Origin of the sequence: Streptosporangium sp. NPDC049078 (genome assembly GCF_040648855.1) — a bacterium.
Classification (GTDB): Bacteria; Actinomycetota; Actinomycetes; order Streptosporangiales; family Streptosporangiaceae; genus Streptosporangium.
Map to the genome: position 1 here is coordinate 199,951 of NZ_JBEZEL010000004.1, position 57,153 is coordinate 257,103.

Consider the following 57,153-nt stretch of genomic DNA (forward strand, 5'->3'; position numbering starts at 1 on the left):
CCGCAGGCTGTCCAGATACTCGGACATGTACCGGCGGATCATGAAGACCACGGTCTCGGCGAAGGAGTTCAGGTTCCACCGGGGCAGGGCGCGCCGCACCCTGTCCGCCAGGGCGGGGTTCGCCACCATGTAGCCGAAGCGGATGCCGTGCAGCCCGAAGTTCTTGCCGAGGCTCTTCAGCACGACCACGTTCGGCCGGATCGCCGCCTCGTTCGCGACGCTCGGATACGGCTCGGCGTCGACGAAGTCGATGAACGACTCGTCCACCACGACCAGGTCCAGGTCGACGAGCCTGTCGAGCATGGCGATCACCTCGTGTCGGCGCAGGTAGCCCCCGTCGGGGTTGTTCGGGTTGCAGATGACCGCCACCCGGGAGCCGCGATGCCTGACGAAGTTGACGAAGGCGTCCACGTCCAGCGCGAATCCCTGGTTCTCCGGCAGCGGATACATGTCCACGCGCTTGCCGGTCTCCATCGGCTGGTCGGTCCAGCGGCCGAAGGTGGGGATCGGCACCGCGAGGCTCTCCCTGACCAGCAGGTGGTCGATCCAGGTGATGAGTTCCGTCGACCCGTTGCCCATCACGACGGTCTGCGGGTTCAGGCCCAGCACCCCGCAGAGCTCGGCGGTGATCGTGTCGGCGTCGCTGGGATAGAACTTCAGGATCGTGGCGAGGTTGTGCTCCAGGACGCCGAATGCCTCCGGGGTCGGGAAGTACGGATTGCAGGGGATACAGAAGTCGACCGGTTCCTCCCCCCGCTCCGGCGCGGCCCGGATGAGCGAGAAGTACGACGGGCTGTGCGCTGCACCGTGCGCTCGGCGGTGGGTGGAACCGGCCAACGGGGGCCTCCTGCTGACGGATGTTCACGCCTCTGACACCCCCAGCTACGCACCTGGATACCGGCTGGTTCAGCAGGGCGCCCCCGGGCTCGGGCGACTCCCGGGGATCCGGGGTTCACCGGCGGGAACGATCGATCACCGCGACCCGTGACCCGTGATTTTCACAGCTTCTTCGTCATGAACACGCTGTACGGGTCGTACTCGTAGTCCGCGAACGGCTCGCAGTACTCGAAGCCGAACTTCTCGTACAGCCTCCGGGCGGGCAGGAAGAACTCGCTCGCCCCGGTCTCAAGGCTCAGCCGGGTGAATCCCATGCGCCCGGCCTCGGCGATGATGTGCTCCAACAGCAGGGACGCCGTCCCGCTGCGCTTGCGCGCCGGCGCGGTGCGCATCGACTTCACCTCGGCGTGTCCCGCGTCCAGTCTCTTGATCGCGCCGCAGCCCACCAGGCTGTCACCGTCCATCACCGACCAGAAGGTGACCTCGGGCCGGCGAAGCCCGTCCAGATCGAGGGCGTGCTTGCTCTTCAGGGGGGTGACGGCTCGCATCTCCTGGACGTGCTCGTCGAGAAAACCGGCGATCTCCGCACCGGAGAGGTCGTCGAGGACAATCTTCATCCACTCGCCTTTCTTGAGGGCTTCGGCTTCGGTCCCGCAGGTGCCACGTCACATTCTCGGGCCATGGTGAGCCGGACCCTGCCGCGGGGAGTCGATCGCGAGTGGAGGGTTCGGATCGTTTCCTCACGCATATCAATAAGGGAGCCGACCGACCTGTCCATCCGCTGGAGCGGCCTTTCTGGTGGCGACGAGGTACGCGACCGCGGCCGTGAAGACGAGCAGGGCGGTCCAGTTGTTGAGGCGCAGACCGAGGACGTGGGGGGCGGGATCGATGCGGAGCCACTCGATCCAGGCGCGACCCGCGCTGTAGGCGGCGGCGTAGAGCGCGAACGTCCGGCCGCGGTCGAGCCGGAACCGTCGTTCGGCCCAGATGACGAACCCGGCCACGCCCAGGTTCCACAGCGACTCGTAAAGGAAGGTCGGGTGGTAGGTGGCGGTGGACTCCATACCGGGGGGCCGATGGGCGGGGTCGATCTCCAGCGCCCAGGGCAGGGTCGTCGGCCCGCCGTACAGCTCCTGGTTGAACCAGTTGCCCCATCGGGCGATCGCCTGCCCGAGCGCGATCCCGGGCGCGACGGCGTCGGCGAAGTCGCGCAGCGCGATGCCGCGCCGGCGGCAGGCGAGCCACGCGCCCACCGCGCCGCCCGCGACGGCGCCCCAGATGCTGATCCCGCCCTCCCAGATCGCGAACGCGCGCAGCGGGTCGTCGCCCGGGCCGAAGTACTGCTGCCAGTCGGTGGCCACGTGGTAGATCCGGGCGCCGACCAGGCCGAGCGGCACGGCCCAGATCGCGATGTCCTCGACCGCGCCGGGATCGCCGCCGCGAGCGGCCCAGCGGCGCCGGGTCACCCAGATGCCGACGAGGACGGCGAGCAGCATCAGCAGGGCGTAGGCGCGGATCGGGAACGGGCCGAGGTGCCAGACGGCTTGGGTCGGGCTGGGGATGGCGGTCACGGCGTCGAGTCTGGTTCAGCCGGGGCGGCGCCCGCATCGATCGCAACGCCGATCATGTGATCAGTCGACCGGTTGATGCCGAACGGACGGGAGGTTGATTATCGTCGGCGGTGTGGAGTCCTGGGAGCGGTCGCGACGCCGGTGGCAGCACGCCTTCTTCGCCTCATGGCTGGTGCTCACCTCGGCCGGCCCGCTGTCGGAGGTGGGCCGGGTGCTCCCGGTGGTGCTGGTGGCCGGGCTGGCCGCCTGGTACGCGGTGTGGTTCGTGCTGCGCACGCCGCCCCCGGACGACGTGCCCACGCCGTACGTGCTCGGCGGTGGACTGCTCTGGCTGGGGCTGTTCGCGATCGACTCCTCCTTCCTGGTGGTCGCGTTGAGCGTCCTCGTGCCGTACTGCATGGACGCCGTGCGGGTCGGGCTGGTCGCGGTGGTGTCGTGCGCCGGGGGCTGGTTGTGGCATCGTTTCCACGCGACCGGGTCGATCACCTGGGCCGAGATCGTCATCGCCGCGCTGATCGCGACCAGCGCGGCCGCCGCGGTCGGGTACTTCGGCTCGGTGTCCCGGCAGAGCGCCGAGCGCAAGCGGCTCCTCGACCGGCTGCAGGTCGCGCAGGAGGCGCGGGCGGCGGCCGAACGGCAGGCGGGCGTGGCGGCCGAACGGCAACGGCTCGCCCGTGACATCCACGACAGCCTGACCCAGGGGTTCGCCAGCGTGACGATGTTGCTTGAGGCGGCCCAGGAGACCCTGCCGGACAACAGGCACCTGACCCAGGCGCTGCGGGTGGCGCGGGAGAATCTGGCGGAAAGCCGCAGGGTGGTGAGAGCACTGCGCCCCGGCCAGCTCGACGGGTGCGGCCTGCCGGAGGCCCTGCGGCGGCTGTCGGGCAGGCTGTCGGACGAGACCGGCGTCCACGCGCACACCGTGATCACCGGCAGGCTCCGGCCGCTCGAGGCACGGGTCCAGGCGGAGCTGCTGCGCGTGGCGCAGGAGGCGGTCGCCAACGTGCGCCGCCATGCCCGCGCCGAGCAGGTCACGCTGACCCTGTCGTACATGGAGGACCTGGTGGTGCTTGACGTCCACGACGACGGCGACGGTTTCGATCCCGGCAGGGCCGCCTCGGGACACGGCCTTTCGATCATGCGGGAGAGGATGGAGCAACTCGGCGGCACGCTGCTCGTGGAAAGTGCCCCGGGGGCGGGCGCCACGGTGGTGGCCAGCCTTTCCCCGGTGGCGCTGAGCGGGTCGCGATGACCGTCCGGGTCCTGATCGCCGACGACCACCCGTTGGTCCGCGACGGCATCCGGGCTGTCCTGGGCACCCAGGACGATCTGGAGGTGGTCGGTGAGGCGGTCTCCGGCACGGACGCGGTGCGGCTGGCGCGCGACCTGAGGCCCGACGTCACCCTGATGGACCTGCAGCTGCCCGGGATCGACGGCGCGACCGCGATCGGCAGGATCCGCGAGGACGACCCGGGAGCCAAGGTGATCGTCCTGACCGCCTACGACACCGACGGCGACATCTCACGCGCCATCGACGCGGGAGCCATCGGCTATCTCCTCAAGGACGTCGGCCGCGAGCAGCTGTTCGACGCGATCCGGGTGGCGGCGCGGGGGGAGAGCGCCCTGTCGCCGACGATCGCGAGCCGGGTGCTGTCGTGGGCGCGGGCCGACGCCCCCGATGCTCTCAGTGGCCGGGAGGCCGAGGTCCTCGGTGCGGTCGCCCAGGGGATGAGCAACAAGGCCATCGCCGCCCACCTGTGCATCAGCGAGGCCACGGTCAAGACCCACCTGCTGCACATCTTCGCCAAGCTCTGCGTGGACGACCGCACCGCCGCGGTGACGGTCGCCGCCTCCCGCGGCATCATCCGGCTGGACGGCCGGCCGCTTCAGCCGAGATCGGCGGTGAGCCGGTCGCGCGGCGGGGCGGACGCGTAGTGACCGCCCGACTCCTGGCGGTGGACGCTCTGCCGGTAGGTCGCCGGGTCGTACTCCGGCGCGTCCTGGATCTCCTGCTTGGTCTGCGAGATGTGCACCTTGCGCTCGTCCTTGTCGATCCTGGTCACCGTGCTGGCCGGGAGCACGATCTTCCTGCCCGAGAGCCAGGAGCCGACGTCGGCCACGATGTAGCTGTCATCGGTCATGTTGCTCTCCTCCTCCACTCGGCCGACCTTGCCGTCGACGGCCTCCACGTCGAAGCCGATGACGCTCATCGTCTCGTCCATCGTCTCGTCCGGACCGTAGACGCCCTCGCGATAGCTCCACAGACCTTCGCTCGTCATGTGCGGGCTCTCTCCTTGTCACGATGTGTGTGGCCCCCCGACTACCCCTCGCGGCCGAGATAAACGGTGCGGCGGATGGCCGTCCTCCGCCGGCTGTCAATCGTGCCTGGTCGCCTCGGTCCGGAAATCCAGGATGTCTTTACCGATGCTGGTAAATCGCAGGAATCATGTGCCTTTGCCGCCGTCTCGGAGGCCCATATGGGCGCCACGACTCCGTGCGGGAAAGGGGGTAAGGACAATGCCCCGGACGGTATGCCGAATGGCCGCCCATATAAGGGGGAAGGTCCGTGGTTCACGGATCGGACGAGGATCAGATGGAGATCACCGTCATGTCGCGTAAACGTCGCGACATCGTCACTGTGACTCTCACTGGGCCCTCACCGTGGCCGGACCCGCCGCCACCGCCGCCTTCGCCCAAACCGGTCGAGATCGGACCAGGCGGGAATGGTGCCGGTACGCGCCCGAGCGGTGGGGACCGCTTGACCACACCGGGTGAAACCGTCGAGGAAGGGTTCCAGGAAAGGCCCACCCGGCCGACCCCGGAGAGAAAGACGACCCTGTGAGCTGCCTCACCTACCGTTTCTGATATATCCCCCGTATCAGTAAAGTCTCTCCGGTTATCCTTGCACCCGTGCCCGTCTACGTGGCCGTGGATCTCGGACCTGAGAACGGCCGGGTATTGACCGGCGAATTCGATGGTGAACGGCTCTCGGTGCGTGAAGTGCACCGTTTCGCCAACCGGCCCGTCCGCGTTCTCGACGGCCTGTACTGGGACGTGCTCGGGCTTCTCACCCAGGCTCGCGGGGGCATCGCGCTGGCCGCCGCCCGCGACCGCCTCACCAGCGTGGGCGTGACCGCCTGGGGCGGCGACTTCGCGCTCCTCGACCGCGACGGACGACTGCTGGCCAACCCCCGTCACCACCGCGACCCCTACACCTCCGGGCTGGCGGGACTCGTCTCCTGGCAGGACCACTACGAGCTGACCGGTGTCCATCCCGGCCCCGGCACCACGGCCTGCCAACTGCTGGCGCACGCCGGTTCCCCGCTCCTGGACGCGGCCGACCACCTGGCGATGATGCCGGACCTGTTCACGCTCTGGCTGAGCGGCGAGATGCTCAGCGAGCGGACGATCGCGAGCACCAGCCAGCTGCTGGACGTCAGGACCGGCCGCTGGGCGAACAGCATCGTCACCCGCCTGGGCCTGCCCCGCCACCTGCTCGCCGACCGGCTCACCGAGCCCGGTACGGTCGTCGGCCCGCTGCGCGGCGAGAGCGGCGATAGCGGGGGAAACGGTGGGAGCGGCAGGAGGGGCGGCGACCGGAACGGGAGAGGCCGCGCCGCGCCCGTGGTCGTCGCGGTTGCCGGCCACGACGCCGCCTCCGTGGCGGCGGCGCTTCCCGTCTCATCCGGATCGGTGGGCTACGTCTCTTTCGGCCCTCGCTCGCTGGCGGGGCTGGAGCTCGACGCGCCGGTCACGAGCCGGGAGGCGAGGCTGGCGGGCTTCACCAACGAGGGCGGCGTCATGGGGACCGTGCGCTTCACCCGGACCCTCAACGGCCTGCTGCTGCTCCAGGAGTGCCGCAGGGCCTGGGGGGTGCGCACCTCGTACGCGGATCTGGTCGCCGAGGCCGCGGCGGCCCCCGCCTTCGGCCCCCTGATCGACCCCGGCCATCCTTGGTTCCTCGAACCCGGTGACATGCCGGCCAGGATCGGGGCCTACTGCCGTTCGACCGGCCAGGCGCCGCCCGCCGGCCGCGCGCAGACGGTGCGCTGCGTCCTGGAGAGCCTCGCCTGCTCCTACCGGTGGGCGTTGGAGCAGGCCGAGTTCCTCAGCGACCGGCGGGTGGAGGCCGTGCACCTGGTGGGGAGCGCGGCCTCCAGCGACACTCTGTGCCGGCTCGTCGCCGACTTCGCCGGACGACCGGTGCTCGCGGGCCCCGTGGAGGCGACCGCCGTGGGCAACCTGCTGGTCCAGGCGATGGCCGAGGGCCGCATCGGCTCCCTCACCGAGTTGCGCGAGGTGGTCCGCCGCTCGTTCAGGCCCCGGCCGTTCTCTCCCTCAGAGCAGCGGGAACCGTACGAGATCGCCTACTCCCGCTACCGGCGGCTGACGGGGACCGAGGGAGGCTGGAACGGCACGGAGCACGGGCCGGTCGCCGGGTACCGGATGCGCCCGGCCCGTCACGCGGCGTCGGCGCCGCCGGTGACGGCACCGGCGGCGCCGACAGCACAGACGTCAATGGGACTCGCGGGCGACCGCGTGACCGCTGGAGCCGATGAGGAAGTCGAGATCGGCTCCCCGGTTGGCCTGCATCACGTGGTCGACGTAGAGGCGTTCCCAGCCCCGTGAGGGCGCGGCGAACGCCTCCCGCATGGTCTCCGAGGGCAGACGCCTGGCCAGTTCCTCCGGCGGGATGTCGATGTCCAGGCGCCTGGCCTCGACGTCCAGGACGATCGGGTCACCGGTCCGCACCAGGCCGAGCGGGCCGCCCGCCGCGGCCTCGGGCGCCACGTGCAGGACCACCGTCCCGTACGCCGTGCCGCTCATCCTGCCGTCGCAGATCCGCACCATGTCACGCACCCCGCTCTCCAGGAGCTTGGCCGGCAGGGGCAGGTTCGCCACCTCGGGCATCCCCGGGTAGCCCTTGGGTCCGCACCCGCGCAGCACGAGCACCGTGGAGGGGTCCACGTCGAGTTCGGGATCGTCGATCCGCGCGTGCATGTCCTCGACGCTGTCGAAGACCAGGGCACGGCCCCGGTGGCGCATCAGCTCGGGCGAGGCCGCCGCGGGCTTGATGACGGCGCCGGACGGCGCCAGGTCGCCGTACAGGACGGCGATGCCCGCGGCCTCCTGCAGCGGCCGGTCACGCGGGCGGATGACGGTCTCGTCCCAGATCCGCGCCTCGTCCAGGTGATCGGCGAGCGGCCTGCCCGTCACCGTCAGCGCCTCGGGGTCCAGCAGGTCGCGCACCTCGCGCAGCACGGCCAGCAGCCCGCCCGCGCGGTGGAGGTCCTCCATCAGGTGCCGGCCCGCCGGCTGCAGGTCGGCCAGAAGCGGCACCCCGGCGCCGGCGCGGTCGAAGTCGTCGAGGGAGAGCTCGACGCCGAGCCGGCCCGCGATGGCCAGCAGGTGCACCACCGCGTTGGTGGATCCGCCGACGGCGGCCAGCGCCACGATCGCGTTGAGGAACGATCCCCTGGTCAGCAGGGCGCTGGGACGCAGATCCCGCTCGACGAGCTCGACGGCGAGCCGCCCGGTCTCATGAGCACCCTCCAGCAGACGGCTGTCGGGGGCGGGCGTGCCCGCGATGCCGGGGATGGTGGTGCCGAGCGCCTCGGCGACGCAGGCCATCGTGGAGGCGGTTCCCATGGTGTTGCAGTGGCCCCTGCTGCGGATCATCGACGACTCCGAGCGCAGGAACGCCTGCTCGCTCAGGGTGCCCGCGCGGACCTCCTCGCTGAGCTTCCACACGTCCGTGCCGCAGCCCAGTGGCGCGCCGCGGAAGGTGCCGGTGAGCATGGGCCCGCCGGGGAGCACCACCGCGGGCAGGTCGACCGAGGCCGCGGCCATCAGCAGGGACGGGATGCTCTTGTCGCAGCCGCCCAGCAGCACCACACCGTCGATCGGGTTGGCCCGCAGCATCTCCTCGATCGCCATCGCGGCCATGTTGCGCCACAGCATCGCGGTGGGCCTCACCAGCGTCTCACCCAGCGAGACGACCGGCAGGTTCATCGGGACGCCGCCGGCCTCCCAGACGCCCCGTTTGACGCCCTCGGCCACCTCGTCGAAATGGGAGTTGCACGGTGTGAGGTCGGAGGCGGTGTTGGCGATGGCGATGTGCGGACGGCCGTCGAAGGCGTGCGAGGGCAACCCCCGCCGCATCCAGGCCCGATGGATGTAGGCGTTGCGATCGTTTCCCGCGTACCACTGCGAGCTACGTCGTTCCGCCGTCACGTTTTCAGCCCCATTTGCCGAACGGTAGTCTACGGAGCCCGATTCTTGTACCTCTGTTACCTCCGTCCCCGCCCGGCGGTGCCGTCTGGAAGGTTCCAACCGTGAGAGCGTTCGTCGTGACCGGGCCCCGCCGCTTCGCCGTGCTGGACGTCGATCCGCCGGTTCCCGGCCCCGGGCAGGTCGTGGTCGACGTGGAGCGGGCCGGGGTGTGCGGCACCGACATGGAGTTCTTCAGCGGCGACATGGCCTATCTCGAGGAGGACCACGCCCGCTATCCCATGCGGCTCGGCCACGAGTGGTGCGGAACGGTCTCCTCGGTCGGCGAGGGCGTCGACGGCGGCTGGATCGGCACCCGCGTCACGGGCGACACCATGCTCGGCTGTGGCAGGTGCCGCCGCTGCCTGGGCGGGCTGCAGCACGTGTGCGAGGACCGCTTCGAGATCGGCATCCGGGGCGGCTGGCCCGGTGCCCTCGCCGAGCGCCTGCCCGTTCCGGTCACGGCGCTGCACGCCCTGCCGGACGCGGTCGACGCGGTGGCCGGGGCGATGGTCGAGCCGGGCGGCAACGCGTTGCGGGCCGTCGAGGCCGCGGCCCTCGCCCCCGGCGACCGGCTGCTGGTGCTGGGGCCGGGGACGATCGGCCTGCTCGCCGCCGCCTTCGCCCTCGCGCACGGGGCGGAGGTGCACATCATGGGCCTGTCGGAGCCGTCGCTGGAGTTCGCCCGCACCCTCGGGGTGCACGGGGCGTGGACCGCCGACCGGCTTCCCGGCCTCCCGTTCGACGCCGTCGTCGACGCCTCCAACGCCCCCGGCCTGCCCTCCCTCGCCGTCGATCTGGTGGAGCCCGGCAAGCGGGTGGTCTACATCGGCCTGGCGTCGACCCCCAGCGCCGTCGACACCCGCCTGCTGGTGCTCAAGGACGTGACGGCCGTCGGCATCCTGAGCGCCTCGCCCGGCCTGGCCGGGGCGATCGAGCACTACGCCTCCGGCTCGGTGGACCCCCGGCCGCTCGTGGCGGCCGTCGTCGGGCTCGAGGAGGTGGGCGAGATCCTCTCCGGCTCCCGCCCCGCGGGCTCCGGGCCCGGCCCCAAGATCCACGTCGACCCCCGGGTCTGACCCTTCTCAGCCCTTCAGGCCGGTGTGGGCCAGGCCCTCGATGAACTGCCGTTGCGCGAGCACGAACACCACGAGCACCGGCAGAGCGGTCATCGAGGCGGCGGCGAGCTGGACGTTCCACATCGGCCCGCCGTAGGCGTCGACGAACTGGGTCAGCGCCTGCGGGAGGGTGAACTTCTCCGGCGAGGAGAGGTACACGATGGGTTCCAGGTAGAGGTTCCAGCTGTGCAGGAACGTGAAGATCGCGACAGCGCCGAGCGCGGGGCGGGCCAGCGGCAGCGCGACCCGGTAGAAGGTGCCGAACCGGCCGAGCCCGTCCACCCGGGCCGCCTCCTCCAGCTCACCGGGCAGGCTGATGAAGAACTGCCGCATGATGAAGGTGGCCAGCACGCCGGGCGCGCCGAGGATCGGCACCAGGATGAGCGGCCAGTGGGTGTCGGTCAGCCCGAGCCCGTGGAACATCTGGAACAGCGGGACGATCGTGACCTCGCTCGGGATGAGCAGCCCGAGCAGCACGACGACGAAGAGGACGTTCTGGCCGGGGAAACGGATGCGCGCGAAGGCGTACCCGGCCATCGCGGCCACCGCCATCGTCCCCGCCGTGACGACCAGGGCGATGTAGAGGCTGTTGACATACTGGCCCGCGAAGGGCTGGAGCCGGAAGACCTGCCCGTAGGCCGAGAAGTCCCAGTCGGCGGGCAGCGGCCTCGGCGGGAAGGCGAAGATCTCGCCGACCGGTTTGAGGGACGAGGTCACCATCCACCAGGTCGGGAAGACGAACGGCACGCACAACACGCACAGCACGCCGTACAGGAGCGTCTTCAGCCGTAGGGGTATCTCACGTCTCATTGAAGACCCACCTCCTGCGCATCCGCCACTGCACGACGGTGAGCAGCGCCACGATCACGAACAGCAGGACCGACAGCGTCGCGCCGTATCCGAAGTGATGGAACTGGAACGCCTGCTGGTACAGGTAGTAGACGAGGACGGTCGTCGACATCCCCGGGCCGCCCTGGGTGAGCACCGCGATCTGCGCGAACACCTGCAGCGACCCCACCACGGTGATGATCGAGGTGAGCAGGATGGTCGGGCTGATCAGGGGGACGGTGATCCGCAGGAATCGGGTCCACGCCCCGGCGCCGTCGAGTTCGGCGGCCTCGTACAGCTGGGCCGGCACCCCCTGGAGGGCCGCGAGGAACAGCACCATGTTGAGGCCGACGTTCTTGAGGACCTGTACGACGATCACCGAGAGCATCGCGGTGCCCTCGCCGCGCAGCCAGTTGGGGCCGTCGGCCCCGGCGACGGCGAGCAGGCCGTTGAGTCCGCCGTCGTCCTGCAGGAGGAAGCGCCACACGATCGTCCAGGCGACGAGCGAGACCACCACGGGCGAGAAGAACAGCGTGCGGAAGAAGGTGGTCCCGCGCAGCCGCTGGTTGAGCAGGATCGCGAGGAGGAGGGCGAGGCCGAGGTTGAGCACGACCAGCCCGACGGAGAACAGCGCGGTCCCCGCGAGGACCTCGCGGAGGTTCGCGTCGGCGAGCAGCCTGTCGTAGTTCTCCCCGCCGACGAACTCGAAGGTCCCGGCGAGCACGTTCCACTCGTGCAGGCTGTACCACAGGACGAGTCCGAGCGGCAGGAGCACGAACAGCAGGCTGCCGAGGAGCTGCGGGGCGACGAGCAGGTATCCGACCAGGTTGTCGCGGCGGCGCATGGTCCAGAACACCCCGCCTCCTCCACCGCCGCCGGAAACCCGGCGAGCCCGGTGGGTCCGCCGAGAGCCGCGCGTCCGGCCCTCGGCCTCCGTGTCCTCCGTGTCCTCCGTGCCCTCCGTGCCCTCCGCCGCCCTGCGGGCGGCCCGGTCGCCGGTGACCGGCCGGGCGTCGGCCCGGCCGGTCACCGCGGATCGGGGGTGTGACGCGGCCACGTCACGCGCCCAGCATCGGCTGGATCTTGGCGCACACGCCGCCCAGCACGGCCTTGACGTCGGCGCCGGGCTGCCAGAGCGGGTCGAGCGCGGCCCGCACGGTCTGCGACAGCTCCGCCTGGCCGGTGTGGTTGGGCTTGACCACGCCCTTCTCGATGCCGCCGATCACGACCTCCTGCAGCTGGCCGGGCTTGAGCAGCGGGTTGCTCTTGGCGAGGGTGTCGGCGGTGAGCTGGGAGGCCCGGGGCGGCGGGAAGTAGGCGGCGAGCTTGGCCGAGTTGCCGGGGTTGGTGAAGAAGGCGAGGAAGTCGGCCGCCAGCTCCGCGTTGGCGGACTGCTTGAAGACGCCCAGGCCCGCCTGTCCGATCACCGAGTACTCGCCCTTGGGCCCGGCGGGCAGCGGCACGAGATCCCAGCCGAACTTCGCCTCCTGCAGGAGCGAGGCGCGGGAGATCTGGGTGATGGTCATCGCCGCGTCGCCCGCGAAGAAGTCGGCCGTGGTGCCGGGGCCGGGGAACGCCTTGTCGGTGAAGATCGACTTGTGCAGGAACGTCATCGCCTCGACCATCTCGGGGCTGTCGAACCCGCAGCTCCTACCGTCCTCGCTCCAGGCCTGGGCGCCCCAGCCGCCCCACACCGTGGAGAGGTTGTCCCAGCCCTTGTAGTCGAAGTCGCGGACGACCATGCCCGCCTTGCCGGTCTCGGCGGCGACCGCGGCGTTCTGGGCGGCGACCTTCTCCCAGGTCCACGTGCCGTCCTCGATCATCTCCGCCGGAGGCTTCTGGCCCGCCTTCTTGAGCAGGTCGGTGTTGACGAACACGCCGAACGGCGAGGTGGAGAACGGATAGGCGTACAGCTTGCCCTCGGCCTGCCAGAGCTTGACCGCCGAGGGGGTGAGGTCGTCGAACTCGTAGCCCTCGGCCTTGCGCAGCGTGTCGTCGAGCGGCACCAGCGCGCCGGAGGAGACGAAGTCGGGCGCGGAGTTCTCCAGGATCCAGGCCAGGTCGGGGGCGTTGCCGCCGGCGATCTGGGTGGTCAGGGTCGTGGTGTAGTTCTCGAAGGGGAGGGGGTCGAACTTGATCTCGCCGACGTCGGGGCGCGTCTTTTTGTACTCGGCGGCGATCTCGTCGAACAGCTTCAGGTGGGCCTCGTTGGAGGTCCAGATCGTCATGCGCAGCGGCTGCGGGCCCTGCGCGGCGGGGGCGGCCTCGCCTCCCCCGCCGCACGCCGTCAGGGTGAGCAGCGCCGCCAGCGCGACGGCCGCGGGCTTCGCGAATGTTCTCATGGTCCGATCTCCTTGCTGGGAATCCCCCGGCGGTCGTGGTGGGTGACCGGTCGCCCGGCCGGTGCCGCTCGTCCGGTCAGTAGCCGGTCACCTGCGGCCAGCGCAGCTCGACGCCGTCTCGGGTGAGCTGCCGCTGGAAGTCGGCGAGCAGGCCCTCGTCCTCGCGTACGGCGTGCGGGGTGGTGGCGTTGTCCAGGCAGAAGGCCGCGAGGGCCCCCGCGGCCTCGCCGACGTTCCACTCCACCGGGTGCAGCCGGTAGGCGCCGTTGGTGATGTGGGTGGTGCCGATGTTCTTGGACGCGGGCAGCAGGTTGGTCATCCGCTGCGGCACGAGCGCGCCGAGGGGGATCTCGAACGGCGAGCTCGCCACGTCGATGTAGTTGTCGCCCCCGGTGGAGGGGTGCAGGTCGATGCGGTACATCCCCACCCCGACGGAGTCGGCGTAGCTCACCGCGCCCTTGTCTCCGCGCACCGCGAACGACAGGTCCTGCTCGGCCACGGTGTACAGGGCGCGGACGCGGCGCGACTCGCGGATGTAGGGTGCCTGGGCCAGCCCGTCCTCACCGCCGCCGGTGACGTCGCCGCGCAGGCGCAGGCCGGGAAAGCCGGTCCCGCCGTCGGCGCGGGGCGCCTCGGTCTGCATCCAGTACAGCACCGAGCGCGACAGCTCGCGAGCGGCGGCCACGTGCGCGGCGGCGTCCGGCACGTCGATGACCGGGCCCTCCAGGTAGTCGATCATCGGCCAGTTGACCAGGGTGATGTCGCTGTCGTAGGCGCCGTCGGCGAAGTTGCGCCGCGCGGCGATCCTGCGGAACGTCCACAGGTTCGCGTCACCGGGGTTGAGGCGTTGGTCGGCCTCCACCAGCAGCGGGTCGTCGTCGGGGTTGGGGGTGAAGGAGCGTTCCACGATCTCCAGGGTCCTGGGGTGCGGGCAGCGCCAGGACAGCAGCCGGTCGCCCCAGAAGTCGGGCTGGTAGCTCCTCCAGAACTCGTAGGCGGCGGGTTTGTCGATGGTGTGGTCGCCGTCGACGTGGTCGATCGCGAAGCACACCGAGACGGCCTGCATGTTCATCGGCTGGGCCTCGGCGGGCGCGCTCGGCTCCCCGGTGTCGCCCTGCGACTCGAACCCCGTCACGTACTCGGTGCCGGTCAGCGGCAGCAACTCGCCCGTCTCCGTGGCGTCCAGCACGTACGGCGCGACGGCCGTGACCTCGCCTTTCCCTTCGCGGTGCTCCAGGCGCACGGCCCGCACCCGGTCGCCGTCGACCTCGGCGCCGACCGGCCGGTACGGCTGCAGCACGCGCAGCCGCCCGGAACCCCGGTACGGCGCGAGCATGGCCTCGATCACCGCGACCGCGACGCGCGGCTCGTGGCACAGGCGGCTCACGTGCCCGGCGCCCGGGTTCAGCTCCCGCCAGGCCCGCGACCGCGCGGTGAGCGGGTAGTGGTCGCGGTAGTAGCGGCGGATGCCGTCGCGCAGCGCCCGGTAGGAGGCTGTGACACCGAACCGCTCCACCCAGGAGTGCTCGTCGGGCGGCACGGCCTGGCTGGTCAGCTGCCCGCCGAGCCAGTCGTACTCCTCGGTCAGGATCACGGTGCGCCCGGCTCGCAGCAGCGCCAGGGCGGCGGCGACGCCGCCCAGTCCTCCGCCGACGACCACCGCGTCCGCCGATATCTCAACCACGTCGGGGCTCTCTCCCATCATCGTCGTTCTCTCCGCCTTCTCGCCGTTCCCGGCGTTCTTCGCCTTCTCGGCGCCTGTGGCGTTCCGCACCGTCCGGTCAGCTCCGGACCGGTGCGAGCGTGGATCCCTCGACCAGCTCGCAGGGCAGTAGTTCCTGTGGCGTTCCCCCGCCGCGCTCCAGCAGCCGCGCGAGCAGCTCGACGGCCCTGCGGCCCATCTCCCGCCGGGGGATGCGGAACCCGGTGAGGTCGACGTCGACGCGGACGGGCCTGGTCGGAGCGCCCAGTGCGATGAACGACAGGTCACCGGGGATCTCAAGACCCCGCTCACCCGCCGCGTGCATGATCGCCACGGCGTCGGCGGGCTCCTCGGCGAAGACCGCGGTCACCCCCGCGGCCGACAGCTCGTCCAGCATCTCCTCGGGGGTCCTGCCGACGACCGGCACGTGCACCCCCTCGGCTCCGACGGCGGCCACCGCCTCGCGGAAGCCGCGCATGCGGTCGGCCGGCGACTCGGCACCGGCCCCGGTGCCGACGTAGGCGAGCCGCCGGTGGCCGAGCCCGGCCGCCCGGTCGACCAGGGCGCGCACCGCGGGCGAGTAGTCGGCGCCCACGTACGGCACCGGGGCGCCGGCGTCGTCGCGGCGGCCGATGGAGACGAAGGGGATGCCCTCGGTCAGCAGCCGGGCCAGGTCGTCGCGGTCGACGGCCCGCCCGAGGAGCACGCAGCCGTCCGCCAGCCGCACCCGGCTGTCCTCGTTGAAGATGCGGCGCCGCTCCCCCGCGGCCCTGGCGCTGGTGAACAGCAACAGGTCGCAGCCCATCTCCTCGGCGCACTCCTCGATGCCGAGCAGGAAGGGGTGGTAGAAGTCCGCGCTCGCGGTCGGGAAGACGGCCTCGTAGGTGAAGACGCCCAGGATGCGGTTGCGCCGCTCGGCGAGCCGCCGGGCGACCGGGTCCGCGACGTATCCGGTCTCCCTGATCACCCTCAGCACCCGCTCGCGCGTCTCCGGGGCGATGCGTACCTCGGCGTCGATCCGGTTGTTGAGGACGAGCGAGACCGTCGTCTGGCTCACCCCCGCGATGCGGGCGATGTCCTGCTGGGTGAGCCGACGGCCGGGGGCGGTCACGATTCGTAGCGTCCCATCTGCTGATAATGCGCATTAGCGAAGTTGGGACGTCATCCTGCAATCCGCGGCGGATCCTGTCAAGAGCCGGGCTCCAGGATCTTGCTATGGAAATTTCACCGGTGATAATCCGTATTAGCACCTTGACGAGCGGGCACGCCTGACCGAATCTTTGCGATCAGGGAGAAGTCCTCACCATCACTCACGGTGAAAGTTGTCGCGAAGGGACGTTCCATGTCTGAACCCCTCCTGGACCGCCGCGGACTCCTGCGCGCGGCGGTCGGTGCCGGCGTGGCCGGCGGTCTCGGGCTCGCCCTTCCCGGGACGGCCACGGCGGCGACCGCACAGGCGTCCGTGCAGGCGTCCGTGCAGGCGAACATGCGGGCCGGCACGACCGCGGCGCTGGGACCCGCCGGATTCCCCACCTACCGCTACATCGGCACGGCGTTCGACAAGGCGAGCCTGCGCTACAACCCGACCAACGAGCTGATCTTCCCCTGCATCCGGGGCATGTACGACAAGATCGCGAGCCCGCTGGGGCGCTACTACCTCTACTACGCCCCCCACGACGCGCCCGGCGGCATCTGCCTCGCCTACGGCAACTCGCTCGGCGGCCCGTTCACCGAGTATCCGAGCAACCCGATCATCTCCAGGACCTGGTCACCGCACTACTCGGTGAGCCACATCTCCTCGCCGCACATCATCTGGAACGCCGCCGACCGGCGGTTTTACATGTACTTCCACGGCGAGAACAACACCACCCGGATGGCCTGGTCGACCGACGGCGTGCGCTTCACCTACCACGGCACGGTGCTGACCACCGCGATGATCCCCGGCTCGACGGAGACCTCCTACGCCCGGGTCTTCGAGCACGCGGTCCCGGGGCTGGGCAACAAGTACGTCATGGTCTTCATGGGCGTCACCGGCGGCTCCCGCAAGATCTTCTGGGGCTGGTCGTCCAACGGCATGGACTGGCGGTTCGACCCGACCCCGCTGGTGTCGCCCGGCCCCGACGGGCAGAGCGACCTGTCCGGGCCGTCCCTGCTCAAGCGCAACGGCACCACCTATGTCGCCTACCACGGCAACAGCGGAAACATGTTCCTCACCGAGGTGGGCAACGCCTTCGACCGTGAGGTGCACCTCGGCGTCTTCCACCGCCCGCTGACCGGAGCCCCCGACAACGGCCGTAGCGCCGCCCCCTCCTTCGGCACCGACGGCGGCGTGGCCTACATGTTCTACGAGGCCGGCCGGCGCGGCGGTTCGACGATCGCCGTCGCCCGCGCCGTCTAGGAACACGCGCCCTCGCCGTCGCCCGGGGCCCGTGACGCGTCATCCCGGCGCGTCACGGGCCCCGCAGACATCTCGGGAGAACCCCTGGCCGGTGAGCACCTCCCCCGGATACGGGAGAGTTCGTGCGCCCGCCCCGGGGGCGCGGCGCTGATCGGCGGCGGCTCACGCCGCCTCGCCTCGCCCGCCCGAGGACGTGACCCCACGGATCCGCGCGGTTCAGACTCCCGGTGACGCGACGGACTCGCGGTCGCGCAGCGGCATCGGGACCCGGTGCGTCTCGCTCTGCCGACCGGCCCCGCCGTCACGATGACGGCCGATCTCCGCGAACAGCACGTCCACCGCCTTGCGGCCGAGATCGTAGTGCGGGAGGGCCACCGTGGTGAGCTTGGGCCGCATCCACGAGGCGAGGGGGTGGTCGTCGAACGAGATCACCGAGACGTCCTGCGGGATCCTCAGCCCGTGGTCGCTGAGCGCCTGGTACGCGCCGAGCGCGATCCTGTCGTTGAAACAGATCAACGCGCGCGGGCGCCCCTTCTCCAGGATCGCGCGGGTGGCGTCGAGGCCGTACTCCGGCTGCCAGTCGGGGCAGACCCGCCCGCTCGCGATCTTGACGCCCGCCTCGCCCAGCACCTCGCGAATGCCGGCGAGCCGTTCCACGGCCGCGACACTTCCCGCGGGCACATTGCGCATCCCGGGGCCGGCGCCGACCAGGTGGATGCCGTCGCGATGGCCGGCCTTGAGCAGCAGGCGGGCGGCGGTGCGACCGGCCTCGACCTCGTCGGGGATGATCGAGGAAAGCGGAGAGGGCTGCTTGGGAAGCGCGTTGAGCAGGACCGCCGGAGCGGCCGTTATCGTCTTCGGCACCTTGATGGTCCTGGTGAACATCGAGGCCAGGATGATCCCGTCGACCTGACGGTCCTGCATGGCCTGCAGCAGGGCGCGTTCGAGCTCGGGGTCTCCCTCGGTCTCACCGATGAACAGCATCACGCCGCGTTCCCTGGCGGCCTCGAGAGAACCTTTGATCATGTCGCCGGCGAGCCGTGAGGTGGCGATCGTGTCGGACACGAAGGCGATGGTCCGCGTCGTGCCCGTGCGCAGCCCCACGGAAACGATGTTGGGCCGATACTGCAACTCCTCGGCGGCCTTCAGCACTCGTTGCTCGACGTCCTGGGATATGCGCAGCTCACGGCCTCGGCCGGACAGGACGAGCGATGCCGTGGTGGTGGAGACAGCGGCTATCTTGGCGACATCGGCCAGTGTGACCCGCTTTGGGCTCACCGAGAGACCTCCCACGTTGTGAGGGTTGACAGCCAGCTATACGTGTGGTGAGACTACCGCATTGCTAATCCGATTTAGCAAATGAGTTCCCAGGACACCCGGCGGATTGCCGGCGAGTTCCCGATCAACCAAGGAGACGCATATGCCGCGTCGATTCAGCCCTCATCGCCGGGCGGTGCTCATGGTCGTCCTGGGGGGGACGCTGGCCGCCGGTTGCGCCGCACCGGGCAACAACGCACCGCAGCCGGAGGCCGCAGGAAGCAGCACGCCGCTGTCGGCCGCACCGACCTGCGGGACCGACCCGATCACGATCAACGCCTACTTCGAGACCGGTTTCCCCCTGCCGAAGGCGCTCACCACCGAGTTCTCCGCGCAGCACAAGAACGTCACGTGGAACATCCGCGAGGACCAGTTCGCGGTGATCACGCAGAACGCCCCGCGTGTCCTCGCGGACGACCCGCCGGACCTCATGCGGCTCCCCCAGGTCTCCGAGCTCGTCAAGAACAACCTGCTGAAGAACCTCGACGACTACGCGAAGGTCTTCGGCTGGGACGCCTGGCCGGAGTCCCAGCTCGCGCAGCTGCGCCTCGGTCCCGGGGGCAAGACCCGAGGCGAGGGGTCGCTGTACGCGATGGGCCTCAACTTCAGCATGACCGGCGTCTTCTACAACAAGAAGCTCGCCGAGAAGATCGGGATGTCGTCTCCGCCGACCACCCTGGCGGAGCTCGACGACGCGATCTCGAAGGCCAAGAAGGAGGGCGTCACCCCGATCGCCCAGTTCAACGGAGGAGCCACCGGCGGGCTGGCGTTCCCCCTGCAAGGTCTGATGGCCGCCTACGGCACGGCCGGGCCGATCAACGACTGGATCTTCCAGAAGCCGGGCGCCACGATCGACACGCCGACGAACCTCCAGGCCGCGCAGCACCTGGAGCGCTGGATCAAGGCCGGATCCTTCTGGAAGGACATCAACGCCGTCGACTACGCCACGATGATGAGCCGCTTCATCGGCGGTGACGGCCTGTTCATGTTCAACGGCGACTGGGAGTCCGGCAACCTCGACAAGCAGATGCCCGGCGACGTGGGCTTCTTCCTGATGCCGTCCGCGCAGGAGGGCGGCAAGCTGGCCGCGATGTCGGCTCCCCTCACCTTCGGCATCGGCGCCCAGGCCAAGAACGCCGACTGCGCCGCGTTCTTCCTCAACTGGGTGGCGAGCGACCAGAAGGCGCGCGACATCGCCGTGGAGGTCGGAGGGTCGCACCCCATGGGTCCCGCCGACGCTCACATGCCGCCCCTCGCCCAGGACACGGTGACGGCGAGCACGCTCGCGGCCGGAGCGAAGATCGGTGAGGACAACGGCGCGATGGACTTCATCGCCAACGCCACCGGCGCGATCTACGCCAAGAGCTGGACCCCGCAGCTGCAGAAGCTGGTCGGCGGGCAGCAGACCCCCGAAGGCCTGCTGAAGTCGGTGCAGAGCGACTACCAGAGTCAGGTCGAGGGGAGCTGAGCACGTCATGGCACGGCCGACTCCCGACACGGCGGTCGATCTCGCCGGGACCCGGTCCGGGCCGAAGGCCGTGACGAGGAGGAGGAGCCCCGCCCGATCGGCGGGGCTCCGCCCGCGGCGCTGGATCGGCTGGCTGTTCGTCGTTCCCGCGCTCGCCTTCTACGTGGTCTTCGTCCTGCGGCCGATCCTCCTGACCTTCCAGTACTCGCTGTACACCTGGGACGGCATCGGCCCGTCCACCTGGGCGGGCCTGAACAACTACGCGAAGGTCTTCCTCGACCCCGACCTGTTCGCCTCCATCGTGAACGCCTTCGAGCTGATCGTGTTCTTCAGCGCGATCCCGGTCGTGCTGGGCCTGGTGATCGCCTCGACGATCCGGCGGATCGCCACCAGCCGGCTCGCGGTCGTGGCGAGAACGGTGATCTTCCTGCCGCAGGTCATCCCGCTCGTCGCCGCCGGCATCGCCTGGAGCTGGCTGCTGTCGTCGACCGGTCTGATCAACCAGCTGCTCGGCTACGCCGGTCTCAGCGGCGTGACCCGCGCCTGGCTGGGCGACTTCTCCACCGCGCTGCCCGCGGTCGGGGTGATCGGCGCGTGGGTGCTCCTCGGCCTGTGCACCCTGCTGTTCCTGGCGGGCATGACCAAGATCGACATATCGCTGTACGAGGCCGCCCGGCTGGACGGCGCGGGACCGCTCCGGGAGTTCCTCTCGATCACGGTGCCCAGCCTGCGGCAGGAGATCGGCGTCTGCGTCACGGTGACCGTGATCGCCGCCCTCGCCAGCTTCGACATCATCTACATCTCGACCCAGGGCGGGCCGGGGAACGCCACCATGGTCCCCGGCCTGGAGATCTACTACCTGGCCTTCTCCGACCGGCAGGTGGGAACGGCCTCGGCACTCGCCGTCGTGCTGATGCTGCTCGTGCTCATCTTCGCCCTCCCCATCCAGTGGCTCACCAGGAACAGGTCCACATGATCACCGGACATCGAGAGGCGTGGACGGGAAGGGTGCTGCTCGTCCTGCTGATGACGGTCACCCTTCTGCCGTTCGTCAGCCTGTTCGTCACGGCGCTGCACCCGTCGGGCACCTACCCGCTCGGACTCTCCTGGCCGAGCGACCCGCAGTGGGGCAACTTCGTCCAGGCATTCCAGGTGGCGCGGATGGGCGAGCTGCTGAAGTCGAGCACGCTCATCGTGCTCGGGGTGGTCCCCCTCGCGCTCATCATCGCGACGATGGCGGGATTCGCCATCGGCCACCTGCGGATTCCCGGAAAGCACGTGGTGTTCCTCGCGTTCGTGTTCGGGCTGACACTGCCTTTCGAGGGCATCATCACCCCGCTGTACTACCAGGTGCGCGACATGGGCCTGCTGAACACCAGGTGGGCGATCATCCTTCCGCTCATCGGGCTGTTCATGCCGTTCTCCGTCTACTGGATGCGCGCGCACTTCGTGAACATGCCCGAGGAGCTGTCGGAGAGCGCGCGGATCGACGGGGCGAACACGTGGCAGCTGTTCTGGCGCGTCCACGTCCCGCTCGCCATGCCGGCGATCTCGTCGCTCGCCATCCTGCTGTTCCTGTGGACCTGGAACCAGTTCCTGCTCGCCATCGTCCTGGTCGACGACCCGCTGCAGCGCACCATGTCCGGCGCGCTGGGTGCCTTCCAGGGACAGTGGGGCACCGACATCCCGCTGCTGTGCGCGGGGTCGCTGCTCATCCTGACTCCCACACTGCTGATCTTTCTCATCTTCCAGCGCCGGTTCGTCGCGGCTCTGCTCCAGGGCTCCCTGAAGGGATGACACACCTCATGTCGTTGCTCGGCACCGATACCGAGACTGGATCGCCCGGACACGGCGACGGCCGGTCGGCGCGGTGGGACCGGCGCCATCTCGCCCTGCTCACCGACACCCCCGCGACGACGGCGCCGGTCGTCGGTACCGTGGCCCTGCCGCGCGTGCTGCCGCACGACGACGTCTGGGACCTGTGGCCGATCCAGGAGGAGGACGGCTCGACCTCCACGGTTCTCGGCCACGAGCTGTGGATGGGGCTGTCGGCACCCGCCGCCGGACACCCCGAGGACCGCCACGACCACGCTCGCGTCCGACTGCTCGCCAAGGACGGCGACGACTGGAAGGACCTGGGGCACGCGTTCGCCGACGGCGCCTCGCCGGGCAGCCGCGAGTGGTCGGGGTCGGCGGTCCGCAGACCCGACGGCACGGTGTCGGTGTTCTACACGGCCGCCGGCCGGCGAGGCGAGGCGCGCCCGACGTTCGTCCAGCGTGTCGTGGAGGCACGTGCCCGGCTGGTCGCCGACGGCGACCGGATCGTGCTGGAACCGCACGCCGAGCACCGGGAGATCCTGAGCTCGGACGGCCGGACGTATCTGCCCGCCGACGATGTCGAGGGGGGTCCGGGGAAGATCCGGGCCTTTCGCGATCCCGGCTGGTTCCGTGATCCCGCAGACGGGCGCGAACACCTTCTCGTCGCCGCCTCCGTCGCCTGGGAGGATCGCTACACGGGCGCGGTGGCCCTCGCCGACGCGGCGCCTGACGGCTGGTCGCTCCGGCCGCCACTGCTGGTGGCCGACGGGGTCAATCACGAGATCGAACGACCGCACATCGTCGTGCACGGGTCCTCGTACTACCTTTTCTTCTGCACGCACCGGCATTCGTTCCACCCCCCGAGGTCGGCGCCCACCGGCCTGTACGGCTTCGTGGCCCCGAGCCTCACCGGACCGTACGAGCCGCTGAACGGCTCCGGGCTGGTGGTCGGCAACCCCGAGAGCGAGCCCGACCAGGCGTACGCCTGGTTGGTGCTGCCCGATCTTCGGGTGGTGAGCTTCCTCAACTACCCGTCCACGGGCGGCGAGGATCCGATGCGGATCCCGGCCGCGCAGGCGAGGGCCGGTTTCGGCGGGACGAACGCGCCGGTCCTCGAACTCACCCTCGACGGGGTGAACGCCTCCGTGGCGCGGGGACGCGAGAGCGGCGCGGGGACGCTCCCATGACCCCGCGCCGCCCGGTGCTCCCGCCGTGCGGCGGGAGCACCGGGCCGGTCCGGCCCGGCGGGTCGGCCTGAACGATCAGGCCGACGCGCCGGTAGCCGGACCGGTCGGCGGGGTGGGCCTGCCTGGGGGGTACAGGCCCACGCGCCGTCTGGGAAGTACGGATCAGACGCGGGTCCAGCGCTGGTTGCCCTGGCCGTTGCAGTCCCAGATCTGGAGTCTGGCACCGTTGGCGGTGGAGTTGTTGGACACGTCCAGGCACTTGTTCGCGCCGACGGCGGTGATGCTGCCGTCGTTGTTGAGGCGCCACTTCTGGTTGTTCTGGCCGTTGCAGTCCCAGATCTGGACCTGCGCGCCGTTGGCGGTGCTCTGGTTGCTCACGTCCAGGCACTTGTTGCCGTAGACCCGCAGCTCACTCGCGCCGGTCGGCGCCCAGCGCTGGTTGTTCTGGCCGTTGCAGTCCCAGATCTGCACCGCGGCGCCGTTGGCCTGCGAGACGTTGGCGACGTCCAGGCACCTGCCCGAACCGACCCCCCTGATCGCGCTCGTCGGCGAGGGCGAGGGCGTCGAACCGGGGTCGCCGGGCTGGCCGATGCTGCCGGAGACCGACTGGAGGGCGGCGTACCAGGCGGCGGCCATCTTGTCGTAGCCGCCGGCGGTGGGGTGGATGCCGTCGATCAGGTCGGAGGTGGTCAGCTTGCTGTGCATGTCGACCAGGTGGACGCGCTTGCCACTGTTCACCTTGTTCTGCACGATGCCGGGGATGGCCGCGTTGAAGGTGCGGGCGGCGGACTCCTGCCCGGAGTTGGACAGCGGGATGATGGTGGCGACGAACACGTCCGCGTCAGGCACGGTCGCGGTGATGCGGTCGATCAGGGTGGAGAGCCGCTGGGGCGCACCGCCCACGTTGTAGTTCTGCAGGATGTCGTTGGTGCCGATGTGCAGCAGCACCGTGCGCGGATTCTGGGTGCGCGCCCAGTTCGTGATGTTCGCGTCGATCTGGTCGATGCGCCAGCCGGGGTGCCCCTGGTGGTCGTGGTCCCCCAGCGAGGCCGGCCCGTTGAACTGTGACCCGACGAAGTCCACCGTGTACCGGCCGGAGACCAGCCGCTGCCACAGGCCGATGCGGTATCCGCCCGGCACCTGCGTGCCCTCGGTGATCGAGTCGCCCAGCGGCATGACCCGCACGCCGCCGTTGGACTCCGCGCCGGCGACGCTCGTCCGCGTCACCGCGCCCAGCGCGACCACGATCACAGCCAGAAGCGCCGCTGTGAACCAGCGTCTCCACCTACGCATGCTCAACCTCTTTCCGAAAGCTGAGAGCAGTGACTGCTGACAGCTCGTGTAGCGCTGACGGTCTGTATTCGGAGCACTTTCCAACGAATGTCATGTGGCGGCGGGAGCGGCGGCTCGGGGCACCTCGCGGGTGCCCGCCGGTCACAGGGCTGCGAGGTCCGATGGATCGGGTTGGTGCGGCTTTCGCCGTGCGGAGAATCCTCCTGTCGAGAAATCGGTGGCCGTGGGAGGGAATCGCGGATGTGGTGTGTGGCCGGGATTCACGGTCGCCGAGTGGGCCTTTTTGGGGGGCGGGGAGATGTGAGCGCTAACATTTTTCTGCCGGTCGCGGCCTCTTCCAGCGTCGAGTGATTGTGGTGGTGCAGCGGAGCAAACACGAGGCGAGGAGAGGCTGTCAAGAGCCGGAAACACGGCGAGACGAACAGGAGACGGAGACGGAGACGGCTCCATCTGGTGTTTCACAGGTCACCGCACCGAACGGGCCGGGGTGACGTGATGAAAATTTCACCGCCGACGTCTCGCCCCGGAAGGGGCACCACGCCCTGCAAGGACCCGCAGACGCCGAAGCGGGTCCATCACGTGTGCGGCACGCGGCGAGACAGATCCTTCCTGCGCGACCTTGACACATTTTGTAATAGTTTCCACACTGAGTCCCCGAGACGGCCCCTATGCCAAGTCGGTGGTGCGCGGCGGGGGCCGTCGACCACGGCGCTCATCCCACCTGCGGAACGGCCAGGAGAATCCCCCCACTCCGAGAGGTTTCCGCTCATGTCCCCATCCTCGTCACCGTTCAGCCGCCGCGCGCTGCTCGCCGGAGCCGGAGGCGCCGCGGCCGCCGGTCTGCTGGGATCGCCTCCCGCGTGGGCGGCAGGCGCCCCGAGCGGTTACACCCCGACCTGGGAGTCGGTCGACCAGCACCCGCCGGCTCCGGAGTGGTTCCAGGACGCCAAGTTCGGCATCTACTACCACTGGGGCGTGTTCAGCGTCCCCGCGTTCGCCAACGAGTGGTACCCGCGCAACATGTACTTCGGCGGTTCCAGCGAGAACAACCACCACAGGAACGTCTACGGTGATCCCTCGGTGTGGCCGTACCACAACTTCATCAACGGCGCCCCTGACAAGGCGGGCAACTGGGTGCAGTTCGCCCCCAAACTCAGGTCCGCCGGCGGCAACTTCGACCCCGGCGAGTGGGCGCAGCTGTTCGTCGACGCCGGCGCCAGGTTCGCGGGGCCGGTGGCCGAGCACCACGACGGCTACTCGATGTGGAACAGCAGGGTGAACGAGTGGAACTCGGTCGCCACCGGCCCGAGGCTCGACCTGCTGCGGCTGCACGCCGACGCCATCCGGGCCAAGGGCCTCAAGCTGCTGGTCTCCCTGCACCACGCCTACAACTTCACCGGCTTCTTCGAGCGCGTGCCCACCCAGTCCACCGCCTCCCTCAGGAAGCTGTACGGCCAGCTGGACAGGACCGCGGAGAACCAGCTCTGGTACGACAAGCTCAAGGAGGTGATCGACGGATACCAGCCCGACGTCATCTGGCAGGACTTCAACCTCCCCCAGGTCCCCGAGGCGCAACGGCTGAACTTCCTCGCCCACTACTACAACCAGGCCATCGCCTGGAACAGGGAGGTGGTCGTCACCTACAAGGACGGCTTCAACAACAGGGGCGAGGTCTACGACTACGAGCGCGGCGGGCCGGCGGGCATCCAGACCCCCTACTGGCTGACCGACGACAGCATCTCCAGCTCAAGCTGGTGTTACACCAACGGCATCGGCTACTACTCGCTCAACGCCATGCTGCACTCGCTGATCGACCGGGTCAGCAAGAACGGCAACATGCTGCTGAACATCGCCCCGACGGCCGACGGCACCATCCCGTCCGGGCAGCGGACGATCCTGCTGGGCATCGGGGACTACCTGCGGCGCTTCGGCGAGTCGATCTACTCCAGCCGGGCCTGGACGGCCTTCGGCGAGGGCCCCACGCAGATGGGCGGCGGCTCCTTCGTCACACCACGCGCGGGAACCAACCGGGACATCCGCTTCACGCGCAACAAGACCAACACGGTCCTGTACGCCACCGTGCTCGGCTGGCCGGGTGCCACCCTGGACATCACGACCCTGGGCTCGAACCGGATCAACCTGAGCGGCCTGACCTCGGTGCAGCTCCTCGGCTCCACGACCGGGTCGTTCGTCGATCTGCCCAACCGCAGCCAGGACGGTTCCGGCCTGCACGTCTCGATGCCGTCCTCCACCGCGCCGTTCGGCGCCCCGGCGTACGTGGTCAAGCTGACCTTCTCCGGTCAGATCCCCGCCCTGGGCTCGGGCCCCACCCCGACGGGCTATGTGCGGATCACCAACGGCACCACCGGCCTGGCACTGGACAGCGGCGGCAACGTCGCCTCCGGATCGAACCTCAAGCAGTGGAACGCCTCCGACGGCAGCACCAACCTGCAGTGGCAGCTGGTCGACCTCGGCGGCGGCTGGTACCGCATCGTCAACCGCACCAACGGCATGGTCATCGACAGCTGGGGCAACACCGCCAACGGCGCCAACGCCAGACAGGCCGCCTGGAGCGGCAACAACAACCAGCAGTGGCGCCTCAACAGCGTGGGCAACGGCCGCCAGCAGATCATCAACCGCGGCACCAACACCGCCCTCGACGGCATGGGCAACAGCACCGCCGGCTCCACCGTGGCCATGTGGGCCCCCAACAACAGCACCAACAACCAGTGGACCATCGCCGCGCTCTGACGCTCCCGGCGATCGAAAGGACACGACGTGAGACGAAGGCTCATGGCCCTGCTCGCGGTCGTCGCGTCACCCCTGACGATCGCGAGCCTGCTGCGGGCGGTCCGGCCCGCCGCGACCGCGTCGCTCACCCGGGTGACGGACCAGCACCGGACCCGCGTCCGACCTCACGGCCGATCCGCCCGGCGCGACGGCGCCGGACGGATTCCGGCGGCGCCGCGCACCCGCCGCCCGCGTCGCCCGCCCGCGGGGAGTCAGTCGGTCGGCGAGAAGATGCGTTGCTGGATCTCCCTGCGGTAGTCGTCCAGCGTGTTGTCGATGTGCGTCGCCGCGGCCTGGGCCGCCGCCTCGGGGTCACCGGCGCGGATGGCCTGGTAGATGGCGTCGTGCTCCTCGACGGCCTTCGCCGCGTGCCCGCCCACCGAGCCTCGCAGTCCGATGAGGTTGGACTGCGCCTGCAGCCGGCGAGCCTCCCGCACCGCTATCTGGAGGAACATGTTGTGCGAGGCCGTCGCGATGGCGGTGTGGAAGGCGTCGTCGCCCTCGTTGAACAGCTCCTCGCGTCCGGTGTCGAACCCGTAGCGGCACACCCCGGCCCACTTCTCGATGTCTCCCAGCTCCGCCGGGGTGGCGCGGCGGGCGGCAAGCCGGCTGGTCTCCATCTCCTGGGCCCGGCGGAACTCGAACAGCATGTAGATGTGGTCCAGGTCGGTGGGCAGGAAGAAGGACGCCCATCGTCCGGTGCCGAGCATCCCCTCGTCGTCGGCCACGTAGAGGCCGCGCCCTTTCTGGGCGCGTATCCTGCCGAGCGCGGAGAGTATCTTCACCGCCTCGCGCACCACGGTCCGGCTCGTGCCCAGTTGCTGGGCCAGCTCGTTCTCGGTGGGCATGCGATCACCCGGCCGCAGGTGCAGCCTGGTGATCAACTCCAGCACCTGCTCCGCGGCCACCTCGTAGCCCGGCCGGTATGCGCCTTCCACGCGCGGATTATCGATCACGCTACCCGCCCTCTCCCTGCCACCACCTCCTCAAGAGTACGACCAACTGAGGCACGGATCAGCATCAATCCCTCTCAACCTACCTGACATTAAGTGCTACACATCCTGCCCGGACTCGGATCCACAGCAAGAGGGAAGGAAGAAGTAAGCCCTCTACCTGCACCTATCTTCAAATGAACCCCAACTCTGACAAAGGAACCCCTGTGAGGAGTCAGAAATAAGTGGGCTTAAGGTCTTGACGCGACTCAGCGTGAGGAACGTAATTAGTAGCTAAGTCTCCGGGACGCCTCCTGTCGGAGGGCCCCCCTTTGGCCGGACCACATCTGGAACGGAGGGGAAGCCACCGGAGACAAGGACGGACATCGCCGTCCATGACGGCAACGCGAACGGTCCCGACCACCTCGGACCAGGGCGCGATTGTTCGGCGACACCTGCAAGAACCGGCCAGGCGTGCTGTTCGGCGCGGGCGAAAACAAAAACGGCGTCGAGCCGCCACACCGGCCGGCTGAAACTCCTCACCCCCCACATGAAGGAGAAGCAAGTGGTCTGCCCACCAAGACATGCCGATATTCGAACCGCAGGGGAGGTCACCTGATGGCGAAGCGGAGATCCCTCTTCGGAGCGATCGCGGTCGCGGCCCTCCTCGTCGTGTCCACGGCACATGCCGCACTGAGCAGCTCCAGCGCCACCGCGTCGTCGGCGGCGGGGGCCCGCGCTCTCGCGCCGACCGCCGGGTGCGGCAAGGCCCCGGGGCTGAACAACGGTACGCAGACGATCCAGAGCGGCGGCAAGACCCGCTCCTTCATCCTGAGGCTCCCCGACAACTACAACAACAACACCCCCTACCGGTTGTTCTTCGGATTCCACTGGCGGGGCGGCACCATGAACGACGTCGACTCCGGCGGCACCAGCGGTTACCCGTGGTCCTTCTACGGCATGCGGCAGATGTCGAACAACAACGCGATCTTCGTCGCGCCCCAGGGCATCGGCAACGGCTGGGCCAACTCCGGCAACGAGGACGTGGTCCTCGTCGACGACCTGATCAGGCGGATCGACGCGGCCCTGTGCGTCGACACCTCGCAGCGCTTCGCCATGGGCTTCAGCTACGGCGGCGGTATGAGCTACTCGCTCGCCTGCAGCCGGGCGAACGTCTTCCGCGCGGTCGCGGTCTACGCCGGCGCCCAGCTCAGCGGATGCAGCGACGGCAGCCAGCCCATCGCGTACATGGGACTGCACGGCATCACCGACAACGTCCTCAACATCTCCCAGGGCCGGTCACTGCGTGACAGGTTCGTCAGGAACAACGGCTGCACCCCCCAGAACCCGCCGGAGCCGGGCTCTGGCAGCAGGACGCACATCACCACCACCTACTCGGGCTGCCGCGCGGGCTACCCGGTCGTGTGGGCCGCCTTCGACAACGGTCACATGCCCGGTCCGGTGGACGGGACCTACGCCGAGAGCGGCATCACGACCTGGACCAAGGGCGAGGTGTGGAGGTTCTTCTCGCAGTTCGGTAGCGACCCCAACCCCAACCCGACCCCGACCCCGACCCCGACCGCGAACCCGGGAACGCAGACGAGCCCGCTCCGGGGCACGGCCTCGGGCAAGTGCCTCGACGTGACCGGCGCCTCCCAGGCCAACGGCGCCCTCGCGCAGATCTGGGACTGCAACGGCCAGAGCAACCAGCAGTGGACGTCGAACGGCGCGAACGAGCTGCGGGTCTACGGCAACAAGTGCCTGGACGTGAGCAACCAGAGCACCGCCGACGGCGCCGCGGTGCAGATCTGGGACTGCAACGGCCAGAACAACCAGAAGTGGCGCCTCAACTCCGACGGCAGCATCACCGCCCTCGGCTCGAACAAGTGCCTGGACGTGCCCAACAACGCCACGGCCAACGGCACCAAGCTCGTCATCTGGTCCTGCAACGGCGGAGGCAACCAGCGCTGGACCCGGATCTGATCCTCCTGCCGGACCATCTCTGAGACACCTTCGGGAATCCCCCGCCGGGAAGAACGACCCTCCCGGCGGGGGATTCCGCCCACGGCGGGGCACCTTCGCGTGCCCGCCGGGGGAGAGCGGCACGCCGACCGCCCTCCCACCACCCCCCCACGTAAGGAAATGCCGTGTTCGAACTCTCGTACTCCGCGATACGGAGACTGATGCTGGCCGGAGCGGCCGCGATCGGATTGACCGCCGCGGCCGCTCTGGTGGCGCCGGTCTCCCCCGCCCTCGCGGCCACCACGACCCTCTACGCCTCCCCCTCCGGCAGCGGCAGCAGCTGCTCCAGCGCCCAGCCGTGCTCGTTGCCGGCCGCGCAGACCGCGGTGCGGGCGCTCACCGGCGCGATGTCCGGCGACATCGTCGTGGAACTGGCCGACGGGGTGTACCGGCTCTCCGCGCCGCTACGGTTCACCGCCGCCGACTCCGGTAACAACGGATACCAGGTGATATGGCGGGCCGCCCCGTCGGCGCGCCCCGTGATCAGCGGCGCGAGGGCGGTCACCGGCTGGTCGCTCGCCGACTCAGGGAAGAACATCTGGCGGGCCAATGTCGGCACCGGGGTCGACAGCCGGCAGCTCTACGTCAACGGTGCCATCGCCACACGCGCGCGTACCACCGTGAACCGGTCGGACTTCACCGCCAACAGCAGCGGCCTCTCCTTCACCAACGGCGCCCTGAGCTATCTGAACAACCTCGCCAACAAGAACCAGGTCGAGATGGAGAGCGTCGGCTCGTTCACCGACCGGTACGTGAGGGTGCAGAACATCACCGGGAACTTCATCACGATGCAGCAGCCCGGCTGGAGCAACAACAACTTCGGCTACGACACCTTCACCAGCCCGCACCGGGCGGGTCCGCTCTACCTGGCCAACGCCTACGAGTTCCTCGACTCACCGGGCGAGTGGCACCTCAACCCCGGGACCGGCCAGCTCTCCTACATCCCGCTCGCCGGGCAGAACATGAGCAACGTCAGCGTGGAGCTGCCGACGCTGCAGTCCCTGGTGAACGTCGGGGGCACCTACGACGCGCCCGCCCACCACATCTCGTTCACCGGAATCACCTTCACCGGCACGACCTGGATGGGCCCCAGCGGCAACCAGGGCTACGTGGACCAGCAGACCGGCGTCTACATGGCCGGCAACTGGAACTGGCCGGCCTTCTCCTCCTGCCACAACGGCTGCCCGCAGTTCGAGGCCACCCGGCCGAACTGGTACCAGATGCCCGCCGCCGTGCAGGTGTCGGCCGCCAACAACATCACCTTCAGCGACTCGCAGTTCTTCAACCTCGGCCAGACGGCCGTGGGTATCGGCAACGACGCCAACGGCCACACCAGCGGTGTCGGCCTGGGCGCGAGCAACATCACCGTCACCCGGTCCGAGATCGCCCGCACCTCGGCCGGCGGCATCGTGGTCGGCGGCGTGCGCGCCGACGCGCACCACCCCGGCGACCAGCGGATGGTGAACCGGAACATCACCGTCAGCAACAACCGCATCCACGACCTCGGCGTGGAGTACCGGGGCATCGTGTCGGTCCTGACCACCTACGTCAACACCGCCACCGTCTCCAACAACGAGGTCTACAACATGCCGTACACCGGCATGTCGATCGGGTACGGCTGGGGCGCCAACGACGCCGGCGGCAGTGAGCACTACGCCGGTCGCGGCCTGTACAACTACCAGCCGAGGTACACCACGGCCACCACCGCGTCCAACAACCGGCTCACCGGCAACTACGTGCACGACGTCATGCAGCAGATGAACGACGGCGGATGCATCTACACGCTGTCGGCGAACCCGAACGCGGTGATCAGCGACAACTACTGCCTGCGGACCAACGGCTACTTCGGTCTCTACTTCGACGAGGGCTCGCGCTACTACACCGCTCGCAACAACGTCTTCTCCTCCACCGGCACCTGGGCCACCGCCAACTACTGGTACGCCGAGAACATGGGGAACTTCACCGTCACCGGCAACTGGTCGACCAACAACAGCACCAACGTGACCAACGGCGACCGGGGCAACGTCGTCAACGGCAACGTCACGGTCACCAACGGCAACTGGCCCTCGGGAGCCCAGGCCGTGATGGCGGCCGCCGGCCCCCAGACGAGCGGCAACCCGCAGCAGAGCGCGCAGATCGTCGGGGCCCAGTCGAACCGCTGCGTCGACGTCACCGGCAACAGCACCGCCAACGGAGCCCAGGTGCATCTCTGGGACTGCGGCGGCGTCACCAGCCAGCGCTGGACCCACACCGCGGGCAAGCAGCTGCAGGTGTACGGCAACAAGTGCCTGGACGCCTACGGCCAGGGAACCGCCAACGGCACCCAGGTGGTGATCTGGGACTGCAACGGACAGACCAACCAGCAGTGGAACGTCAACGCCAACGGCACCATCACGGGCGTGCAGTCAGGGCTGTGCCTGGACGCGCCCAGCAACGGCACCGCCAACGGCACCAAGCTCAACCTCTGGGCCTGCAACGGCGGCGCCAACCAGCGCTGGAGCCTGCGCAACTGATCCAGCCGTCTCATGTCTTCGCCGGGGCGGCCCACCGCCCCGGCGAAAGCCGTCACCCGCCCCCGGCCGGGGCGGGGGCGGACGGGCCCCACCCGTCCGGGACGCTCCGGGGGCAGTCGAGGGCAGTCGAGGGCACTGCCGCCGGAACGCGGGTCCCCATCCCGCCCACACCACCGAACACGAGGGAAAGCACCACATGAGCACGCCGGGCGACATCGACGACCTCCTGCGGCATCTGGAACGCGAAGGTCTCGTCCTTCATCTCGGCATCGGTGACGCCACCGTGTGGTTCGCCGCCGAGTTCCGCGAGCGCATGATCGCCGAACGGCTCGCGATGCTGCCCGACGAGCCCCTGGTGAGCGTCGCCACGGCCGCCGCGGTGCTCAACGTCCCGCACTCCCACGTCATCGCCGAGGTGCGCGCCGCGACCCTCGCCGGCCACGACAACGGCCGGCAGATCCGGGTGCGGCGCGAGTCCCTGGTACGGCGCGTCACCGCCCTGGGCCTGACCGGGCCGGCTCCTTCCACCGAGTCCTCGGACCTCCCCGGCGACCCCGCGCGAGGGAACGCGTGTCCATAGGCCGGCCCTCAGCGCTCCAGGCGTACGGGATCGCTCGGCCCGCCGCGACGAACGAGCCAGGCTTCGGTGATGTGCGTGAACATCGCCCCGGCGGCGCCGCCGGGGTCGTGGGCGGCGATGTGCTCGTAAATACGGCGATGACCGAGGTTGGACGCCACGCACAGTGCCCGCTGGGGCTGGCCCATGTAGCGGGCGGTGTTGATGACCTGGCTCTCCAGTGCCCGCACCACGCCGCGGGCGATGCGGTTTCCGGACGCCTGCATGATCGTGTCGTGGAAGGCGCGGTCGTGGTCGGCGTAGGTGACATGATCGTCCACGAGCTCGTCCATCCGGTCCACCAGCGCACGCAGCCGATCGATGGTGTCCTGGTCCGCGAGGCGAGCGGCGAGGTTCGCCATGTCGGACTCCAGCACGCGCCGCGTGACGACGAGGTCGTCGAGGATCGCCAGGCTCTCGTCCTCGGCGATGGTCGCCGCGAGGACGAGTTCGTCGAGCATGTCCCACATCGTCGGCGAGGTGACTATGGTGCCGCTGCCCTGGCGGACCTGCACCAGCCCCTTCTCCTGAAGGATCTTCACCGCCTCGCGGATGACGGTCCGGCTCACCGAGAAGGTCTCGCAGAGGACCGGCTCGGCGGGCAGCGGTGTGCCGGGCGGGTGCGCTCCGCGAACGATGCGCTCCACCAGCTCCGCCGTGACCGCCCTGGCGAGGTTCGCCGGCCGTCGCACCCACGCCGGAGGGGACGCCAAGCTCAGGGGCGACTCCTGTGATGCCGTCATATCTCCTCCGGTGCCGCGGGCGGCGCCACATTTCAACATCAGTATATGTCACGCATATTGACGTCAGACGTCATACGAATTACGTTTCGCCTCAAACGAAGGCCGGGTGAGCCCGGCCACCCTCTGGAGAGTGAACAGCAATGAAGCAGCGAGCACTCTGGTCGGCCGTCCTGGCCGCGGGGCTGGTCTTGACCGGCTGCGGAAGCGCCACGCGACCCACGTCGTCGCCGAGCGAGTCCGGCAAGGTCACGAAACTCGTGGTCTGGGACTGGAAATCGGGTGAGGCGTCCGCCGCCAACTACATCCAGAAGGCGAAGGACGACTTCGCCAAGAAGCACCCGGACGTCACGGTCGAGTTCGTGGCCCAGCCCTTCGACCAGTACTACACCCTGCTGGGCTCGGCGATCCAGTCCAGCGCGGGGCCCGACGTCATGCTCTTCAACGGAGGCGGCCAGATCCGCGACCGCGTGGACGCGCTCCTTCCGCTCGACCAGTACGTGGCCGAGGACAAGCAGCGCCTGGCGGGCTGGGACGCGTTCAGCGAGGCAGGCAAGATCTACGCCGCGCCGCTGACGTTGCAGGGCCACCCGATCTACTACAACAAGACGCTGTACGAGAAGGCGGGACTCGACCCGGCGAGCCCCGCCACCACCTGGGACAAGTTCCTCGACGACTGCGCCACCATCAAGAAGGCGACCGGGGCCAGGTGCTTCGCGCTCGGCAACAAGGAGGGCGCCGGCATCCAGTTCTTCATGTCGGGCCTCGGCTCGGGCATCCTGACGGCACAGGAGTACGACGACTGGATCGCCGGGAAGCGCGTCTGGGACTCCCCCAACGTGAAGAAGATCTTCAAGCTGTGGAAGGACACCGGCGACGCGAAGCTGAACAACGACGGGGCCAACTCGACCGCGATGTTCAACGACGCCTTCACGATCTTCAACTCCGGCAAGGCCGCCCACATCATCGGCCTGATGTCCGACATCGGGCACTGGAAGGACTTCAGCGAGTTCCTGGGGGCCGACAAGCTCGGCGTCATGCCCGCTCCGGTCGTCACCGACGGGGTGACCCCGAGCCTCGCCTACGACGGTGGCATCGGCTACGGCGTCGCGAAGTGGGCGAAGGACCCCAAGCTCGCCGCCGACCTGGTGCGGTCGCTGACCACCACCGACGCCCTCACCTCCTTCTACTCCGACGCCGGCGCGATCGCGTCCGACACCACGATCGACGTCTCGCAGGCCCCCGCGGCCGTCGGCACGCTCGTCTCCCAGCTCAAGGAAGGCAAGCCCGCGCTGCATGTCGCGCTGTCCTCCAAGACCCTGGACCTGATGGGAAGGCTTTCCCAGCAGCTCCTGAGCGGCTCGGCGACCGTCGACGAGGTAGTGGAGCAGCTGGCCGCCTCGGATCGGGCGAGCTGATCTCGTGCCGGTCAGAGATTCTTCGCCGTCTGCCCGCCCGGTCGGTTCCGGGCGGGCAGGCGGTGCGGGCGGAACGAGGGAAGCAGAGCAGCGGGCACGCCGCGCCGACGCCGGGATCGTTTCCCGGCCGCCCTCCCGCTCGTTGCGCTCCGAGCGCCTCGCGCCTTACGTCCTGGTGGCTCCTGCCCTACTGATCATCGTGGCCCTGCGGCTGTGGCCGCTGCTGCTGGGCGTCAACTTCTCCTTCACCGGCGACGGTGAGCGCAACGGGGCGATGGTCGGCTTCGACAACTACCTGGAGATGTTCCAGGACGCGACGTTCCAGAGCGCGCTGCGCAATGTCTTGCTGCTGGTGCTGCTGCTTCCCGTCGCGGTGGCCATCCCCGGGCTGCTCGCGACGTTCATCTACCTGCGCGTTCCCGGGCACCGGGTCTTCCGCAGCGTCTACTTCTTCCCTGCCGTGCTCTCCCCGGTGATCGTCGGTGCGATCTTCAACCTGATGCTCGCCTTCGACGGCCCGCTGAACTCCGTCCTCGCGACGATCGGCCTCGGCCCGGTCGACTGGCTCGGCGATCCGGACGTCGCCATGTTCGCGGTGGTCGGCGTGCAGATCTGGGCGACGTTCGGGATGGCCCTGGTGGTGTTCCTCGCCGGATTCGCCACCCTGGACTCCGCGCTCCTGGACGCGGCCAGGATGGACGGCGCGTCGCTCCCGCAGACCATCTGGCACGTGATCATCCCGGGCCTGACCCGCACCATTCAGTTCGTCTTCGTGACCACGATGATCGGGATGCTGACATCCATGTTCGGCCTGCTGTACGTCATGACCAGCGGCGGCCCGGAGGGGTCCACCTACCTGCCGGAGTACTACGTCTGGATCCAGCAGGGACAGATGAACCGCCCGGCGCTCGCCTCGGCCGCGTCGACGGTCCTCTTCCTCATCATGCTCGTGGTGGGGCTCCTGCAGATCAGCGTGCTCCGCCGCGCAGGGAGGCAGGACTGATGCTCGGCAAGAGACTGATCAGGTGGGTGCTCGCCGTTCCGATGGCGCTCCTCGCGCTGGCGACGATCTACCCCCTCGTGTTCACCGTCAACGTCGCCCTGAAGACCCGGCGTGAGTACGTCCTCGACCGCTTCGCCCTGACGACCTCCCTGCAGTGGGAGAACATCGTCACGGCGTGGACCAGCGTCGGCATGGCACGATACTTCGCCAACTCGCTCATCGTGGTGACGATCTCGGTGGTCCTGCTGCTCCTCTTCGGGTCGATGGCGGGCTTCGCGCTGAGCCAGCTGCGGTTTCGCGGTTCCAAGGTGCTTTTCCTCGGCTGTCTCGCGGCGCTGCTCATCCCGTTTCAGGTGATCATGGTGCCGCTCGCGCGGGTCATGGCCGACAGCGGCCTCATCGACACCTACCCGGGGTTGATCCTCGCCTACGTCGCACAGTTCCTGCCGTTCACCATCTTCCTGATGACGAGTTACTACAAGACCATCCCGGCGGAGATCGTCGACGCGGCGAGGATCGACGGGAACACCACGTACGGCGTCTACCGGCGGATCATGCTGCCCATGGGCACTCCGGCGCTGCTGTCGGTCGGCATTCTCAACACGCTGTTCTGCTGGAACGACGTGCTCATCGCCCTGCTGATGATGCCGTCGGCCGACCACCGCACCCTCATGGTCGGGGTCACCTCGCTGCGTGGACAGTACTCCGACAACATCCCCACCTTCGCCTCCGGGGTGCTGATCGCCGCCGTCCCCATGTTGATGATCTATCTCTTTCTCCAGCGCCAGATCGCCGACGGGGTCACCGCCGGTTCCACGAAGGGCTGACATGCGTATTTCGGGGTATCGCACTTTGACGACGGTCCAGGAATGGGACCGTCCTGTCGGTGATTCCAACGGCCTCTACGCCGACGGCGTCGTTCCGGTGTCCATCGTCATGGTGGACACCGACGAGGGGATCACCGGTGTCGGCATCGGACCTCACGTGGAGATCGACGGCGTCTTCGCCGCCATCGAGGGCGAGGACCCGCGCGGTGTGGCGGCGCTGTACGACCGCATGCTGCGGCAGACCTTCAAGGCGGGCCACGCGGGCGCGGTGTTCGGGACCATCGGCGCCATGGACACCGCCCTGTGGGACATCAAGGCGAAGATCGCCGGCGAACCGCTCTGGCGTCTGCTGGGCGGGCGCGACAGGCGGGTCCCCGCCTACGCCTCCGGCCTGGACATCGGCCTGACCGACGACGAGCTCGTCTCGGCCTACGAGGTCTACGCCCGGTACGGCCTGCGGGCCGCCAAGATCAAGGGCGGCCTCGACATCGAGCGGGACAGGCACCGCCTGACGCTGGTGCAGGAGGTCCTGACCGAGGCCGGGCACGGAAGGCGGCCGGGCCTGATGCTCGACGTGAACGAGTCGTGGTCGCGCAAACAGGCGATCCGGCACGTCTGCGAGCTGGAGCGCACCCTGGATCTCACCTGGATCGAGGAGCCCGTCCGGCGGTGGGACGCCGAGGGCCATGCCACCGTCGGCAGGGGGATCCGCGCGTCGGTCGCCACCGGGGAGAACCTCACCGGACTTGAGCAGTATCGCCCGCTGCTGGCCGCGGGAGCCGTCGACATCGTGCAGACGGCCGCGGTCTGGGGTGTCTCCCATTTCCTGCGGGTGTCGGCCCTGGCTCACGCCCACGATCTGCCGGTCAGCCCGATCGGCAACATCCCGATCGGCCTGCTGCACGCCGCGACCTCGGTGCCGAACCACATCGCCAGCGAGTTGCAGGACCTGCGTCCGCCACTGGGGGTGTCCGTCGACCTGCACGTCGAGGACGGCGCGTTCCACCTCGGGGACTCACCCGGCCTGGGCGTCACGGTCGACGAGGACGTCATCAGGGGGTTCACCCACCGGCCGGGGACCCTGACGGCCGACGGCCCCGGCGTCCGCCCCGAGCAGGCCGGACGCCGGCTGCTCTCGGTGACCGATCACGATCAGGTCGCGCAGCAGCGCCTGCTCGCCCCCCTGGCCGTGGACCTGCGCGACCGAACGCCGAGATAGCCCTCACCGTTCGACACCAAACGCCCACGTCGTGTCCCCGGGCCGGATGAGCGTCCCGGGCCGGAGGAAAGGAACGCGCGTGCGTTCGTCGTTCGTGCCACACAGACGCGCCTCGGCCCCGGCGCAGACCTCACGGGCCGGCCACACGATCGTGGTCGCGCCCACCGGGGCCGAGAACGCCGACGACGGCGGCCCCGGCACCACGAGTCGGCCACTGGCGACCCTGTGGGAGGCACGGCGGCGGGCGCGCGAGGCGGCGGCCGAGGGCGACCGCGACGTCGTCGTCCTGCTCCTGGACGGGATCCACCGGCTGCTCTCGCCGCTGCGCCTGGACGCCGCCGACTCCGGGCGCGGCGGGCACACCGTGACCTGGAGGGCGGCGCGCGGGGCCAGGCCCGTACTGAGCGGCGCCCGGCCCGTCACCGGCTGGGAACCCGACGACCCCGACGACCCCGACGACCCCGCCACGGGCGTCTACCGGGCCCGGGTCGGCACCGGATTCGACACCCGGCAGCTCTACGTCGACGGGGTCCTCGCGCGCCGCGCGCGGATCAGGCTGGCCCCCGGCGACATCACGCCGACCGCGACCGGTTTCACCGTCGACAACCCCGACCTCGCCTACCTGGCCACCCTGCCCGACCAGGGTCGCATCGAACTGCAGGCGATGCTGACGTTCACCAACCGGTTCGCGCCGCTGCGGAGCGTCTCCGGATCGACGGTCGTCATGCAACAGCCCGCCTGGGACAACAACACCTACGGCTACGACACCGTCCAGGCTCCGTTCCGCACCCCGACGTTCTTCCTGCTCAACTCCAGGAGTTTCCTGACCGAGCCCGGCGAGTGGTACCTGGACCCGGCGACGGGGACGCTCTACTACAAACCGCTCCCGGGGCAGGACATCTCGCGCGCGCGGGTGGAGCTGCCGCGGCTGGAATCGCTGCTCCAGGTCGGCGGCACCTACGACGAGCCCGCCCGCAACCTGCGATTCGAGGGCCTCACCTTCACCGGCACCACGTGGCTGCGTCCCGGTTCGTCCGACGGGTACGCCAACCAGCAGACCGGCGTGTTCATCAGCGGCGTCCAGCCCCGCCGACCGGCCGACGCGTTCACCTCGTGCTCCGTCGGCTGCACGGGACTCGAGGCGTCTCGTAACGACTGGGCACAGGCGCCCGCGGCGGTGCAGGTGTCGGCGGCCGACGACATCGGGTTCCTCGACAGCACCTTCGTCAACCTCGGTTCCGTCGGGCTCGGCATCGGCAACGACGCGGGCGCCCATGCCACCGGCGTGGGGCTGGGCGCGCACCGGGTCTCGGTGGTGGGGAGCACGTTCACCGCGAGTGCCGGCGGCGGGATCGTGGTCGGCGGCGTGCGCCCCGACGCGCACCATCCGTCCGATCCCCGTATGGTCAACAGCGACATCGTGATCAGCGACAACCGCGTCCACGCGACCGCGCTCGAATACCTGGACCAGGCCGCGATTCTCGCCACCTACGTCACGCGGCTGACCATCGAGCACAACCACGTCTCCGAGATGCCCTACATCGGCATCGGCGTCGGTTACGGCTGGGGCGCCAACGACGCGGGCGGCAGCCCCGACTACGTCGATCGCGGGCTTTACCGCTTCCAGCCGGTCCACGACACGCCCACGACTCTGAGTGACGTCCACATCGTGGGCAACCACGTGCGCGACGTGGTGCGGACGATGTACGCCGCCGGCTGCATCTACGCGCTCTCGGCGATACCCCGCGGCCGCGTCGAGGAGAACTTCTGCGAGAACAGCGGCCAGTACGGCCTGTACTTCGACGAGGGTGCCCGGTACCTGAGCGTGCGCCGCAACGTGTTCGCCGACACCGCGGAGCAGTGGGCGCACGCCAACAACGGCGTCGCCAACCACACCGGTGATCTCACCCTGGTCGGGAACTACACCACCAACCCCGCCGTCACCGGCATCGCCGACGGCGACCGCGGCAACGTCGTCCGCGGCAACGTCGTCGTCACCGACGGCAACCTCCCGATCGAGGCCAGCCGGGTGATCTACGAAGCGGGTCCCGCCGGGCCGTACCGCGGCGCCCCCGACCCGCGGCGTCCCCCGGCCGGCGCCTTCCTGTCGGCCGATCCGGTCACCGTGGGGGCCGGTGGTTCGACGATCGTCACCGTCACGGCGGAGAACCTGGGCGAGCGTCCGGCCACCGGCCTGGCCGTCTCGATCGCCGCCTTGCGGGGCTGGAGGGCCGAACGCGCCGGCGAACCGGTGAGAGACGTGCTCGCCCCCGGCGACTCGGCCACCGAGACCTGGAAGGTCACGGCACCCGGGTCGTTCGCGTCCCCGGCCGATCGCGCGCAGATCAAGGCGTCGGTGATGTTCCGAGCGGGTGAGACCGAGTACGTCCTGAACAGGTCGCTCACGCTGACCGCGCCCGTCCCGTCACGAGGAGACGGAACGCCGGCCTGACGTCCCGGAGGCCGACGCGCCAAGCCTCCGGGACACCAGGCCGATCCAAGGGTCGACGGCTCACCCTCGGCAGGCCCGGGTCCGGTGAACCCGGGACCGCCGTGGTGCTTTTCCTGTCGAGGCCACGCGGGCGACCTCGCGCGCGGGGGGCCACGCGACCGCTCAGGGGCGAAGCGGCTCGATGTTCAGGACTCCGGAGCGGAAGACCGCCACGTCGACCTGGGCGCCGTGGAAGCCCGCCTCGCGTACGGCGGGGACCAGGCCCGGCAGGCCTGAGGCCCGGGGCAGCAGGTCGGCGTCCAACTCCACCCGCGCCCGGTCGCCGAGGTCGCGCACCCGCAGGTCGGTGACCGTCAGGCCGGCTCCGGCCAGCAGGCGGCGCACCGCCCGCTCGGCCGTCTCGACGCGGTGCAGCCTGGCCGGTGTCACCTCCACGCCGTAGGCCACCCGGCTGGCCAGGCAGGGCGCGGCCGGCTTGTCCCAGACGGTCAGGTCCCATGCCTTGCAGGCCCACCGTACCTCGGCCTTGGTCAAGCCGGCGTCCCGCAGCGGGGCGAGCACCCCGCGCTCGTCGGCGGCCCTGATCCCCGGCCGGAACGGGTCGGCGGCGTCGTCGGCGTTGGTGCCGGTGGCGACGTGCGCGAAGCCGTGGTCGGCCGCCACCCGGCCGATCACGTCGAGCACCTCCGACTTGCAGAAGTAGCAGCGGTCACGGCCGTTCGCCCGGTAGCCGGGGTTCGCCGTCTCGGCGGTGCCGGGCAGCAGGTGCCGTACGCCGAGCGAGAGCGCGAACCGCCGTGCCGCGTCGAGTTCCTCGGCCGCCAGGCTGTCGGAGACCGCCGTCACCGCCAGGACTCTGTCGGCGACTCTGCCGGACCCTACCGAGCGGACCGCCGCCGCCAGCACCAGCGCGGAGTCGACCCCGCCGGAGAAGGCGACGGCGAGCGAGGGCAGGGCCGCCAGCCGGTCGAGCAGCGTGGCGATCTTGGCGTCGAGGGCCGTCATCGTGTTCCTTTCCGCGTGGTGACCTCCGCCTTGAGGTGCGGTGAGGAGGTCAACCTGGGCTCTCGTGCGTGGGGGGCCGCTCGTGGGCCAGTCGCAGCGCCCTGGCGGCCGTCTCACGCAGGGACAGGCCGAGGGCGGCCGAGGCCGCGGCCACGTCGTCGTGTTCGGGTTTGGCCGAGTGGGGTCCGTGCTTGACCCGTACGCGATGGCCCTCCAGGTCGACCTCGGTGATGTGCCGGGGCAGGGCCGTGCGCTCGACCTCGACCTCGCGCACGCCGAGCGCGCCGGTCTCGGCGAGGATCAGTTCGCGCAGGGCGGGGAGGGCGGGACGGCGGCACAGCAGGTGCAGTACGTGCGCCGGTCGTCCCTTCTTCATGGTGGCCGGGGTGGCCCAGGCGTCCAGGGCGCCGGCGTCGAGGGCTCGCGCGATCGTGTGCCCGAGCACCTCGCCGGTGACGTCGTCCAGGTTGGTCTCCAGGACGACGAGGGGTTCGGTGCCGGTGTCGCGGGCGGGCTCGGCGACGGTGACGGCGACGATGTTGGGACGGTCGGGGAGTTTCCTGGTGCCCGCGCCGTAGCCGGTCGCCATCGGGGTCATCGCCGGCGGCGGGGTGTATCGCGCTCGCATGGCGCGCAGCAGCGCCGCCCCCGTGGGGGTCACGGTCTCGCCCGGCAGGTCGCTGCCGGTCACCAGCGCCCCTCGCAGCAGGGCGGCGGTCGCGGGAGCCGGTACGGGCAGTACGCCGTGGCGGGTGGTCACCGTGCCGGTGCCCAGCGGGATCGGGGCGCAGTGCACGGTGTCGACGCCGAGCAGGTGCAGCGCGGCGGCCACGCCGACGATGTCCACGAGCGCGTCGTGGCCGCCCAGCTCGTGCAGGTGCACCCGGCCGGGGTCGGTGCCGTGGATACGGCCCTCCGCCTCCGCGATCGCCCGCAGCGCGTCGCCGGCGAGGGCGGCGACCGGTTCGGGCCGGGCGGCCCCGGCCATCGCGATCAGTTCGGCGGCCCGTCGCTCGGTCGCCGTGTCGGTGACCGTGACCCGTACCCGGGTCGCCGCCAGGCCGTGGCTGAGGGCCCGCTCGGCGGTCAGCTCCCAGCCGGTGAGGCCGGTCGATCCCACCGCCGCGCGGATGCCCTCCAGCGGCGCCCCGGCGTCGATGAGCGCCGCCAGCAGCATGTCGCCGGCGAGCCCGGTGAACGGGTTGACCCAGCAGATCACGGCCGTCCCCCGGGCCGCGCCGCCTCCACGCCGGCCGGGGTGGGCGGGGGTGGTGACAGGGTGCGGCGGGTGGCGGTGTGGGCGAGGCGGTGGGCCGCCATGGCGGCGCCGAAGCCGGAGTCGATGTTGACGACGGTGAGGCCGGCGGCGCACGAGGACAGCATCGCCAGCAGGGCGGTGACGCCCTCCAGGGCCGCGCCGTACCCGACGGAGGTGGGCACGGCGATCACCGGCGCCGCCACGAGACCTCCGACGGCGCTGGCGAGCGCGCCTTCCATGCCCGCCACGACGATCACCGCGTCGGCCGCGCGGAGCCGCTCGGTCTCGGCGAGCAGCCGGTGGATGCCCGCGACGCCCACGTCGCGGATCACGGTGACGGCGAGGCCGAGCGCCCGGGCCACGGCCGCGGCCTCGGCCGCCACCGGCCCGTCGGAGGTACCCGCCGTGACGACCGCGACCGCGAAGGTTCCGGGTGCGGCCGGCCGCCATGCCAGCAGCCGCGCCGCCGGGTCGTGGGACCCGCCGGGCACGGCCGCGAGGACGGTCCGGGCGTCGGCCTCCTCGACCCGGGTGGCCAGCACCGGGCCGGCGTTGCGGGCGAGCAGGGCGGACGCGATCGCGGCGATCTCCCCGGCGGTCTTGCCGGGCCCGTAGACCACCTCCGGCGTTCCCTGACGGGCCTCCCGGTCCACGTCGACCCGGGCGAAGCCCAGGTCCACCACGCGCTCGCTCACGCCCGGCCGCCGGCCAGGTACGGGATGGTCTGCGGCCCCTCGGGGAGCACGCACACCCGGGCGCCGGGGCCGGCGGCGGCCAGCGCCTGGATCACCGTGGCCTCGATGTCGTCGGTCTGTTCCAGGTGGGCGGTCGCCAGGTCGGCGTCGCCGAGGTAGGAGGTGTGCATCACCACCCGGGCGCCGGCCTGGATGCGTGCCTGGATCTGCACCTGCCACTGGTCGGGGACGGTCACCGGCCTGGCGGCGATCGCGTCGAGCAGCGCCTGCGGGGAGGGCTCGGAGGCGAGCACCTCGCGGTAGGAGCCGTGGTCGGGGAAGCCGTCGCGGCACTCGGCCGCGCAGACGATCACGCCACCCGGCCTGACCACCTGGAACGCCGCCGACATGCCCTTGACCGCCTGGTAGAGGTTCTGGTCGAGTGGGTAGCCGGAGTTGGTGGTGACCACCACGTCGAAGGGCGCCTCGACCTCCCGCATCGCGACCCGGCGGGCGGCGGCGGTGGCGGCGGCGTGCATGGGCAGGATGTCGCCGCCGAACGCCGCCGCGATGTCCTTGTCCCGGTTGAGGATCACGTCGAGGGCGAAGGTCACCCCGGTGGCCTCGGCGATCGCCCGCACGTCGTCGTGCACGGGGTTGCCCTCGATCACCCCCCAGGTGGCCCGGGGGTCGCCGATGCGCGCGGCGTCGTGCAGGGTGAGGACGGTCTCCAGCGCGGCCAGGCCGGGGGCGACGAGTTTGGGGCCGCCGGAGAAGCCCGCGAAGAAGTGTGGCTCCACGAAACCGGTGGTGATCCGCACGTCGGCCTCGACCCAGGCGGTGTTCAGCCACACCGGTACGTCCTTGCCGAAGCGGCCGAGGTAGGTGAGCGAGCCGGGGTCGCGGGCGTCGTGGTTGACGATACGCACGGAGTCCACGACCGCGTCGCCGAACATCGCGCGCAGTTCGGCCTCGGTGTTGCCGCGGTGGGTGCCGGTCGCCACCAGGATGGTCACGTCGTCGAGGTCGACGACGCCGTCGAGTTCGTCGAGGATCGCCGGGATCATCAGGTGCCGCGGCTGGGGACGGGTGCCGTCGCAGGCCGAGATGGCGACGGTCTGTCCCGGCCGTACCCTCTCGCGCAGCGGCGGCCCGGCCACCGGATCGCGCAGGGCCGCCCGCAGCACGCCCATCTGGTCGGGCGCGGCCTCGTGGTGTACGGGGGTGACCACCGTGGTGGCCGTGTCCGGCAGTTCGACCGTGAGGCCGGTCTCCCCGTAGGCCAGGCGTATCTTCACCGTGTCTCCCTCGTCTCCCTCTCCCCCGTGTCTCCCCCGAGATCCTGCCAGAGCCCGTCGGCGAGGCCGCTGCCGGGCGGTGCCTGATCACCGTCGGCCTCGCTCGGGGAGTTCTCGACGTCTTCGAGCACCGAGCGGATCCACGTCTCGGTCGTGCCGATGTGCATCAGCGCCGCCGCCTGGGCGAGCGTCGCGTCGCCGGCGGCGAGGGCGTTGTAGATCGCCTCGTGCTCGGCGACGGTCTTGTGCGAGCTGCCGGCCTCGACCGTGCCGCGCCACACCCGCATCCGCAGGGTGTGGCCGGAGATCCCGTCGAGCAGGGTGGAGAGCGTCTCGTTGCCTGTCGCCCGCACCACGGCGCGGTGGAAGGCGGCGTCGTGGTGGATCAGCTTCTCCACGTCGTCGCTCGCCTCGCGCATCGCGGCCAGGTGCTCGCCGATCTCGGCGAGCTGGGCGGCGGAGATCCTGGACGCGGCCAGTGCGGTCGCCGCGGGCTCCAGCATCCGCCGCACCTGGACGATCTCCAGCAGGGTGTCGTCGCGCAGCAGCTCGACGGCGAGTCCCAGCCCTTCCAGCAGCAGCCTCGGCTCCAGGCTGGTGACGTAGGTGCCGTCGCCGCGCCGCACGTCGAGCACCCTGGCCACGACGAGTGCCTTGACCGCCTCGCGCAACGGGTTGCGGGAGACGCCGAGCTGGGCGGCGAGCTGGTGTTCCGGGGGAAGCCGCGACCCCGGGGGCAGCTCCCCCGACTGGACGAGCGCCCGGATGCGGGAGATCGCCTCGTCGGTCAGGGACACGGGCGCGACCTCCGGTCGTGGAGTCGCTCGATCGATACGCAGGTCACCGCCGGAACATAACAGACATCCCATGTTCACGCGAGAGCCGGATTCCCGGGGAGCGGACACGGGCCACATGACGCACGACAAGGCACCAAATATCGGACTTTTGTGCAACGTTCACGGTATTTCGCCGGAAGGTCTAGACACATCACGTCAGGAGGATTACAAAGACATCCCATGTCCATGTGGTGAAGATCTCTTCATCTTCCGGAAACATCCACTGGAGGTAGACCTTCGTGCGCACGCATCACCGGAGCGGGACCCCGTGACGGAGCTGATCACCGCGGTCGAGGCCCACGACATCCGCTTCCCCACCTCTCGGCACCTCGACGGTTCCGACGCCATGAACCCCGAGCCCGACTACTCCGCCGCCTACGTGATCGTGCGGACCGACGGCGGGCAGGAGGGGCACGCGCTCGCCTTCACCGTCGGGCGCGGCAACGAGATCGCCGTCGCCGCCGTGGAGTCGCTGGCGCCGCTGGTCACCGGACGGCCGGTCTCCGAGGTGCTCGGCGATCTCGGCGGGGTGTCGCGCCGGCTCACCGGCGACAGCCAGCTACGCTGGCTCGGCCCGGAGAAGGGCGTCATCCACATGGCGGCCGGGGCCGTGCTCAACGCTCTGTGGGACCTTCGGGCGCGCAGGGAGGGCAAGCCGCTGTGGCGGCTGCTGGCGGAACTGTCCCCCGAGGAGATCGTCGACGTCGTCGACTTCCGCTACCTGGAGGACGCGCTCACCCGCGAAGAGGCGCTGGCCATCCTGCGCGCCGCCGAGCCCGGCCGCGCCGAGCGCCAGGCACGCCTGCTCGCCGAGGGCTATCCGGCCTACACCACCACCCCCGGCTGGCTCGGCTACACCGACGACAAGCTGGTCCGGCTGTCCAAGGAGGCGGTCGCCGACGGGTTCGGCCTGATCAAGCTGAAGGTCGGCGCCGACCCCGCCGAGGATGTCCGGCGCGTACGCCTGGCGCGCGAGGCGGTCGGCCCCGAGGTGCGCATCGCCGTGGACGCCAACCAGGCCTGGAGCGTCGGCCAGGCGATCGAGCGGATGGCCGCCCTCGCCGAGTTCGACGTGTACTGGATCGAGGAGCCCACCTCCCCCGACGACGTGCTCGGCCATGCCGCCATCCGTGAGCGGGTCGCGCCCGTCAAGGTCGCCACCGGCGAGCACGGCCACAACCGGGTGATGTTCAAGCAGTTCCTGCAGGCGGGCGCGATCGACATCCTGCAGCTCGACGCGGCGAGGGTCGCCGGGGTCAACGAGAACATCGCCATCCTGCTGCTCGCCGCCAAGTTCGGTGTGCCGGTGTGCCCGCACGCGGGCGGCGTCGGACTGTGCGAGATGGTCCAGCACCTGTCGATGTTCGACTACGTGGCCGTCACCGGCACCACCGAGAACCGCGTCATCGAGTACATCGACCACCTTCACGAGCACTTCACCGACCCTGTGGTGATCGAGGACGGCCGATACGTCGTCCCCGTCAAGCCGGGTGGAGGTGCCGAGATGCGTCCGGCGTCCCGCGCCGAGTACGCCTACCCGCACGGCCCCCAGTGGGCAGCCGACGCCACGGGGGTGGCGTGATGGGTGCCTTCGACGATTCCACGGTTTCGGCCACCGGCACCAACCTGGTCGCGGACGACGACATGGACGAACTCCGTCCGCGACCCAGCACATGAAAGGAACAACCATGAGACGAGGACTCGCTCTGGGAACGGCCATCGCCCTCGCGGTCGGTCTGACCAGCGCGTGCGGGGGCGACGCGGACTCAGGAACGACAGCCACCGCCCCGGCAGACAGCAAGCCGGTCGTCGGGGTGGACTACCCCCGCTCCGACACCGACTTCTGGAACTCCTTCATCAAGTACGTCCCCCAGTTCGGCGCCGAGAACGGCCTCGACCTGAAGACCTCCAACTCGCAGAACGACATCGCCAAGCTCACCTCCAACGTGCAGAGCCTCGTCAGCCAGGGCGTCAAGGGCCTGGTGCTCGCGCCGCAGGACACCGCGGCCGTGGCCCCCACCCTCCAGCAGCTCACCGCCAAGAAGATCCCCGTCGTCATGGTCGACACCCGCCCCGAGCAGGGTGACGCCTACATGGTGGTGCGTGCCGACAACCGGGCCTACGGGGAGAAGGCGTGCAAGTTCCTCGGCGAGAAGCTGTCGGGCAAGGGCAAGGTCGTGATGCTCCAGGGCGACCTCGCCTCCATCAACGGCCGCGACCGCACCGAGGCGTTCAACGACTGTATGAAGGCCGACTACCCCGGCATCACGGTGTTCGGTGAGGCCACCAACTGGGACGGCGCCATCGCCTCGCAGAAGCTCCAGACGCAGCTCACCGCCAACCCCGACATCAAGGGCGTCTACATGCAGTCGAGCTTCGCCCTGGCGGGCACCCTCCAGCTGCTCAAGCAGCGCAACCTGCTCGTTCCCCCGAGCGACCCCAAGCACGTCTTCGTCGTCTCCAACGACGGCATCCCTCAGGAGCTGAAGGAGATCGCCGCCGGCAACATCGACGCGACCGTCTCACAGCCGGCCGACCAGTACGCCAAGTACGCGCTGGAGTACACCAAGGCCGCCATCGAGGGCAAGACCTTCCAGCCCGGCCCGACCGACCACGACAGCACCATCATCCAGGTGCGCCCCGGTCTGCTGGAGGACCAGCTGTCGGCGCCCCTGGTCACCGCCGACGGCGGCACCTACGGAGACGTCCCGAGTGTCAAGTCGGACGACTCCTCGCTATGGGGCAACAACCTTGGCGGCTGACCAGACGACCACACCCCTCGTCGAGGCGGTTGGCGTCACCAAGAGGTACGGCGAGACCGTCGCGCTCGACCGTGCCGGGATCCGGATCATGCCCGGCCGGACCCACGCCCTGGTCGGCCGTAACGGGGCCGGGAAGTCCACCCTGGTCTCGATCCTCACCGGGCTCCAGTCCCCCGACGAGGGCGAGGTACGGTTCGGCGGCGAACCCGCCCCGCGCCTCGCCGACCGTGACGCCTGGCGGCAGCGGGTGGCCTGCGTCTACCAGAAGTCCACGATCATCCCCGAGCTGACCGTGGCGGAGAACCTCTACCTGAACCGTCACGACCTGAACAGGTTCGGGCTGGTCCGCTGGGACGCGCTGCGGCGCAAGGCGGCCGCGCTGCTCGCCACCTGGTCGGTGGACGTCGACGTGCGCCTGCCGGCCGGCGAGCTGGACGTCGAGCAGCGGCAGTTCGTGGAGATCGCCCGCGCGCTGTCCTTCGGCGCCCGGTTCATCATCCTCGACGAACCGACCGCCCAGCTCGACGCCGCCGCCATCGCCCGGTTGTTCACCCGCATCCGCGCCCTGCAGGAACAGGGGGTGACCTTCCTGTTCATCAGCCACCACCTGCAGGAGATCTACGAGATCTGCGACACGGTCACGGTCTTCCGTGACGCCAAGCACATCCTGACCACCACGGTGGCCGACCTGACGCACACCGAACTGGTGGCGGCGATGGCGGGAGAGGCGACCGGCCTGACCACGGCATCGCCCAGGGCGGCGGTGCCCGCCGACGCCGGTGTCGCGCTGGAGGTGCGCGACCTGTCCTACGGCGACGCCTACCGGGAGATCGGCTTCCGGGTCCGGGCCGGCGAGATCGTCGGCCTGGCCGGCGCGGCGGGCAGCGGCCGGACCGAACTGGCCGAGACCGTCGCCGGGCTGCGCGCGGCCGATTCGGGCACGATCGAGATCGCCGGACGTCGTCCCCGTCCCGGCAGCGTGCCCGACGCGCTCGCCGCGGGTGTCGGCTTCGTCCCCCGCGACCGGCATCACCAGGGGTTCGTCGCGATGATGTCGATCGCCGACAACGCCACCATGACCGTCCCCGAACAGCTCGGCGAGGCCGGTCTGATCAGCGGCAGGCGGCGCGACCGGCTCGCCAGGGTCCTGATCGACAACTTGGCGATCAAGACTCCCGGCCCCGACCTGCCCGTGATGGGCCTGTCGGGCGGCAACCAGCAGAAGGTCGTGATGGCCAGGGCGCTCGCCTCCGACCCCCGGGTGCTCGTGCTGATCACCCCCACCGCGGGGGTGGACGTGAAGTCCAAGGAGTTCCTGCTCGGCAAGGTCGAGGAGACCGCCGAGAAAGGGAGCGGTGTGGTGATCGCCTCCGACGAACTCGACGACCTGCGGCTGTGCGACCGGCTGCTGGTGATGTTCCAGGGCCGTCTCGTCGCGGAGATGGCCTCCGGATGGCACGACCACGACGTGGTGGCGGCCATGGAAGGAGTCCGGCTCGATGCCCTCGACGCCTGAGAAAACCCGCACGCCCGCGCCGGAGAGCGCCGCCCCCCAGCGGGAACGCCCCCGGGTGCGGCTCGCCAGGCTGCGTGACCTCGCGCTGATCCCCGCGATCATCGTGATCGCCGTTGTCGGCCAGATCGTCCACCCGATCTTCCTGCAGGGCGACAACCTGATCAACATCCTGCAGACCATGTCGGAGATCTCGCTGCTGGTCATGGCGCAGACGCTCGTCCTGGTCGCCGGCAAGATGGACCTCTCGCTGGAGTCGACGTTCGGTCTCGCGCCGGGCGTGGCCGCCTGGCTGACCGTCGCGGTCGGCTCGGGCGCCGGGCTCGGCGTGCTGTCGGGCGCCTGGTCGATCCCGATCACCCTCGCCGTCGGTGTGCTGATCGGCGCGATCAACGCCCTGCTCATCGTGCGGTTCGGGCTCAACGGCTTCATCGTCACCCTCGGCATGCTGATCGTGCTGCGCGGCCTGCTCACCGGCATCTCCGGCGGCCAGACCTTCTTCAACCTGCCGCCGTCGATGCTCTACCTCGGCTCGGCCCTGTGGTTCGGGGTGCCCGCCTCGATCTGGCTGTGCCTGCTGCTGTTCGCCGTCGGCATCGTGCTGCTCGGCTTCACCCGCTACGGCCGCGCCCTGTACGCCCTCGGCGGGAACGTGGACGCGGCCAAGGCGGCCGGCATCCGCACCGACCGGGTGCTGTGGACCGCCCTGGTGGGCGCCAGCCTGCTCGCCGCGCTCGGGGGCCTGCTGCTGTCGGGGCGCCTCGCCTCGGTGGCCGCCGCGCAGGGCGACGGCGCCATCTTCACCGTGTTCGCCGCGGCCGTGATCGGCGGCGTCAGCCTCAACGGCGGCAAGGGCACGATGTTCGGCGCCTTCACCGGCATCCTCCTGCTCTACATGATCCAGAACGTCCTCACCCTGGCCGGCGTGCCCGCCCAGTGGATCCAGGCCCTCAACGGCGCCATCATCCTCATCGCCCTCATCCTCTCCCGTCTCACAGGAGGCAAAGTCCAGGACTAGCTCGTCTCAGGTACCTCTTTCCCGTTCCTCCGCCATGGCGCCCTTCCGGGCGCCATACCCCCTGACCGATTGGAACGAAATGTCCGAGCACCCCCTGACACGCAGACGACTGATGCAGATCGGAACGGTCGGAGCAGGCTCCATGCTGTTACCGATGCCGTGGACGGCGGCCGCCCAGGCCGCCTCGGCCCCGCCCCCGGCGGTGGTCGCCGCGAACGACATGGCGCTCTGGTACAACCAGAGCGCCGGCACCGACTGGCTCCGCGCACTCCCGATCGGCAACGGCCGCCTGGGTGCGATGGTGTTCGGCAACGTCGACGTCGAGCGTCTGCAGCTCAACGAGGACACCATCTGGGCCGGTGGCCCCTACGACCAGAGCAACACCAGAGGCGCGGCGGCGCTGGCGCAGATCAGGCAGCTGGTCTTCCAGAACCAGTGGAGCCAGGCGCAGACCCTGATCGACCAGAACATGCTCGGCAGCCCCGCGGGGCAGCTCGCCTACCAGCTCGCCGGCAACCTGCGGCTCACCTTCGGCAACACGAGCGGGGTCTCCGAGTACAACCGCTACCTGGACCTGACCACGGCCACCACCATGGTGTCGTACCTGAAAGGCGGCATCCGCTACCAGCGCGAGACGTTCGCGAGCGCACCCGACCAGGTCATCGCCCTGCGCCTCACCGCCGACAGGCCCGGCTCGATCACGTTCTCCGCGACGTTCGACAGCCCTCAGCGCACGACGCGCACCAGCCCGGACGGCACGTCCGTGGGGCTCGACGGCATCTCGGGCAACATGGAGGGCAAGACCGGCGCGGTCCGGTTCCTCGGGCTGGCCCGCGCCGTCGCCGAAGGCGGCACCGTCACCAGCAGCGGCGGCACGCTACAGGTGACCGGGGCCAACAGCGTGACGGTGCTGATCTCCATCGGCACCAGTTACGTCAACTACCAGAACGTCGGCGGCGACTACCAGGGCATCGCGCGGCGGCACCTCGACGCGGCCGTCCCCAGGTCCTACAGCGACCTGCGCAGCCGGCACGTCGCCGACTACCAGCGGCTGTTCTCGCGCACGACGCTCGACCTCGGCCGCACCTCGGCGGCCGACCAGCCGACCGACGTGCGGATCTCGCAGCACTCGAACACCAACGACCCGCAGCTGTCGGCCCTGCTGTTCCAGTTCGGCCGATATCTGCTGATCTCCTCCTCGCGTCCGGGCACCCAGCCGGCCAACCTGCAGGGCATCTGGAACGACTCGCTGAGCCCGTCGTGGGATTCCAAGTACACCATCAACGCCAACCTGCCGATGAACTACTGGCCGGCCGACAGCACGAACCTGTCGGAGTGCTACGAGCCGGTGTTCAAGATGATCAACGACCTCACGGTCACCGGCGCCCGCACGGCCCGGGTGCAGTACAACGCCGGCGGCTGGGTCACCCACCACAACACCGACGGGTGGCGGGCCACCTCGGTGGTCGACGGCGCGTTCTGGGGCATGTGGCAGACCGGCGGCGCGTGGCTGGCCACCATGATCTGGGACCACTACAACTTCACCGGTGACGTCGACTTCCTGCGGGAGTACTACCCGGCGATGAAGGGGGCCGCGCAGTTCTTCCTCGACACCCTCGTGGAGGAGCCGGCCCTCAGGTATCTGGTCACCAACCCGTCGAACTCCCCGGAACTGGCCCACCACTCGGGTGTCAGCGTGTGCGCGGGCCCCACGATGGACAACCAGATCCTGCGGGACCTGTTCGACGGCTGCGCCAAGGCGAGCCAGGTGCTGGGCGTCGACGCCGACTTCCGTACGCGGGTCCTGGCGACCAGGGACCGGCTCCCTCCGATGAAGGTCGGCTCGCGCGGCAACATCCAGGAGTGGCTGTACGACTGGGTCGAGACCGAGCCCAACCACCGGCACGTCTCCCACCTGTACGGCCTGCACCCCAGCAACCAGATCACCAAACGCGGCACCCCCTCCCTGTACACCGCCGCGCGGCGGACCCTCGAACTGCGCGGTGACGACGGGACCGGCTGGTCGCTCGCCTGGAAGATCAACTACTGGGCGCGGATGGAGGAGGGCAACCGGGCGCAGAACCTGATCCGCCTGCTGGTGACGCCGGCCAGGCTCGCGCCGAACATGTTCGACCTGCACCCGCCGTTCCAGATCGACGGCAACTTCGGCGCCACCTCCGGCATCGCCGAGATGCTGCTGCAGAGCCACAACGGCGAACTGCACGTGCTGCCGGCACTGCCCTCGGCCTGGCCGAGCGGGAAGGTGCAGGGGCTTCGGGGACGCGGCGGCTACACCGTGGACATCACCTGGGCCTCCGGCCTGGCGGGCGAGATCCTCGTCAAGTTCGACCACGACGGCACGGTGAACGTGCGCAGCCAGTCGCTCACCGGGACCTACCAGGTGGTCGACACCGCGACCAACGGTGCCGTCACCGTCACCAGCCCGGAGGCCGGCGTCATCAGGCTGACCGGCCAGGCCGGTCGCACCTACCGCGTGACGGCGTCCGGCACGCCGCAGCAGCCGACGGGCTATGTGCGGATCACCAACGGCACCACCGGCCTGGCACTGGACAGCGGCGGCAACGTCGCCTCCGGATCGAACCTCAAGCAGTGGAACGCCTCCGACGGCAGCACCAACCTGCAGTGGCAGCTGGTCGACCTCGGCGGCGGCTGGTACCGCATCGTCAACCGCACCAACGGCATGGTCATCGACAGCTGGGGCAACACCGCCAACGGCGCCAACGCCAGACAGGCCGCCTGGACCGGCAACAACAACCAGCAGTGGCGCCTCAACAGCGTGGGCAACGGCCGCCAGCAGATCATCAACCGCGGCACCAACACCGCCCTCGACGGCATGGGCAACAGCACCGCCGGCTCCACCGTCGCCATGTGGGCCCCCAACAACAGCACCAACAACCAGTGGACCATCACGAACGTGTGAGGTCGCCGACCTGATCACCATGCGCTTCGCCGCGACCGTCCACCGGTCGCGGCGAAGCCCGCCCCGGTGCGTACCGAAGGGGCGGCCGGAACGCCGTCGAGCCCGGAGGGGCTGGACGCGACCCCGACCGGCCCGGCCGCCGTGACCGGCGCCTTTCCCTGAACTCCTCGTCCGCGGGCCCGGCAGGCAACGGGTAGATCTTTCTGCGTCCTGTGTCAAATGTAACCCTCGGACGGTTACAGTTCCCGCGTGCGTTTCATCCCTTTTGTCATGATTTCTGCTGCTCTCGCGACGATCACCGCCTCCCCGGCACGGGCGATCACGAATGGTTCGCCCGACCTGACCGTTCACCCGCAGGTGGGAGCGATCATCGGCGACATGCCCAACGATGACGGCACATGGTCCTACTGCACCGGCACGCTCATCTCGCCGACCGTCTTCCTCACCGCCGCCCACTGCGCGGAACCGGGGCAGAAGAGCGCCCAGGTCTCCTTCTCCAGTCGCTACCGGCCGGGAGACAAGATCTACACCGGTCGCTACGTCCCCGACTCGCGCTACCGGGACGAGTCCGATCTTCATGACATGGCCGTCGTCGTCTTCGACGCGGCGATCCCCGGCATCACGCCCGCCAGGTTGCCCACCGAGGGACTGCTCGACCGCCTCAAGGCCGACAAGACCCTGAAGACGACGAGATTCACCCCGGTCGGGTACGGCGCCATGGCCTCGGTCAAGGTCAAGCACAGGACACGGCTGACCTACACCGACACCCGCTACCAGGCGTCCATCTCCTTCGAGGCCCTCACCCGCGACTGGCTCAAACTGTCACTGGACCCCTCCAAGGGCGACGGCAGCACCTGCTTCGGCGACTCCGGCGGCCCGAACTTCCTGGGGGGACCCACCTCGGACCTGCTCGTGGCCACGACCATCAGCGGGGAGGACGAGGCGTGCAAGAAGATCAACTACGACTATCGCCTGGACACCCCGGCGGCCCGGAGTTTCCTCAAGAGGTTCGTCACGCTCCCCTGAACGGGTGATCGCCCCGGCGCGAAAGCCGCTCCGAGCGGACTTTCACCGCAGGACCGGACCCGTACCGCGCGGGACCGGGCCAACCCGCCGCCGACAGCACCCCGGCCCGTGACATTCGCGGGCCGATGAGACCCGGTGAGACCCGGTAAGACCCGTCCACCGCGACCCGCTCGGCAGGCAGTTCATGCCGCGACGTCCGATTGCTGAATTATTCATCTTGGCCGGCATGAAAGATGCACGCGCTTTTGATGATTGATGCTCTGGCCGCCCTTGGCCTGCGACCACATAATTGATTTACACCCGGAACAATTATGTCGACGCCAAGGAGAGTGAAAATTGTCGGCCAAGACCATGCTTCTCCTGTCGGCAGGCGTTCGTATTCGCCCACGATCCACGGACGGCTGCTGAGCACCGACAGCGGCTCGCCCGGCCGCGTGCCGTTGAGACGGTTGTGCTCGAAACAGCCACTCGGGTCATCGGTCGTCACGAGAACATGCGGGCCTAAATCGACGCCGAGAATAGCTTAATCCGTGCCAGGAGACAGGAGAAAGAAATCATGGACTCTCAGGTTAAGAAGCCACCACCACTGCTTCTTTTGTGCCTCGCCCAGTTCATGCTGACGCTCGACTTCGCGATCGTGAACGTCGCGCTGCCATGGATCAAGACCGACCTGTCCTTCACCTCCGGCGCCCTGCCCTGGGTCGTCGGAGCGTACGCGCTGTTCTACGGCGGCTTCCTGCTGCTCGGCGGGCGCGTGGGCGACATCATCGGCCGCAAGCGCATGTTCGTGTGGGGCCTCGCGATCTTCACGATCGCCTCCCTGGTGGGCGGTTTCGCGACCTCCTCCATCGTGCTCATCGCCGCCCGTGCCCTGCAGGGCTTCTCGGCCGCGGCGGTGGCTCCGGCCGTGCTGGCGATGATCGGTGCGGGCTTCCCCGAGGGGGAGGCGCGGGCCAAGGCCATGGGCGTGTTCGGCGCCGTGTCCTCGGTGGGCTTCGCCGGTGGCGTGCTCGCCGGCGGTGTGCTGACCGAGATCTTCGGCTGGCGTGCCGTCATGTTCATCAACGTCCCGGTCGGCATCGCGATGGTCGTGCGCGCCGCGATCCGCCTCGACGACGACAGCGTGTCGACGCGCTCCTCGCGCATCGACGTCCCCGGCGCCATCCTGGTGACCGCGAGCATGTGCGCGATCGCCTACGCCCTCACCATCGCCTCCGACGAGGGCTGGGGCAGCGCCGGTGTGCTGACCCCGCTGATCGCGGGAGCCGCGCTGCTCGTCGTGTTCCTCTTCGTGCAGACCCGCGTGTCCGCGCCGCTGGTGCCGCTCTCGATCTTCCGTAACCGCGGGGTGACGGGCGGCAACCTGGTCGCGTTCCTGTCGGGTGGCGTCATGTCCATCTCGACCTTCTTCATCACGCTCTACATGCAGCAGGTCCTGGGCTTCTCGGCCATCCTCACCGGGCTCGCGTTCTTCCCGCAGGCCCTCGTGGTCGTACTGGCGTCGCTGCCGGTGGCGAAGACGACCGCGCGGATCGGAGCCCGGCCGGTGCTGGTCGTCGGCGCCCTCTTCCTGGTCGTCGGCTCGCTGGTGCTGGCGCTCGCGCCCGCCGACGGCTCGTTCCTGCTGAACGTGCTGCCCGGAGGCGTCCTGCTCGGCGTCGGTGTGACGGTCATGATGATCAGCACCGCGGTGGCGGCCACGTCCGGTGTGGCCGGTGCCCAGATGGGCCTCGCGTCGGGTCTCTACAACTCGAACCGCCAGCTCGGGGTCGGGCTGTGCCTCGGCGTCGCGGTGGCGGTGGCCTCGCTCGTCGGCGGGACGGGACAGGGCATCTCCGTCGACGGGATCCAGACGGCGTTCTGGCTCTCCACCGCGCTCTCCGTGGTGATCGTGATCATCTCCGCGACCGTTCTTCCGGCGGTGCGCAGGCCGGCTCCCGCCGCTCCCGCGGCCTCCGTCCCGGAGGCCAGGTCCGCCTCCGTGGCCGGCGCCTAGCCTTCGGCGGGTCTTCGGCGGGTCTTCACAGGGAGAGGGCCGGTCCCGGCGCACGCCGGGACCGCACCAGGCTGTCGATCCGGCCCGTCGTGACTCCCGTCTCCCAGACGACCATGAGCCGGTCCTCGACTCCCGGAACCCCGTT

At 69.8% G+C, this 57,153-nt stretch carries 45 protein-coding genes (1 of these 45 only partly in view); 26 read left to right on the plus strand and 19 right to left on the minus strand.

Translation table 11 applies throughout. The features are described from left to right. From AB0B90_RS08020 to lgt, 3 genes are all read right to left on the minus strand, one after another. On the minus strand, nt 1–837 hold the 5' portion of the coding sequence (locus AB0B90_RS08020; protein ID WP_362921542.1) for a histidinol-phosphate transaminase. The gene continues 447 nt to the left of window position 1, outside the view; 837 of the gene's 1,284 nt are visible here — the first part of the coding sequence; it begins with the start codon at nt 835–837; its stop codon lies off the left edge, out of view. 161 nt (nt 838–998) lie between these two features. Beyond that, nucleotides 999–1,454: a GNAT family N-acetyltransferase gene (locus tag AB0B90_RS08025; protein ID WP_350946277.1), complete on the minus strand. Its 456-nt coding sequence runs from the start codon at nt 1,452–1,454 to the stop codon at nt 999–1,001. Between the two features lie 132 nt (nt 1,455–1,586). Beyond that, complete coding sequence (gene lgt, locus AB0B90_RS08030) at nt 1,587–2,408, minus strand: prolipoprotein diacylglyceryl transferase (RefSeq protein ID WP_362921545.1); 822 nt, start codon at nt 2,406–2,408, stop codon at nt 1,587–1,589. Between the two features lie 112 nt (nt 2,409–2,520). On the opposite strand from lgt, the gene AB0B90_RS08035 reads away from it, so the two are divergent. Continuing rightward, a complete protein-coding gene (locus AB0B90_RS08035) occupies nt 2,521–3,660 on the plus strand; it encodes a sensor histidine kinase (protein WP_350946279.1) in 1,140 nt (379 codons plus the stop codon). Continuing rightward, nucleotides 3,657–4,343, plus strand: a complete 687-nt coding sequence (locus AB0B90_RS08040; protein WP_350946280.1) for a response regulator transcription factor — start codon at nt 3,657–3,659, stop codon at nt 4,341–4,343. Before AB0B90_RS08035 ends, AB0B90_RS08040 begins: the two co-directional genes overlap by 4 nt. Here the strand turns inward: AB0B90_RS08040 and AB0B90_RS08045 are convergent. Continuing rightward, a complete protein-coding gene (locus AB0B90_RS08045) occupies nt 4,295–4,687 on the minus strand; it encodes a PRC-barrel domain containing protein (RefSeq protein WP_350946281.1) in 393 nt (130 codons plus the stop codon). The two genes, AB0B90_RS08040 and AB0B90_RS08045, sit on opposite strands and share 49 nt — an antisense overlap. Nucleotides 4,688–5,318: 631 nt before the next feature. Between AB0B90_RS08045 and AB0B90_RS08050 the strand changes: the two genes are divergently transcribed. After that, complete coding sequence (locus tag AB0B90_RS08050) at nt 5,319–7,037, plus strand: FGGY-family carbohydrate kinase (RefSeq protein WP_362921548.1); 1,719 nt, start codon at nt 5,319–5,321, stop codon at nt 7,035–7,037. Here AB0B90_RS08050 and AB0B90_RS08055 read toward each other — a convergent pair. Then, nucleotides 6,924–8,642, minus strand: coding sequence for an IlvD/Edd family dehydratase (locus AB0B90_RS08055; protein ID WP_362921550.1), 1,719 nt, complete (start codon nt 8,640–8,642; stop codon nt 6,924–6,926). The genes AB0B90_RS08050 and AB0B90_RS08055 overlap by 114 nt on opposite strands. Nucleotides 8,643–8,743: 101 nt before the next feature. Between AB0B90_RS08055 and AB0B90_RS08060 the strand changes: the two genes are divergently transcribed. Beyond that, on the plus strand, nt 8,744–9,757 hold the full coding sequence (locus AB0B90_RS08060; protein ID WP_362901161.1) for an alcohol dehydrogenase catalytic domain-containing protein: 1,014 nt from the start codon (nt 8,744–8,746) through the stop codon (nt 9,755–9,757). Nucleotides 9,758–9,763: 6 nt separating this feature from the next. Here the strand turns inward: AB0B90_RS08060 and AB0B90_RS08065 are convergent, their stop codons facing one another. The 5 genes from AB0B90_RS08065 to AB0B90_RS08085 form a co-directional block, all read right to left on the minus strand. Continuing rightward, nucleotides 9,764–10,606, minus strand: a complete 843-nt coding sequence (locus AB0B90_RS08065; RefSeq protein WP_350946285.1) for a carbohydrate ABC transporter permease — start codon at nt 10,604–10,606, stop codon at nt 9,764–9,766. Next, nucleotides 10,596–11,480: a sugar ABC transporter permease gene (locus AB0B90_RS08070; protein ID WP_350946286.1), complete on the minus strand. Its 885-nt coding sequence runs from the start codon at nt 11,478–11,480 to the stop codon at nt 10,596–10,598. Before AB0B90_RS08070 ends, AB0B90_RS08065 begins: the two co-directional genes overlap by 11 nt. Before the next feature lie 202 nt (nt 11,481–11,682). Further along, nucleotides 11,683–12,966, minus strand: a complete 1,284-nt coding sequence (locus AB0B90_RS08075) for a sugar ABC transporter substrate-binding protein (RefSeq protein WP_362921553.1) — start codon at nt 12,964–12,966, stop codon at nt 11,683–11,685. Between the two features lie 76 nt (nt 12,967–13,042). Next, nucleotides 13,043–14,740: an FAD-dependent oxidoreductase gene (locus tag AB0B90_RS08080; protein ID WP_362921555.1), complete on the minus strand. Its 1,698-nt coding sequence runs from the start codon at nt 14,738–14,740 to the stop codon at nt 13,043–13,045. Nucleotides 14,741–14,747: 7 nt separating this feature from the next. Continuing rightward, nucleotides 14,748–15,779, minus strand: a complete 1,032-nt coding sequence (locus AB0B90_RS08085) for a LacI family DNA-binding transcriptional regulator (RefSeq protein WP_350946289.1) — start codon at nt 15,777–15,779, stop codon at nt 14,748–14,750. 231 nt (nt 15,780–16,010) lie between these two features. Here AB0B90_RS08085 and AB0B90_RS08090 point away from each other — a divergent pair, with 231 nt between their 5' ends. Further along, nucleotides 16,011–17,066: a hypothetical protein gene (locus tag AB0B90_RS08090; protein WP_362921558.1), complete on the plus strand. Its 1,056-nt coding sequence runs from the start codon at nt 16,011–16,013 to the stop codon at nt 17,064–17,066. 216 nt (nt 17,067–17,282) lie between these two features. Here AB0B90_RS08090 and AB0B90_RS08095 read toward each other — a convergent pair whose 3' ends face one another. Continuing rightward, nucleotides 17,283–18,344 carry a LacI family DNA-binding transcriptional regulator gene (locus AB0B90_RS08095; RefSeq protein WP_350946291.1) on the minus strand — a complete coding sequence of 354 codons (1,062 nt, stop codon included), beginning with the start codon at nt 18,342–18,344 and terminating at the stop codon, nt 17,283–17,285. Between the two features lie 142 nt (nt 18,345–18,486). Between AB0B90_RS08095 and AB0B90_RS08100 the strand changes: the two genes are divergently transcribed. The 4 genes from AB0B90_RS08100 to AB0B90_RS08115 are packed head-to-tail and all read left to right on the plus strand — an operon-like array spanning nt 18,487 to nt 22,856. Further along, nucleotides 18,487–19,851, plus strand: coding sequence for a hypothetical protein (locus tag AB0B90_RS08100; RefSeq protein WP_350946292.1), 1,365 nt, complete (start codon nt 18,487–18,489; stop codon nt 19,849–19,851). Between the two features lie 7 nt (nt 19,852–19,858). Then, complete coding sequence (locus AB0B90_RS08105) at nt 19,859–20,827, plus strand: sugar ABC transporter permease (RefSeq protein WP_350946293.1); 969 nt, start codon at nt 19,859–19,861, stop codon at nt 20,825–20,827. Continuing rightward, complete coding sequence (locus AB0B90_RS08110; RefSeq protein ID WP_350946294.1) at nt 20,824–21,648, plus strand: carbohydrate ABC transporter permease; 825 nt, start codon at nt 20,824–20,826, stop codon at nt 21,646–21,648. The genes AB0B90_RS08105 and AB0B90_RS08110 overlap by 4 nt, the downstream gene beginning before the upstream one ends. Continuing rightward, a complete protein-coding gene (locus AB0B90_RS08115) occupies nt 21,645–22,856 on the plus strand; it encodes a glycoside hydrolase family 68 protein (RefSeq protein WP_350946295.1) in 1,212 nt (403 codons plus the stop codon). The genes AB0B90_RS08110 and AB0B90_RS08115 overlap by 4 nt, the downstream gene beginning before the upstream one ends. A gap of 162 nt (nt 22,857–23,018) precedes the next feature. On the opposite strand, the gene AB0B90_RS08120 is transcribed toward AB0B90_RS08115, so the two are convergent. Beyond that, complete coding sequence (locus AB0B90_RS08120) at nt 23,019–24,149, minus strand: ricin-type beta-trefoil lectin domain protein (protein WP_362921562.1); 1,131 nt, start codon at nt 24,147–24,149, stop codon at nt 23,019–23,021. A 768-nt stretch (nt 24,150–24,917) separates the two neighbouring features. Here AB0B90_RS08120 and AB0B90_RS08125 point away from each other — a divergent pair. Further along, entirely contained in the window at nt 24,918–26,900 is a 1,983-nt protein-coding gene (locus AB0B90_RS08125; RefSeq protein WP_362921564.1) for an alpha-L-fucosidase, read from the plus strand. A gap of 27 nt (nt 26,901–26,927) precedes the next feature. After that, nucleotides 26,928–27,197 carry a hypothetical protein gene (locus AB0B90_RS08130; protein WP_362921566.1) on the plus strand — a complete coding sequence of 90 codons (270 nt, stop codon included), beginning with the start codon at nt 26,928–26,930 and terminating at the stop codon, nt 27,195–27,197. Here the strand turns inward: AB0B90_RS08130 and AB0B90_RS08135 are convergent. Further along, complete coding sequence (locus tag AB0B90_RS08135; protein WP_350946299.1) at nt 27,152–27,877, minus strand: FadR/GntR family transcriptional regulator; 726 nt, start codon at nt 27,875–27,877, stop codon at nt 27,152–27,154. The genes AB0B90_RS08130 and AB0B90_RS08135 overlap by 46 nt on opposite strands. A 612-nt stretch (nt 27,878–28,489) precedes the next feature. On the opposite strand from AB0B90_RS08135, the gene AB0B90_RS08140 reads away from it, so the two are divergent. The 3 genes from AB0B90_RS08140 to AB0B90_RS08150 all read left to right on the plus strand — a co-directional run bounded on the left by AB0B90_RS08140 (nt 28,490) and on the right by AB0B90_RS08150 (nt 32,986). Further along, nucleotides 28,490–29,854, plus strand: coding sequence for a lectin (locus tag AB0B90_RS08140; protein ID WP_362921568.1), 1,365 nt, complete (start codon nt 28,490–28,492; stop codon nt 29,852–29,854). Nucleotides 29,855–30,018: 164 nt separating this feature from the next. Then, nucleotides 30,019–32,406, plus strand: a complete 2,388-nt coding sequence (locus tag AB0B90_RS08145) for an RICIN domain-containing protein (RefSeq protein WP_350946301.1) — start codon at nt 30,019–30,021, stop codon at nt 32,404–32,406. A 196-nt stretch (nt 32,407–32,602) separates the two neighbouring features. After that, entirely contained in the window at nt 32,603–32,986 is a 384-nt protein-coding gene (locus tag AB0B90_RS08150) for a hypothetical protein (RefSeq protein ID WP_350946302.1), read from the plus strand. An 8-nt stretch (nt 32,987–32,994) separates the two neighbouring features. On the opposite strand, the gene AB0B90_RS08155 is transcribed toward AB0B90_RS08150, so the two are convergent. Beyond that, nucleotides 32,995–33,765 carry a FadR/GntR family transcriptional regulator gene (locus AB0B90_RS08155; protein ID WP_350946303.1) on the minus strand — a complete coding sequence of 257 codons (771 nt, stop codon included), beginning with the start codon at nt 33,763–33,765 and terminating at the stop codon, nt 32,995–32,997. Between the two features lie 140 nt (nt 33,766–33,905). Between AB0B90_RS08155 and AB0B90_RS08160 the strand changes: the two genes are divergently transcribed. The 5 genes from AB0B90_RS08160 (at nt 33,906) to AB0B90_RS08180 (ending at nt 40,681) form a co-directional block, all read left to right on the plus strand. After that, the gene (locus AB0B90_RS08160) at nt 33,906–35,180 is read left to right on the plus strand and encodes an extracellular solute-binding protein (RefSeq protein ID WP_350946304.1); all 1,275 of its coding nucleotides are present in this window, start codon (nt 33,906–33,908) and stop codon (nt 35,178–35,180) included. Between the two features lie 175 nt (nt 35,181–35,355). Beyond that, nucleotides 35,356–36,183, plus strand: coding sequence for a sugar ABC transporter permease (locus AB0B90_RS08165; RefSeq protein WP_362921571.1), 828 nt, complete (start codon nt 35,356–35,358; stop codon nt 36,181–36,183). Beyond that, the gene (locus tag AB0B90_RS08170; RefSeq protein WP_350946306.1) at nt 36,183–37,010 is read left to right on the plus strand and encodes a carbohydrate ABC transporter permease; all 828 of its coding nucleotides are present in this window, start codon (nt 36,183–36,185) and stop codon (nt 37,008–37,010) included. The genes AB0B90_RS08165 and AB0B90_RS08170 overlap by 1 nt, the downstream gene beginning before the upstream one ends. A 25-nt stretch (nt 37,011–37,035) precedes the next feature. Then, entirely contained in the window at nt 37,036–38,229 is a 1,194-nt protein-coding gene (locus AB0B90_RS08175; protein ID WP_350946307.1) for a mandelate racemase/muconate lactonizing enzyme family protein, read from the plus strand. A 79-nt stretch (nt 38,230–38,308) separates the two neighbouring features. Continuing rightward, nucleotides 38,309–40,681: an NEW3 domain-containing protein gene (locus AB0B90_RS08180; RefSeq protein WP_362921573.1), complete on the plus strand. Its 2,373-nt coding sequence runs from the start codon at nt 38,309–38,311 to the stop codon at nt 40,679–40,681. Between the two features lie 162 nt (nt 40,682–40,843). Here AB0B90_RS08180 and larE read toward each other — a convergent pair whose 3' ends face one another. Genes larE through AB0B90_RS08205 form a run of 5 tightly spaced genes read right to left on the minus strand, consistent with a single transcriptional unit; the run spans nt 40,844 to nt 45,713 of the window. Further along, the gene (gene larE / locus AB0B90_RS08185; RefSeq protein WP_362921575.1) at nt 40,844–41,686 is read right to left on the minus strand and encodes an ATP-dependent sacrificial sulfur transferase LarE; all 843 of its coding nucleotides are present in this window, start codon (nt 41,684–41,686) and stop codon (nt 40,844–40,846) included. Nucleotides 41,687–41,735: 49 nt separating this feature from the next. Beyond that, on the minus strand, nt 41,736–42,905 hold the full coding sequence (gene larC, locus AB0B90_RS08190) for a nickel pincer cofactor biosynthesis protein LarC (protein ID WP_350946310.1): 1,170 nt from the start codon (nt 42,903–42,905) through the stop codon (nt 41,736–41,738). Next, a complete protein-coding gene (larB, locus tag AB0B90_RS08195) occupies nt 42,902–43,639 on the minus strand; it encodes a nickel pincer cofactor biosynthesis protein LarB (RefSeq protein ID WP_362921578.1) in 738 nt (245 codons plus the stop codon). The genes larC and larB overlap by 4 nt, the downstream gene beginning before the upstream one ends. Next, nucleotides 43,636–44,916, minus strand: coding sequence for a nickel-dependent lactate racemase (gene larA, locus AB0B90_RS08200; protein WP_350946312.1), 1,281 nt, complete (start codon nt 44,914–44,916; stop codon nt 43,636–43,638). Before larA ends, larB begins: the two co-directional genes overlap by 4 nt. After that, nucleotides 44,913–45,713: a FadR/GntR family transcriptional regulator gene (locus AB0B90_RS08205; RefSeq protein WP_350946313.1), complete on the minus strand. Its 801-nt coding sequence runs from the start codon at nt 45,711–45,713 to the stop codon at nt 44,913–44,915. Before AB0B90_RS08205 ends, larA begins: the two co-directional genes overlap by 4 nt. A gap of 307 nt (nt 45,714–46,020) precedes the next feature. Here AB0B90_RS08205 and AB0B90_RS08210 point away from each other — a divergent pair, with 307 nt between their 5' ends. The 7 genes from AB0B90_RS08210 to AB0B90_RS08240 all read left to right on the plus strand — a co-directional run bounded on the left by AB0B90_RS08210 (nt 46,021) and on the right by AB0B90_RS08240 (nt 57,008). Next, nucleotides 46,021–47,334: an enolase C-terminal domain-like protein gene (locus AB0B90_RS08210; RefSeq protein ID WP_350946314.1), complete on the plus strand. Its 1,314-nt coding sequence runs from the start codon at nt 46,021–46,023 to the stop codon at nt 47,332–47,334. A 106-nt stretch (nt 47,335–47,440) separates the two neighbouring features. Continuing rightward, on the plus strand, nt 47,441–48,514 hold the full coding sequence (locus tag AB0B90_RS08215) for a sugar ABC transporter substrate-binding protein (RefSeq protein WP_362921581.1): 1,074 nt from the start codon (nt 47,441–47,443) through the stop codon (nt 48,512–48,514). Continuing rightward, the gene (locus AB0B90_RS08220; RefSeq protein ID WP_362921583.1) at nt 48,504–50,030 is read left to right on the plus strand and encodes a sugar ABC transporter ATP-binding protein; all 1,527 of its coding nucleotides are present in this window, start codon (nt 48,504–48,506) and stop codon (nt 50,028–50,030) included. The genes AB0B90_RS08215 and AB0B90_RS08220 overlap by 11 nt, the downstream gene beginning before the upstream one ends. Further along, nucleotides 50,014–51,045, plus strand: a complete 1,032-nt coding sequence (locus AB0B90_RS08225) for an ABC transporter permease (RefSeq protein ID WP_350946317.1) — start codon at nt 50,014–50,016, stop codon at nt 51,043–51,045. The genes AB0B90_RS08220 and AB0B90_RS08225 overlap by 17 nt, the downstream gene beginning before the upstream one ends. A 142-nt stretch (nt 51,046–51,187) precedes the next feature. Then, nucleotides 51,188–53,986, plus strand: a complete 2,799-nt coding sequence (locus AB0B90_RS08230) for a glycoside hydrolase N-terminal domain-containing protein (RefSeq protein ID WP_362921585.1) — start codon at nt 51,188–51,190, stop codon at nt 53,984–53,986. A gap of 270 nt (nt 53,987–54,256) precedes the next feature. Continuing rightward, nucleotides 54,257–55,012, plus strand: a complete 756-nt coding sequence (locus AB0B90_RS08235; protein WP_350946319.1) for a trypsin-like serine protease — start codon at nt 54,257–54,259, stop codon at nt 55,010–55,012. Nucleotides 55,013–55,568: 556 nt separating this feature from the next. Continuing rightward, nucleotides 55,569–57,008, plus strand: coding sequence for an MFS transporter (locus AB0B90_RS08240; RefSeq protein ID WP_350946320.1), 1,440 nt, complete (start codon nt 55,569–55,571; stop codon nt 57,006–57,008). Nucleotides 57,009–57,153: the final 145 nt, after the last annotated feature.

Bases quoted from the DNA above. Each gene is read 5' to 3' on its own strand.
- AB0B90_RS08170 (WP_350946306.1), top strand. From the start codon at position 36,183: ATGCTCGGCAAGAGACTGATCAGGTGGGTGCTCGCCGTTCCGATGGCG.
- AB0B90_RS08155 (WP_350946303.1), bottom strand. From the start codon at position 33,765: ATGACGGCATCACAGGAGTCGCCCCTGAGCTTGGCGTCCCCTCCGGCG.
- AB0B90_RS08025 (WP_350946277.1), bottom strand. From the start codon at position 1,454: ATGAAGATTGTCCTCGACGACCTCTCCGGTGCGGAGATCGCCGGTTTT.
- AB0B90_RS08065 (WP_350946285.1), bottom strand. From the start codon at position 10,606: ATGAGACGTGAGATACCCCTACGGCTGAAGACGCTCCTGTACGGCGTG.
- AB0B90_RS08230 (WP_362921585.1), top strand. From the start codon at position 51,188: ATGCTGTTACCGATGCCGTGGACGGCGGCCGCCCAGGCCGCCTCGGCC.
- AB0B90_RS08240 (WP_350946320.1), top strand. From the start codon at position 55,569: ATGGACTCTCAGGTTAAGAAGCCACCACCACTGCTTCTTTTGTGCCTC.
- AB0B90_RS08045 (WP_350946281.1), bottom strand. From the start codon at position 4,687: ATGACGAGCGAAGGTCTGTGGAGCTATCGCGAGGGCGTCTACGGTCCG.
- AB0B90_RS08115 (WP_350946295.1), top strand. From the start codon at position 21,645: ATGACACACCTCATGTCGTTGCTCGGCACCGATACCGAGACTGGATCG.
- AB0B90_RS08235 (WP_350946319.1), top strand. From the start codon at position 54,257: ATGATTTCTGCTGCTCTCGCGACGATCACCGCCTCCCCGGCACGGGCG.
- AB0B90_RS08110 (WP_350946294.1), top strand. From the start codon at position 20,824: ATGATCACCGGACATCGAGAGGCGTGGACGGGAAGGGTGCTGCTCGTC.
- AB0B90_RS08160 (WP_350946304.1), top strand. From the start codon at position 33,906: ATGAAGCAGCGAGCACTCTGGTCGGCCGTCCTGGCCGCGGGGCTGGTC.
- AB0B90_RS08100 (WP_350946292.1), top strand. From the start codon at position 18,487: ATGCCGCGTCGATTCAGCCCTCATCGCCGGGCGGTGCTCATGGTCGTC.
- AB0B90_RS08150 (WP_350946302.1), top strand. From the start codon at position 32,603: ATGAGCACGCCGGGCGACATCGACGACCTCCTGCGGCATCTGGAACGC.
- AB0B90_RS08105 (WP_350946293.1), top strand. From the start codon at position 19,859: ATGGCACGGCCGACTCCCGACACGGCGGTCGATCTCGCCGGGACCCGG.
- larE (WP_362921575.1), bottom strand. From the start codon at position 41,686: ATGACGGCCCTCGACGCCAAGATCGCCACGCTGCTCGACCGGCTGGCG.
- AB0B90_RS08120 (WP_362921562.1), bottom strand. From the start codon at position 24,149: ATGCGTAGGTGGAGACGCTGGTTCACAGCGGCGCTTCTGGCTGTGATC.
- AB0B90_RS08040 (WP_350946280.1), top strand. From the start codon at position 3,657: ATGACCGTCCGGGTCCTGATCGCCGACGACCACCCGTTGGTCCGCGAC.
- AB0B90_RS08125 (WP_362921564.1), top strand. From the start codon at position 24,918: ATGTCCCCATCCTCGTCACCGTTCAGCCGCCGCGCGCTGCTCGCCGGA.
- AB0B90_RS08215 (WP_362921581.1), top strand. From the start codon at position 47,441: ATGAGACGAGGACTCGCTCTGGGAACGGCCATCGCCCTCGCGGTCGGT.
- AB0B90_RS08090 (WP_362921558.1), top strand. From the start codon at position 16,011: ATGTCTGAACCCCTCCTGGACCGCCGCGGACTCCTGCGCGCGGCGGTC.
- AB0B90_RS08140 (WP_362921568.1), top strand. From the start codon at position 28,490: ATGGCGAAGCGGAGATCCCTCTTCGGAGCGATCGCGGTCGCGGCCCTC.
- AB0B90_RS08225 (WP_350946317.1), top strand. From the start codon at position 50,014: ATGCCCTCGACGCCTGAGAAAACCCGCACGCCCGCGCCGGAGAGCGCC.
- AB0B90_RS08075 (WP_362921553.1), bottom strand. From the start codon at position 12,966: ATGAGAACATTCGCGAAGCCCGCGGCCGTCGCGCTGGCGGCGCTGCTC.